Raw genomic sequence first — 57,671 nt, forward strand, 5'->3', positions numbered from 1 at the left:
CAGGGAGAAGGGGATAGGGGATGAGGGCGCGAGGTATTTGTACAACGCCCGCCCTATATAGCTTTTAGCTTAAGTTGACACCAATGGCATCTTGTCCGCCCCGAAGCTAACATCGCCATGATTATCTGGTTCAATTGCCGCATTCTCGTAACGTTTATCTGCGGTAGCAAGCATTGTAGTAGTGATAAAATGTCGGGCATGGGTTGATTGTGGCTTTTGAGTTCTCGTTTGGGAAGACAATAACTCTACTACATCAGCTCTCTCTCTTCACCCTGTTATTTTGGCCAAGGTATTGATGAAAATGGGATAATTTATTTTCTGACAGTCCCTTACGCCAAAAAGAATATTCCTTTAGTTAGAATCATAAAATCTAGGGATATCATAATATAATTTTCTGTCTGCTACGGACTCAAGATAACTGCTAATTTTAACAACTAAAAGGTCAAATATTTCAAAGTAAAAGTTTGTAACCATCCAGACTTATTAGTTTGCTCTGGTCAAATAAAAGTATAGCAATTCCCACAGTGGTGAGGTGCAGCCAAAAAGAATTAACCGCTCATAGAAGAGGATGGACGTAGATCAATATGTACTGCAGCAGACCAGGAAACTCTATATATAAATAGAAACAATAATTGATAATAGTAAATTAATATGATGATATTAAATTCTTTAATCAATACTAATATAATACTAGAGCCAAGTAATGCTTTCGATAACATTAATTGGGCAGTCCGATTAAGCGGTAACCTCAAAATAGAAATTCTGCAACAGGCTTTAAATGCGATCGCATCCCATCATCAAAAAGTGCGATCGCATTTTAGTTCTGGGGATGCACAGTTAGTAGAACTGATAGTGTTAACAACTGAATCTGAGCTAGAAGTACAACGGCTGCTACAACAAGAAAGCCAACGTTCCTTCAATTTAGCATCAGGCTTGATTTTGCGAGCTTGTTTATTGCAGCTAGCGCCACAAGAGCAAATCTTATTGTTAGTTACCCATTCCCAGCACTCTTGGCTAATGGATATTCTTGGGCAAGAGTTAGTACGGATGTATCAAGCTTTGCTAGAAGGCAAACCTCACCCATTTTCTATTCAAGATGATGATCGTACTATTGGGCAAGAGCAACTCAACTATTGGCAACAGCAGCTTGCTCTTGCGCCGCCAGTGCTGGAATTACCGACAGACCGTCCTCGTCCACCAGTTCAAACATACAGAGGTGCAGAGCAAGCTTTTACCCTCTCTGGGGATTTAAGCCAAGCATTGCAAACACTGTCACAGCAAGAAGGTGTGACATTATTCATCACCTTGTTAGCTGCATTCCAGACTCTTTTGTATCGCTACAGCCGACAAGAAGATATTTTAGTTGGTTCTGCGATCGCAGAACGCAACCATCAAGAAATTGAGGGATTAATTGGCTTTTTTGCCAATATCCTAGTCATGCGTACCAATATGTCTGGTAATCCTAGTTTTCGGGAATTGCTCCAGAGAGTGCGGCAGGTAGTATCTAGTGCTGATGCACACAAAGATTTACCCTTTGAGAAACTGGTTGAACAACTGCAAATAGAGCGTTCGTTAAGCTATCACCCCTTATTCCAGGTGATGTTTATCCTGCAAAATACTCCTGACCAAGATTTGCAGTTACCAGGATTAAGTGTGGTACACCAAGAAATTCACACTGGTAAGACAGCATTTGATCTCACCTTGGAGATGTTAGATACACCCACAGGTATCAAGGGGAAGGTACAGTACAATACTGACTTGTTTGACGGTGCCACCATCGCGCGGATGATTGAGCATTTACAAACCTTGCTGGCGGGGATTGTGACTCACCCAGAGCAAAATATCGCTACATTACCACTACTGACACCTAGGGAACAGCATCAACTTTTGCAGCAATGGAACGATACTCAAGTTGACTATCCCCAACAATGTATTCATCTACTCTTTGAGCAACAGGTAGAACGCACGCCCGATGCAGTAGCAATAGTATTCCATCATCAACAATTGACCTATCGGGAATTGAATCAACGGGCAAATCAACTTGCACAGCATTTACAAAGCTTGGGTGTAGCCCCCGAAGTCCTTGTAGGGATCTGTATTGAGCGTTCTATAGAAATGATTGTGGGAATGTTGGCTGTTCTTAAGGCTGGTGGTGCTTATGTGCCATTAGATCCTGCTTACCCTCAAGAACGGTTGGCATTCATGATGTCTGATGCTCAATTGCAGATTGTGCTGACTCAAAAACAGCTATTGACTCGTTTGCCTGAGCATCAAGCAACTGTATGTTTAGATACAGACTGGGGAGAAATATCTCAATATCCACAATCTGAGCCTGTCAGTAACGTGCAGGTAAGTAACTTAGCTTATATTATTTATACCTCTGGTTCCACAGGTAAACCCAAAGGTGTACTAGTGACCCATAAGGGACTATGTAACTTAGCTTTGGCACAAATTAAAAAATTTGATGTTCAGCCAACCAGCAGAATTCTGCAATTTGCTTCCTTTAGCTTTGATGCTTCGATTGCAGATGTTTTGATGGCATTGTGTTCTGGTGCAAGGCTATGTCTGACCAAAAAAGAGGCATTACTCCCAGGTAGTGATTTGATGCAAACCATCAATGAGTATCAAATTACTCACGTAGCTCTACCTCCTTCGGCATTAGCTGCCATGCCAAATCAGTCGCCTAAGAGCTTGCAAGTCATAATTGTAGCCGGAGAAGCCTGTGCAACAGAATTAGCAGCCCAATGGTCTAGGAAAGTACGCTTTTTCAATGCTTACGGCCCAACAGAATCCACTGTCTGCGCCACAATGGCCGAATATACTGATGCTAGCCAAAAGCTGACTCTTGGCCGCCCCATTGCCAATAGCTTTGTTTATATTCTCGATGCTTATTTGCAACCTGTACCGATTGGGATAGCAGGGGAAGTACATATTGGTGGTATTGGTTTAGCGCGAGGTTATCTCAACCGTCCAGAACTAACTCTAGAGAAATTTATACCTAATCCATTTAGTACGGAAACGGTCAGTCGTCTGTATAAAACTGGAGATTTAGCACGATACTTACCAGATGGAAACATAGAATTTTTAGGAAGAATTGACGACCAAGTAAAAATTCGTGGTTTCCGCATTGAATTGGGAGAAATAGAAGCTGCGATCGCTCAACATTCCCTTGTTCAACAAGCAGTAGTCACTGTGCGCGAAGATATTCCTGGTGACAAGCGCCTTGTCGCATATATCGTTACTCAGTCCCAGCCTGCACCAACCACAAGCGAATGGCGGAGTTTTCTCAAGCAAAGCTTACCAGACTACATGATACCGAATGCGTTTGTAGTCTTAGAAACGCTGCCGTTAACACCAAATGGCAAAGTAGACCGCCGCGCCTTACCAGCACCAGAGACAGAGAGCATTAATCTAGCCACAAACTATGTAGCACCAAGCACCCCTACACAAAAAGCCATAGCCGCAATCTGGGCGCAAGTTTTGGGTGTAGAAAAAATCGGCATCAATGACAACTTCTTTGAGTTGGGAGGACACTCTTTACTAGCAACGCAAGTTATTTCCCGCATCCGCCAAGCTTTCAAAGTAGATATCGCCCTACAATTACTTTTCGCCCAACCAACCATCGCTCAGTTAACACAGCTCATTCAACAGCAAGCACAAAACACACAGCAGTTACAGCCAATACCTCAAGCTAGCCGCGAGTCAATCTCCTTATCTTTTGCCCAACAGCGAGTCTGGTTTTTAGAGCAACTAGAACCAAATAGTTCGGCGTATATCATTACCGATGCCCAGCGCTTGCAAGGGAAACTGAATATTGATTTTTTGCAACAGTCTTTAGATACAATTGTTGCCCAGCACGAAGCTCTTAGAACTACTTTTATTCCTGGGGATGATGGAAGTCCCATCCAAATAATTAACCCACCAAAGCCAGTTGAACTGAAGATAGTTGATTTGCGATCGCATCTCCAGTCAATAGCACAAATCCTCAATCAAGAGGCACAACGACCCTTCAACTTGGCATCAGACTTAATGGTGCGCGCTACCTTAGTGCAAATTGATACCCAAGAGCAGATATTGATGCTAGCCATGCATCATATCGCCTCTGATGGCTGGTCTACAGGCATTTTCTGGCAGCAGTTAGCAGCAGTATACAAAGCATTATTGGAAGGGTTACCTTCGCCTCTGACACCTTTACCGATCCAATATGCAGATTTTGCAGTTTGGCAACGTCAATATTTATCTGGTAAGCTGCTGCAAACAGAGCTCGACTACTGGAAAAATCAACTAGCAGGTGCGCCAACTGTCTTAGAATTACCTGCAGACCGACCGCGCTCCCCAATGCAAACTTATCGGGGAGCCAGTGAATCGTTGAATTTATCCTCAACATTGAGTGCATCACTCACCATGCTGTCACGTCAACAAGGTGTAACTTTGTTCATGACTCTCTTGGCAGCTTTTGGCACTCTACTGCACCGCTATACTGGGCAAGAAGACATTCTCATCGGTTCGCCAATTGCTGGTCGCAACCGTGCAGAGATTGAGGAACTCATTGGATTTTTTATCAATACAGTTGTCTTACGGACTCAATTTGCTGAAGACCCTAGTTTTGTTAACCTACTAGCGCAAGTCCGGGAAGTAGCATTAGCAGCTTATGCCCATCAAGATCTGCCCTTTGAAAAACTAGTGGAAGAACTTCATGGAGAACGAGATACCAGCCGCCATCCGATATTCCAAGTTTGGTTTAATATGCTCAACTTGGGGGATATGCAAGTGGAAATTCCGGAACTGAATATTGAACCAGTTTCCTTAGTGGAAGCTCCTTCCAAGTTTGACTTAACTCTGTATGTTCGCGAACAACAACAGGGAATTCAATTGCATTTAGTTTACAATGCTGACCTGTTTAACGCCGAACGGATGCAGGAAATGTTACAGCAATTCCAGCATTTACTGAGTCAGATAGTTGCAGTTCCCCAGCAGTCAATCAGTTTTTATTCTTTGATGACACCAGCATCGCAATCTCTGCTGCCAAAACCCAGCGCCATTTTGCCACAGCCAGATTACGAATTAGTTACCAGAGTATTTACTGCTTGGGTAGATAGAAATCCAGACCAGACAGCACTACGTCAAGGCAATCGCAATTGGAGTTATCAAGAATTAGGCGATCGCGCTACTACTTTAGCTAAGACACTAGTATCAAATGGCGTAAAGTCAGGGGATGTTGTTGCTGTCTTCGGCACCAAATCCTTTGGGCTAATTGCCAGTACTATCGGTATCCTCTTAAGTAGCGGCGTGCTTTTAACTATCGATCCACAACTGCCCCGCTATCGCCAAGAACTGATGCTACAAGCGGCGAAGGCAAAATATCTAATCTATATTGATGGTGAGTATTCAGAAGTTAGCGAGCTCTGGCAATCTCTCGTTCTTATTTGCGTAGATTCCCAGAGTGGAGAAGTAATAAATCTTTCTCTAGATGGAAGTCAAGTTGTAGAACTACCACATATCAAAGGAGATGATGCTGCTTATATCTTCTTTACATCCGGGACGACAGGCATACCTAAGGGTGTGTTGGGCTGTCATAAAGGATTAGCACATTTTCTCGCTTGGCAACGGCAGACCTTTAACATCGGGCCGCAAGACCGAGTTGCCCAATTAACTGCACTTTCCTTTGATGTTGTCCTCAGAGATATCTTCTTGCCTTTAACTAGTGGTGCTACTTTATGTTTGCCAGAACCAGGGGATAACCTAGACCCAACCAGAATTCTGCGTTACTTGGAACAAGAACAAATTTCTGTAATGCACACAGTTCCTTCCTTAGCGCAATCTTGGTTAGTGAATGTCCCAGCAGATATATCCTTGCAAAACTTACGCTGGTTGTTCTTTGCGGGAGAACCCCTGAAGCAAACACTTATACAGCAATGGCGCAAAGCTTTCCCAAATTCCGGTGAAATTGTCAATCTTTATGGGCCGACAGAAACAACTTTGGCTAAGTGTTATTATCCCGTCCCTGAGGAACCAACATCAGGAGTACAACCCATCGGCTTACCACTACCCCAAACCCAAGCACTAGTTTTTACACCCCATAATCAACTTTGCGGTATTGGGGAATTGGGCGAAATTGTCATTAGAACGCCATTCCGCAGTAAAGGCTACATCAACGCCACAGCAGAAAACCAAGCTCGATTTGTTCAGAATCCCTTGAATAATGACGAACAAGACTGGCTTTACTATACAGGCGATCGCGGCCGCTATCGTCCAGATGGCTTACTAGAAATTCTCGGTCGTCAAGATCATCAAATCAAGCTCCGAGGGATACGCATTGAACCTGGGGAAATTGAAAGCGTATTAACTCAATATCCAGATGTGTTCCAAGCTGTAGTCATTGCCCGTGAAGATATTCCCGGTGACAAACGCTTAGTAGCTTATATTACTGCCAGGGATACAGCACCCAGCATTAGCGATGTGCGGCGCTTTATCTCTACCAAGCTGCCACAGTACATGATTCCTTCAGCTTTTGTCTTACTGGATACCTTACCATTGACCCCGAACGGTAAAGTAGATCGCCGTGCCCTCAAAGCACCAGAATTATCTAGACAGGAACCAGAAGCCACCTTTGTTGCGCCTCGCAACCAACTAGAACGTCAGCTTGTGCAGATTTGGCAACAAGTTTTAGGTGTCGAGTCTATTGGAGTTAGAGATAATTTTTTTGAGCTAGGAGGACACTCACTACTAGCAGTCAAACTGTTTTGGTACATTGAGCAGACATTAGGTAAACATTTACCTTTGGCGAGTCTTTTCCAATCAGCAACCATTGAAGGGTTAGCTCAAATAATTAGCCCAGAAGAAAATCAGAAACAGGAAACATCGGATAATTACTCATCCCTCATAGCAATTAAACCCAGTGGTTCTAAACCACCTCTATTCTTAACTCATGCAATTTGGGGTAATGTGCTCTTCTATCGAGATTTAGCCATTTATTTAGATGCAGAACAACCAGTTTATGGTTTACAAGCACAGGGAATTAATCCCCAACAAACCCCGGTAACTTCCCTACAGGAAATGGCTGCTAACTACATTAGAGAAATTCGTCAGATTCAACCACAAGGCCCTTATTATCTCGGTGGCTTTTCTTTAGGTGGAATCATAACTTTTGAAATTGCCCAACAACTGCAAGCACAGGGCGAAAAAATTGCTTTACTGGCTATATTTGATATGTCAGCGCCAGGTTATGCTAGACCAACTGCCAAATCAGGTAACTCTCTATTGCACCATGCACGTAATTTGTTGAGTATGAATATTCAAGAACAAATAAATTATGTGTGGGCAAGGGTAGCTTGGCATTTAGAGCTAGGAAAAGCCAGCGGGTTAAATAGATTTTACCTGCGTTATATTAAACGCTCACTAGCAGAACTGCGACTTTTAGATGTAGCTTTAGCTAACGATCAAGCTCGTAAGAATTATGTACCATCAATCTATCCTGACAAATTGACTCTTTTGCGAACTACTGAGCAAAGTTTAGAGTCAGACAATGACCCCGAATGGGGCTGGGGTAAGCTGGTTGCTGGTGGAGTAGAAATTCATTACGTTCCTGGTGTTCACACTTCTGTAATGCATGAACCTCATGTACAAGTAGTTGCAGAAAAATTGCGGAATTGCTTAGACAAAGTTGCAGTGAGGCGCAGAAATACGGTGTGAATTTGCGGTTTAAACCATTGAATATTCGTTCTAAATTGCAATACAGTTCAGCTAAAAAAATAAATTGACAACAAAACAATAATTTTTGGAGGGGGTTTGGGGGACGCAACCGTCCCCCAATCGGGGGTTTGGGGGAGAATCCCCCAATTGAGTTAGCTGTTTCCACAACTGACAAATCAATCACTAATGATCTTCCTGGGGTAAATGTTGGTAATGGTACTTCCAACAAGTTTCCACAACTGACAAATCAATCACTAATGATCTTATCTGAACTGTATTGTTCTAAATTGGGCGAAATCATCCCATAATTAAGCAACGCCATTTTTTGCAGAAGTATTTACTGTGTCTAGCCATCCTACGGGAAAAGGGAAAGAAACAACCTTTCACCCTTAACCTTTAACCTTTTTCCCAAAAGCTATTTTGAGTTCAAAACCCTTAACCCAGTAGTATTGCATCCTAAGTTGATTGTTGATTATTTCAATAAATGGTCGATATTTTTATCTCTGATGTTGCTATTGTACTTTCATATATTTTTTAGCTGCGATCGCTTTAATGTTTAGCCTCTTTAATAGACTAACTTTAAGCTCACCATCATTAATAAAGAGTAAATAATAAATCGCAATGGTTTTTGCGGCGCAATTTGACAAACTTTAGCCCCAATTAATACTCCTGGTACAGAACCAAACCATATAGGTAATACTAAATTCCAATCAACAGTTCCCAAAGTGAGATGCCCAAGTGCAGTAAATAGCAAGAGAATCGCTGCTTGGGAAATATCTGTACCAACTAACTTCCTAGCATCTAAACGGAAAAATGCAATTAGCACTAGAGCAAACATCGAACCAGAAGCGACACTTGTGAGACTGACAATACAGCCTAAAAATGCTCCTATGCTGACAGTCTGCAAACGTCCTAATTGAGTGTTCAAGTCAAATTTTGGCAGTTCGGGTAATTTTAAGAGTGGAAAGAAAGTCAACAATAGCATTTGCACCAACGCCAAAAATGTGACTAACAAAATAGTGGCACCCAGCAAGTGCAGCATGAATTCATTCAGGTTATTCTCTGCCCGCATTTTAATCAGGTGTAATATCCCCACCCCAAACAAAGAACCAGGAACACTCCCCAAAGCCAGCCATTTTACCACTTCAGCATCTAGGGTTTGTTGCTGCCAGTGTTTGATTCCGCCTACGACTTTCATTAACGTCGCCGCTACAACATCAGAACTGACTGCTACAGCAGGTGGGACTTGAAAAACAAAAATCAACATCGGCGTGATGAGAGAAGCACCGCCAATTCCTGTTAGTCCTACAACAATACCAACTAGAAAGCTGAATAAAGGCAATAAGAAAAAATCCATATTCCTGTCCTTGAGTGGGGTTTCGTCAATCCGGTTTTCTTTAACTGAAACTAAAAGATTGGTTGTAACGCTCTTGTGCAGAGCTTTTCGGGCAAATGTAGATTTTAAGCAACTCCTGGTACATAATCACAAATAGCTAATTGCCGACGTGTTTACCGTATTTTAAAGCCAAAATATAGTAGAAGTCTATATTTTTGTGAAGTAATACCAAAACTTTGTATTATTTCAGATAAGTATTTAAAGCTAGTTTTTCAGACAAGCTAATTTAAATAAATGTTTACAACGCAGTATTCTCAACAATAGCAGTATTTCATAATACTACATTAATCCTAGCAGAATACAGGACTTAGTCAGACAAAGCAAGAATATTTCTTAGCGAGCAGAGGAAGCAGCCCCAATGAACCATTTCACCGTCAAACAGAAAGTCGAGGCGGGGATTTTGACTCAGTCCTCAGCACTTTCAAGCTAGACTCAATAGCTGACAGAAGTTCATAACTCTACCATTCGGCTCTGGACTTTTTGGATTTTTTCTTCTAAAGTACGGTTAGTTGATGGAATTACTGTACAACAATGACTGAAATCCAAAATAGTGAGCAAGAGTTGTCATCACAGAATCTAGAAAATGTACCTAAAACACTCTTGCAAAAGGTTAGAGGTGGATTTTTATTAGTAATTGGATATTTATTATCACCATTATGTTGGTGGAACGATTTGGTATTCAATTTACCAATTGCTTATGTTTTTGGCTATGTTTGTAGCTTTTTATCCCCTAAATTAATGATGCCAGGAGTTATTATTGGTTACTGGCTATCAAATATTATTGGTATTCTGCTAATGCAAGCAGGTGCATTAGATATGTTGCAAAAACAAAACCAAGAACGCAATTTAAAAAAGGAACTCTTGACTGGTTTAGTTTCGTCAACTGCTTATACATTCTTGATAGTGCTACTAATCCAATTTAAAATTCTCGATACTCCTAATTTCTTCTCTGGTAGTTAACAGAAAAACCCAGATTATAATACTGGGTTTTTCATGGTTATAGCTAAACTATCGATTACTTGAATTTGAGAATTTCGCTGGGATTTAAAAAATTGGGTGTATCTTTAGTCATAATTAAAGGTAATTGCCCATCCCATTTTTGGATTGCTTGCCTCTCTAATATTTCATGAGTTAAAGTATCATGTAGCAATTTATTAATTTCTGCTTCTCCTTTTGCCAGATTTACTTTAGCTTCCGCCTCTTTAGCTGCTTTGAGTGCTAAAAATTCCGCTCTTTTAGCATCTTGTTCTGCAATTTGTTTAGCCTCAACCGCTTCACTGAATTTATCAGAAAAATTGACATGAACAAGCGAAATATCATCAACTGCAATATGGTAGCCATGCAATCTTGTAGTTAATGCATCATCCACTCCAGATTTTACGTCTCCCCTTTTAGTAACTATTTCTTCTGCCGTATACTTTGCTACAACTGCCTTCAAAACTTCTTCTACAGATGGATTAATAATTGTTTCAACTACATTTTTTTCATCACCAATCTCTTGAAAAATTATATAGGTTTCTTCTGGGATAATGTGCCAGTTTAAGGCTACATCAGTGAAGATATCTTGTAAATCTTTAGAAGAGGCTTCCGCACATATTTCTTGTTTTTGAATTCTGACGTTAATTTTTTTGACGGTATTAACAATAGGGATAATTAAATGTATACCTTCTTGTAGAACAGTTTCTTCCACTCTCCCAAATTGCATTAATACACCCCGTTCTCCGGGATTTATTATCACAAAAGGTGTTAGTATTATTGTTATTAAACATAAAATTGCAGTTATTTTACCAGCCTTATTAGTTATTTTAATTTGTTTCATCGCGCTAAATATATATCTCTTCTCAATTAATAAATAGTTTTTATCATAAAGATTTTACAACAAAAATGTTAAATAAGATTTTATCAATCTGGAATAAATATTGATTACGCAATAATCTATATAGTTCAAATTAGTCGAAGTTAAATATTTTTAAATGAGAAGATATTTATAATAAATCTTGGTGTCCAAATATTTTTAAACCACAAAGACACTGATATTTTTAAACTAATACCATTTTGAAAAAAGAACGCGACAGATGGGTAGGGGCACGGCACCAGTAAGATATTCGATAGGCCAAAGAATTGTGGATGCCGTGCCCTAATAAAGGATTTATATGCCTTTTGACTTCCGCGTAGCGTTACTAGTCTCAATTTCTTAATTGCGGATGGGTGTAATACTATTTCTCTAAATCTAGGCTACAGATAATTCTCTGCTGCCTATATGTAGCCATATTTTGGAGAATTGATATAACTCTTGCCATGCCCCATGCCCAAAAACTCAACCCACAAGGGGGTAAGGCAATACTAATTGGTTAAGGGGAAAAAGGGAAAAGGAAAAAGGGAAAGAACAAACCTTTAACCCTTAACCTTTAACCTTTCCCCCAAAACCTATTTTGAGTTCAAAACGCTTAACCGAGTATATTGGGTGGAGTTTTCATTGCAGAACGGAATGACTCTATTTTTGAGCGCACAGCAAGCGGCTGCAGGCATTCCTGAGCAATATCTCCTACTCCCTGGTTAAGGGATTGTACCAGCGATCGCTCGGCAAGAGTAGTTTATCTGACTCAGGTGGGCCCCATGTATTTGGCTCATATTCGTAAACGGGTGTGACGCTATCGAGAATTGACTGGACAATCCGCCATTCCTCTTCCACCGTATCTTCGCGAACAAATAAGGTGGGATCGCCCCGCATGGCATCGCCTAATAGACGTTCATAGGGTTCCATCTCGTCCCCGCCTCCGTAAAAGGCCAAAAGTTCAACCGCAGAGCCGATCATGTCTTCGCCTGGGATTTTAGTGCGCGCACCCAGCCCAACGATTACCTCTGGATCTAGTAGAAACCGAACATAATGAGTGTTTTCTTTTCCCCCTTCTTTGAACACATCTAAAGGTGGACACTTGAGCTTGACCATCACTTCAGTTGTCTTCACAGGCAATTTCTTCCCAGCGCGGATGTAGATGGGAACTCCTGACCACCGCCAGGTATTAATAAATAGCCGCACTGCCACAAAAGTTTCTACTTGGGATTGGGGAGAAACACCTTCTTCGTCGCGGTAACCGCGAAATTGACCGCGAATAATGTCATTAGCTTGCAGTGAAGGTATAGCTTTGAGAATACGCTCTTTTTCATCCCGGATGGCATCAGGAGCATTACTAGCGGGTGCATCCATGCAAACTGAAGCTAATACTTGCAGCATATGGTTTTCCACCACATCCCGAATTGCACCAGTCTCCTCATAGAAGTGCCCCCGTCCTTGAATGCCAAAATTTTCTGCCATGACAATCTGGATGCTTTCAACATAGTTACGATTCCAGATTGGTTCGAGAAATGAGTTAGCAAACCGAAAATAGAGTAAATTTAGCAGTGGTTCTTTGCCCAGATAATGGTCGATGCGATAGATAGAAGTTTCGGGAAACACCGATGCCAGAATTTGGTTTAACTCACGTGCTGATTGCAAATCCCGGCCAAAGGGTTTTTCGATCACTACGCGGGCATTTTTAGCACAACCTGATTTACCCAGTCCTTCTACTACTTGGCCAAACAGACTAGGCGGAATTGCCAGATAGTAGAGAGGACGAGTGGCATTACCCAAGGCTTGACTTAATTTTTCGTAAGTTTCTGGTTTGTTGTAGTCACCAGAGACATACTGCAGCAATGAGGAAAGTTGATCAAACGCTGCTTGATTTACACCACCATAATGTTCCAGGCTATCACGCGCCCTTTCCCTAAGTTGATCGGTCGTCCAAGGTCGTCCGGCAACACCAATCACCGGCACATTGAGATTACCCCGCCTCACCATTGCCTGGAGACTGGGAAAGATTTTCTTGTATGCTAGGTCACCTGTTGCCCCGAAAAATACTAGTGCGTCTGAATGAAGAGTTTCCATGACGAATCTCTTGAGGAATTAGCTTTTTCATGATATCCGCCAAACTGAAAGCGCATGGCTGACAGACAACAGTGTATCAGCAAAATCTGCTTTAATACGGGAGATTAAGTAAGTAAACAGTACAAAAATAGTGCTTTATCTGCTGCCAGATTTGAGAGAATTGGTATTATTTGACCAATACCTTTGCCAATTTACGAGGGTAAGTTCATGTATTAACGTCCTTTCCTCTAGGGTTGGGCAAAAACAATAGATCCTAAAAATTCCTTGTTGATTTATCGCAAAGCTTTTTTTGGCGTGCTTTCGTATGATCAAGAGTTTTAGCCTATAATCTAGCTTTTAAGCTCAAGGCTTATGTATCGGTTATTTTGCCATTTTTGCGAAATTTTTTTTACCCTCTTATTTTGGCGAAGGTATTGTTGATTGTATGGCTTTTTAAATAATAAAAGTAAGGATTTTAGCAAAATGACCAGCGAACATACAGAAACAGAACAGGCAACACAGACCAAGGAACAAACACCAGCAGGTATGTTTCAAGCAATTGGCGTAATTACAGGGGATGTGACTTTTATCAAAGATGAGGAGAGAAATAAATATATTGCAAACATCACCATAGGACAGTATCAGTACAACCTATTTCCTCATGGCTCATCATGGAGCAAATTAGCATCTTTTAATGGGCTGCGGAAACAGATAGAATCTACAGGTATTAGCAAACAAAAATTGATTGTTTACCCCAAAATTACACATTACCCAAGCAGAGAGCAGCAACATAAGATAGCATTCCAATTGGTTGCATTCGAGAACGATAATGTAGAAAACTCAATCTCACAAGAATTAAATGACCTGGAATTTAAGCTTTCGGGTTTATGGCAATTCATCCCAGTTTGTAAAACACCATGCATCACGGTGATGAGGAATTTTAGTGATGAACGCTTAGAGTACATTAAACAAGCTCAACTGAGCAGTAAGGTCAACTTTATGAAAGCTGCTCATATTCCCTTGATGTGGAAAGATGCACCTGTAAAACCTTTTAGGTTTAACCCAAAGTTGGAAAAAGAGCAGCAGGGTAAAGCAATGTTTGTCAGCATCAAAGCCAGGTTTATCCCTGGTAAAGATATGTTCGGGTTTGATTCTCTTTTAGGTATGCCACAGGATGAACCACCAAAGTATTTGAAGGCAGGTAAAAAAGATAAGGCTGAAGTCCTGAAGAGTAAGTTAGCTTTTAAGCGCCAAAGAACTTCTAACGAACAGATAAAAGGAACCATTAAGCCGAAAGTTGTTCTCAAAAAACTTGATCCAGTAGAAACAAATCCAGCAGCAGTGATAGAAAAGCCAAAACTAAAACCTAAAAGTTAGGCTCATTTAGCAACGCATTTTCACGAAATTAGCAGGTTTTCAATGTTTGGGTGAGATGCGTTGATGAATTCAATTCATAATGTAATTCATGTTGATTTTAGTCGTCGTTGTCTTGTTGCATCACAGCAGTCTCCAATGCGATGTTTTTATGGTTGCCAAAGATAGAGAAGTGAGAAAAGAAAAACCCAAATTATATCAACAAAGTGCCAAAACAAAGTACTAGCACTCACACCAAAATGACCCTGATCGTAGTTACCTCGAATGAAGGAGCGGACAAGCATAGTAATTTGCAGAATGACACCAGTGAGAACATGTAGACTGTGAAAACCTGTTAATACATAAAATGTCGCACCAACTAAACCTGTACTTAACCTAAAATTAAGGTTGCTCCACTCAATTCCTTGAGCGATTAAGAAATAGGTTCCCATACAAATTGTCATCAACCACAGCCAACGAAACCTCACTAACCTGCCACGTTTGAGAGCATTTTCTGCTGGTTGAATCACAAAGCTGCTGGAAAGTAACACCACCGTGTTAATAATTACAAAAGTAGACAATTCTGGCCCCGAAACACCAGGTGGTAGCCAATTTCCTGAATGTGTTAATCGCAGACCAACGTAGGTAAAAATAAAGCTCAAAAAGACTATACTTTCTGACAACAGGAACACGGTAAACCCAAACATTCCTTTGCCATGATGGTCTTCAGCACGTCCACCCCGAACTGGCAAAAAACGCTTGAGCCAATTTGGTAGGTATCGCCGCCATCGTTCCAAAGGGACAGGACTTTCATCTACATGAATTACGCCACGGTTCATAATTTTTGTGATTTGTCATTGGGTAATTGCTAATTGCTAATTGGTAATGGGTAATGGGGTGTTTGTCATTAATTATTTCTCCCCCTGCTCCCTGCCCCCTGCCCCCTTGCCTCATATCCCTAGTTCTCAAAGTTCTTGGTGATGATAATCGGGGGGTTCGATGACTGAGTATTTGGGATCGCCATAGTCGTAGGGGGGTCTTTTGACTACGGGAATTTCTTCAAAGTTATTTTGCGGTGGTGGTGAAGTGGTTGTCCATTCTAGTCCAGTGGCCAGCCAGGGATTGTTACTTGCTCTTTGTCCGTAGAGACAGGAACCCACCATATTGGCAATAAAAGGTAGTATCGACACTCCTAATAAAAATCCCCCTAGACTAGCAACGACATTCCATCCTTGATAACGCGGGTCGTAGGAGGAAATACGGCGTACCATTCCTTGTAAACCTAGTGGGAGCATCGGGAAAAAGGTAAGGTTAGCACCGATAAAGGTTAACCAAAAATGCACCTTTCCCCAGCCTTCGGCATACATCCGTCCAGTTATCTTGGGAAACCAATAATAAATGGCAGCAAAGATTGCCATTGTAATGGTGTTAAAGACAATGTAGTGGAAATGACCCACTATAAAGTAGGTATTATGCACATGAATATCAAATGGTACTGCTGCCAGCATGACTCCAGTGACACCACCAAGGAGAAACATGGCTGCACCTCCCATCGCGAACAGCATGGGTGTTTCTAGATGCAGTTTACTTTTCCAAATTGTGGCAGTCCAACCAAATGCTTTCACGCCAGTAGGTACAGCAACCAACATCGATGTCACCATAAATAACATCCGCATCCAGCCAGGGGTAGCACTGGTGAACATATGATGCACCCATACAAAGATGCTGACGATCGCAATACCTAAAGAAGCAACAGCTAATGACCTATAGCCAAATAAAGGGTTACGGGAAAAGGCTGGTAAAACTTCCGCAAAAATACCAAAGGCTGGTAGTGCCATGATATACACTGCGGGGTGCGAGTAGAACCAGAAGAGATGCTGGTAAATGATCGGGTCGCCATTTTCTAAGGGTTTGAAAAAATTTGTCCCAAAGCTGAGGTCAAATAACAGTAGTACCAATGCACCGGTTAAAGAAGGCAAATTCACTAGCTGCAACAACTGGGCGCTGAAAACTGACCACACAAACACAGGCATTCGGAAAAATGTCATTCCTGGTGCCCGCATCCAAAAGATGGTAGTCACAAAGTTGACAGCCCCCATAATGGAAGAGATGCCAATCAGGACAATACTTACAATCCAAATAAATTCACCGTTAATCGGCTGACCGGGAGGCACTTGCAGACTAATTGGCGGATAAGACCACCAACCAGACTGGGCTGTACCATTAGGTAAAAAGAAGCTAGATATTAATAAAATCCCACTGGGGGGAATAATCCAGAAAGATATGGCATTGAGTAGCGGAAACGCCATATCCCGCGCGCCAATCATTAGCGGTACTAGGTAGTTAGAGAGACCAGCATTGAATGGGATAATCCATAAAAAAATCATGATTGTCCCATGCAAGGTAAACAAGCCGTTGTACAAGGGACGATCAAGCACATTTGAGGCTGGCGTAATCAGTTCGGCACGGATCAGCATCGCCAACAGTCCGCCAATGAGAAAGAAAATGAACGTCGTCACCATGTACTGAACGCCGATTACCTTATGGTCAGTACTAAAGCTGAAATATCGTCGCCAGTTATGCAGAGACTCATTATCAGCGTTTTCAGAATCTCTATTCAGGATGATATTTTCACCAGAATCATGTGTCATTCATTACTTTCCTTTCATTTGCAATTGCTCTTGGCGCTGGTGCGACAGTGTACCAGTTGCTCTTCAACCAGGTTTTTGGCGGTTGGGTATACTCAGCAACAGCCTGATTTTCGTTGGTTGTTGGTTCTTGTTGGGCGTGACTTAACCACTGGTTATATTGCTCAAGAGATTCAATTTGAACATTGGCATCCATCAAAGCAAAGTAAGTCCCACTGAATAATGCATCTTTGAGCTTGTATTGGCCTATGCGTGTGGGTGTAACTACAATGTCTATGGAACGACCAGGGACAACATACTGCTGTAAGCGAAACTCAGGCACATAAAAACTGTGGAGTACGTCCTGAGCGTGCAGATTTAAGCGAGTCCGAAGATTTACAGGTAGATGCAATTCATTGCTAGTAATATTATTGGGATAGCGAAAAGTCCAATCCCACTGCTTGACAAAAACCTCAATAGTTTCAGATGCTGGTTTAGGTTTGTCTGCGATCGCTGCGGCATAGACTGGTTCTGAATCTAAAGGTGTATGCAAATGTACGACTTGCTGCAAACCGAGAATATCTAATTGCTGATAAATATTGAAACCTTGAAAAGCCAGCCACAGTACTAACAAAGTAGGCGCTGCTGTCCATAAAAATTCTAGTTTGAGGTCACCTCGCGATGGATGTCCTTCACTATAATCATTTTTGGGCGCGCGAAAGAAAATTACTGAGTACAGCATCATGCTTACAAGCCCAAAAATAATGAATGCACCTATTGAGGTTAAGAAGCTAAACAAACTATCAACTTTTTGCGCTTCTGCTGTAGCTTCAGGAGGCATCCAAGAATATGACCACTGCCCAATCCAATGGCTGATTGCGAGCAGCACTGCAATATAAACAGCTATTAGTAAATATTCTAAAAATCTCCCCATAATATTTTATTTAGTTAAGACTTTGTCATATAACTTAATTTGCCATCTGCCTCAAATTCAAATTGATATGACTTACACAAGTGTCATATTTTTTTCGTTTAGGTTTGTCCAGTGTCAAATGTCAAGAGTCCAAAAAAACTAATTTTTGACTCTTGACTCTTATGCCAGAGGATGACTGTGCCAAAAGCGTAAGCCTTGATTGATTCGGAAATTTTCTGGATATTTTTTAATCTAAGAATTGCTCTCACAAAAACCATTCTTAGTAACTATTGCCTGACATATAGTTTAAAAAAACTATCTTCGGGATGATTTATTATCAATACAAATTATTTGTTTCTATTTGTGATGTAAAGTTTTTAAAAAGTTCATATTTGAACATGAAAATTAATAAATTAAATTTTCATAAATTCCATTTTTTCTTGAGCAGGACTTACGCAAAAATAAGGGAACTCCGTCATTACGAGCGATAGCTAATCTCTCCTGAAGCTGGGATTGCTTTCCTACACTACCCTTCTCCTGCGGAGACGCTACGCGAAGGGGAAGCCGCCTTTCAGGAGTCTACGTTGCGATCGCAATGACATTATCGGCGTTGTGTAAGTCCTATTGAGAATATCCGAAAATTAAATTACCCGATTGCTGCACTCATATCACTATTAAATCTGTTCTCTCCTGCTTGACTTTTTCCTGGTTATTAAAAAACAACTTCTGTTAACTTTGTTTTTTAACAATTTCATCAAATAATAAAAATTAAATGAAATTTTTATAGACCTTAGGATAGAAGTGTTAATTCTGCCACTAGTTGGAGGTAATCGCCACAATAAACCTCTAAATTGATGCCAGAATTAACAATAAAAGTCAAAAAATTACTACAAATTTATGTGATTTTTATTACATTACTACCAATCATTTGATGAGGGAATCTACCAGTTAAATTGAATTGTAAACCTAGCTGTTAAATCTTGAATCCTATACATATTTATCAACAAAAAACCAATAATGAGCGCATTTTTCAGCATTAGCAACAAGAAAGTTTTATATTTTCAGGAAACACTATGAGCTATTCTCCTTACCTGCTCAAAGGTCAAAAAGCACTTGTAACAGGTGCTAGTTCTGGCATTGGTGAAGCTATAGCTCGTTATTTAGCTTTATCCGGTGCAGCAGTAGCGATTAACTACCATTCTGAAGGTGAAGAAGCCCAAAAACTTGTTGATGATATTAAAGCTAATAATGGTGAAGCTTTTGCTATTCAAGCTGATGTCAGCAAAGAAGACCAAGTAAAAGCAATGTTTCAGCAGATAATCCAAGAATTTGGAACTATTCATATCTTAGTAAACAATGCAGGTCTGCAAAAAGATTCACCTTTTGTAGATATGACTCTCGACCATTGGAATACAGTTATTGGAGTGAATCTTACAGGGCAATTTTTGTGCGCTAGGGAAGCAGCCAAGGAATTCTTACGTCGAGGAGTGCAACCGCATATTTCATCTGCCGCAGGTAAGATTATCTGCATGAGTTCTGTGCATCAAGTAATTCCTTGGGCGGAACACGTCAATTATGCTGCTAGTAAAGGCGGTATTAATATGATGATGCAAAGTATTGCCCAAGAACTAGCACCTCATAAAATTCGTGTTAATAGCATTGCGCCTGGTGCTATCAAAACCCCTATTAACAAATCAGCTTGGGATACCCCACAAGCCGAAGCAAAGTTATTACAACTGATTCCAGCCAAACGAGTTGGTGATGTAGACGATATAGCCAAAGCCGCAGTTTGGTTAGCTTCCGATGATTCTGATTATGTTAACGGTACAACTCTGTTTGTAGATGGTGGTATGACTTTATATCCAGGTTTTACCGAGAATGGTTAAAAAAGTGACTGGGGACTGGGGGTAGTGATTATGCCAATTACCCATTACCAATTACCAATTACCCATTACCAATTACCCATTACCAATGCCCAATACTTATGCCTACACAAGTTACTATCAACCCTGGTGTAGTTACGATTAATGATGGTTCCTCATTTTTGGTAACTGCTAGTGATGCTTCTATCGACGATAATCAAGCGCAAGGTTTTTTTGTACGTGACACACGCCTAATTTCTTATTACGAAATTTCTCTCAATCGCTACCGACTGGTACTGCTAGCTTCTAGCAATCTCAATCATCACACTGCCCTTTATCAATTTACCAATCCGCAAATTCCTACGATTAAAGGCAACTTACCCCCTGGTAGTTTGCTTTTAACTATTCGACGCGACATTGTAGGAGGAATGCATGAGGATATCGACATCACCAACTATCACTCAGAAGCAGTTGAATTTCAACTAATGTTGGCGATTCGTTCTGATTTTGCAGATATCTTTGAGGTCAAAGCCAAGAACATCATCATGCGGGGTAATACTGAAACAGTATGGCAAGATGGTGTACTCACTACTAAGTACCGTAACGGTTCTTTTATCCGTGGCATCGTGACTGAACCAGTCTGTTCTAGTTCTCAAGCTAATTATGCCAACGGTCGTTTGATGTTTAATGTAGTGATTACTCCTGGTAAAACATGGCACAGTTGTATCAACTTTACAGCCTTAGCTAATGGAGATGTTCTCAAACCCCAACAAACTTGTGCGATGTCTCACACTACAGCAGCAGGAAAAGTCACCGATGAATTTTTGACTAAGGCGACAAAGTTGCGATCTTCTAATGCCGATATTAAGGGATTTTATCAGCAGGCGATCGTTGATATGGGAGCGTTGCGGATTGAGGTAGATGATAATGGACTTCAATTTTGGATGCCTGCGGCTGGGATTCCTTGGTTTATGGCTGTTTTTGGTCGTGACTCTGTAATTACCAGCTTGCAAACAATGGCAGTTTATCACGAATTTGCCCGTGGTACACTTGTTCGGTTAGCGCAGTTACAAGCAACAGAGTTAGATGATTGGCACGATGCTCAACCTGGCAAGATGCTGCATGAGCTGAGGCGTGACGAATTAACCAAACTCAATCAACTTCCGTACAATCCCTATTATGGAACGATAGATACTACGATTCTGTGGATTGTTACCTTAGCTGAGGCTTATAGCTGGAATGCTGACCTCAGTATGCTTGATGAGTGTCGATCGCCATTAGCAAAAGCATTAAAGTGGATTGATACGTACGGCGATTTTGATGATGATGGGTTCGTTGAATATATTACAGGTTCTAGCCACGGATTACGCAATCAAGGTTGGAAAGATTCAGGCGACTCAATAGTTTACCCTAATGGCCAATTAGCTCAACCACCAATTGCTTTGTGTGAGGTGCAAGGTTACGTTTATGATGCTTGGTTAAAAGCCGCTTTAATTTATGAGCTGTGGGGAGAACACGAACAAGCTAAAAAGCTACGTCAAAAAGCACAAGAACTCTACCAACGCTTTAACGATCGCTTTTGGATGGAAGATGAAGGCTTTTACTGTCTTGGTTTAGATGACCACAAGCAACAAATTAAATCTATCGCCTCTAATCCTGGTCACTTGCTCTGGTCTGGTATTGTACCCCAAGAAAGAGCCAAGAAGGTTGCAGAGCGACTTTTTCAAGCAGATATGTGGTGTGGTTGGGGTATCAGGACTCTTTCATCTCAAAATCAAGGGTATAACCCTATTAGTTATCAACGCGGTAGTGTTTGGCCGCATGACAACTCAATTATTGCAGCTGGGTTAAAGCGATACGGCTACCACAAAGAAGTTAACCATATCGCCGAAGGAATTTTTGCGGCTGCTAGTTATTTCCAAGCTGGAAGAATGCCAGAATTATTTGGGGGAATTGAACGCCGAGATGATAACTTTCCAGTTCCTTATCCAGATGCAAATATACCTCAAGCTTGGGCTGCTGGTTCAATTTTCTTACTGATTCGCAGCATCCTAGGACTCGAAGCCGATGCACCACAACGAAAATTAAAGGTACAGCCAAGTTTACCAGAATGCTTGCCAGATTTAGAATTGATCGATTTGAGTGTGGGAGATGCGAAAGTATCATTACGTTTTTGGCGCGAAGGAGAACAAACCAAATGGCAAGTTACTCATCTTGACGGCGACTTACAAGTGCAGAGTACTGAGTAAACATTCTAATCCCCAATCCCATGAGATGAGGAAGCTAGCGATCGCAATTTATCTAAGCTACAAACTGGATAGTAATCACAATTCAAAATCAACTATAGCTGGGTAGGGGCAGGGCACCAGTCATTGGTATCAACTTAAGTTCAAACGCTTATCCCACAAGCCTTTTACCCCTCCCCTAACCCCTCCCCTTGCCAAGGGGAGGGGAAGTTTTGGCTTTAGACAAAACTGGGGTGGGGTAACGCGGATCTTGATGCTAGGCAAAATAATTCAAAATTGAGTTTTGGCAAGGGTTTCACCTTAAGTTTACACCTATGGTCGATGTTCCCTACAAAGAATTTATCTGTCGCAAACATAATTTGAATTGGTATAACCTGCCACTTATTATCCATCGGTGGCTTTACTTGGAAGAATTGGTATAAGCCTTGTCAATCAATAAAGGGACGCACTCACTCACATTCAAAGCTGCTGCTAATTCCACATCTAACTCGTAACCTTTGGCAATTAATTCTTTTCCAGAACTGCTTTTCTTTAAGTATCCTAGTAAATCATGTTGAAACGCCGCAAATGTAGTGACAGCAGTTTCTGCTTCCGGGGATAGGCTACCATGCAAAAAACTCAGAATTGCCCCTGCGCCAATTAAATCTTCAAAAGCTGGGCGCATTGTGCCATCTTGCCATTTTTCGCCTGCGGGAATGACTGAGATTTTTGACCCGTATTGTTGAGCAAATTTTGCTACTGCTGCACAATTTCGCAAGCATCCAGCTATTGTGGGAGTATTACCAGTGAGCAATGTCAATGTTGAACCATTGGGAGAAGGTATCACTAACCTAGTCCCCATAGGTATTTTAGTTAAAGATGCCGGAGAGAGTGAATAACCTGCTTGAGAAAACCGACCTTGTGATAATTCTGCTTTTACAGACTTGGCATAATTAATGGCTGAATCATCTCTCCATTGATATGGATAAATGATTGCACCATTGTTGGTAGCAATTTCGGTTGCAGTCGAGAACGAGAGAACATCGACAATAATAATGACATCACTAATGGGTGCAAGTTGAACAACTCCTTGTACCCCCCATTCACATCTTAAATTAAATTCTGCTTGATCAAAAATCATTTTTTTGCTTAATAAATTTCCTAGCAGCTAAAGAATAAAAAAATCTGGAAATTTTATCATTAGGCAATCGCAGAGATGGTATAGGACAACTTTTTGATGAGATGCGATCGCATTCCTAATTTGTTATCTAGTCATCACACACAAATGCAATTAATACATACAATTTCCTTGTGGATTACCGGGAATTCAAATAATATTGAATAACTCTAGATGGTTTCAGCAATACATCAAAAATAGCAAATAAAATATACCACAATAATTAGCTCTCATATTTTTTATAATCTTCGTTAGCCTTGCAATACATAGCTTTTAGAAGCTAACACTTTACTTGCTGTATTAGTAATAGGTTTAATTCGCTACTTTGATAATCTAGATTATTTATGATAAAACATAATCTTGATAGATATATAGTATTTTGTTAAGGGCGAAATCAAAAATCTATAAGTTACTACACAAGCACAATATATAAAATGTACGTTTTGTTACGACTTTTAAAATCAAAGTGATATATGTGGTGTAGCCTCATAGAATTTTTACAATTAATCAGCTTTTTGAGTCCAAATGAAGCTGAAATAATTAGCCGCACAACCTTTCAGGAATATATGTAAAATCAATTATTTTTATTTATTAAATTAAAAAGAAAAAATGTTTGCTTTTCTCACCCAAGGGAGATAACTTAAAACATAAGTACTGATAGCGATCGCTGGTTAAAAGACACTACAAGTAAAACTTCGGTCAATGGCTGACACTTGATATACCAGGGGTATTTTTGATGTCCAGTGAATTCAAGATCAATGCAAACCAACAACAAGTCTTACAACAAAGTTTTCATGGCTTAAAATCACACTGCCTTTCTTTTGGCGAAGTTTTAGCACAATCTTTTGCGGTCATTGCACCAACAACTATCCCTGCATCCAATGTGGGTTTAATAGTTGCTCTTGCAGGTAATGGTACTTGGCTAAGTATGGTTCTCGGTTTAGTGGGATTGGTATTTGTCAGTATCAATATCAATCAATTTGCTAGCCGTTCTGCTTCGCCTGGTTCCCTTTATTCATATATTGTCAAAGGTCTTGGCCCGACAGCTGGTGTCATCTGCGGTTGGAGTTTGGTTTTGGCTTATTTATTCACTGCAATGTCGGTGTTGTGTGGGTTTGCCAACTTCAGCAGTGTATTGATTAGTCATCTAGGAATTCACCCCTCTAGTATTACCCTACTAGCCTTAGGTGCAGGTATTGCCTGGTATGCAGGTTATAAAGATATTCAACTTTCAGCCGTTGCTATGCTTTGGATGGAGGGTCTATCTATAGCATTGATTGGCATCTTATGTGTGATGATTTGGGCACACCACGGTTTTGCATTAGATATGCCCCAACTAACTTTAAGTGGTGTGCAGCCAGGTAGCCTTGCAACCGGACTGGTACTGGTAATGTTTGCCTTTTCTGGATTTGAAAGTGCAACTACCTTGGGTGATGAAGCAAAAAGCCCTTTAAAAACTATTCCCCGCTCAGTTTTAGGTAGTGTCATCCTCGCCGGTTTATTCTATGTCTGCACCACATATATAGAAGTCTTAGCGTTTCGCCAATCAGGAGTAGATATTACCCACACCGAAGAACCTTTAGGTTATCTTTCCCAACAAATAGGTTTAGGTTGGTTAGGTGAATTAGTGGGTTTAGGTGCCCTAGCTAGCTTCTTTGCTTGCGTTCTGGGAAGTATTAATCCCGCCGCTAGAATCTTCTTCTTAATGGCGCGTCATGGATTGTTCCATGCCAAGCTAGGCAATACACACACATCGAATAAAACGCCTCACATTGCCGTCACGATGTGTTCTTTCTTGACATTCTTAATTCCGGCGGTGATGGCTCTATTTCAAATCAAACTCTTTGAGAGTATGGGATATTTAGGTGCGATCGCAAGCTTTGGATTTGTCACCGTTTACATCTTAATCTCTATTGCTGCACCCATTTACCTCTACAAAATCAACAGTCTGCGCCTTAGAGATATCACATTTTCCCTAATAGCCATAGGGTTTATGTGCATTCCCTTGGTAGGTAGCGTGGGAATTCCCGGAAATCAATTGTTTCCAGTTCCTGAAGCTCCTTATAATCTCTTTCCTTACCTGTTTTTAATCTATATTGCCATTGCTTGCGGATGGTTCATGTGTCAAAGACTACGCTCGCCCAAAATGGTTAACAAAATGGTCAAAGCTATCGATGCAATTCACATCAGATTTGACAGCGATGTCTACGGTAACCCGAAGCGGGGCAAAAAATAGTCAATTATGAATTACCTTTGCTCACTAGTTAAATGACTAATGAGTAGCAATAAATCCAGTATTCAATATCCAAAACTGTGTAATGGAAGAATTAATTACCGCCATCCCTACAGGCATAACAGCTTTTACCGCCACTAATCTTGATGATTTAGTTATTTTGTCGCTCTGGTTTTCACAAATCAATAATAATTTCCGTTCGCGGCATATTGTTATTGGTCAGTTTCTTGGATTTAGTATTTTAGTAATTGCAAGTCTGACGGGTTTTTTGGGCGGTATGATCTTACCAAAACACTGGATTGGTCTACTGGGACTAGCTCCTATTGCAATTGGTATGAGTAGTTGGCTCAATCAAGAAAGTGATGATGACGATGCAGAAGATGAGAAATTAAAACAATCAGAAACTTCTCCGTTTGCCAGCTTTCTTTCTCCACAAACTTATAGTGTGGCGGCAATTACCATTGCCAATGGTAGTGATAATATAAGTATCTATATGCCATTGTTTGCTAACAGTAATCTCATCAGACTGAGCATAATTCTTATCATCTTCTTTTTGCTTGTAGGAGTTTGGTGCTATGGCAGCTACAAACTAATTAACCAAAACAATATTGCAGCTATTCTCAACCGTTACGGTAGTAATCTGGTTCCCTTTGTTTTGGTGGGATTAGGAGTATATATCATCTTAGAAAGTGGCGCATTGAGTCCACTGGCTTTGGTAGCTAGTTGTATCTGTCTCATGGTGATAGTCAAAAAATATAAACCTAGGGCAGAAGTCGAAGAAAACTAAAATAGGCTAAAAATAAGGAAATTGGTGAAAGTTAGACAACTTATCGCAGTCAAAATTTTGTACCTTGGGATTGATTAAGTTAAGAAAATGCAATTTTGATTGCTAGCGATAGATATCAACAACGGGTAAAAATTTAGCCTTTAAGCCTCATCAGGAGAACCCCATGAAGCTCTTTAAAACTCTTTTATTAGTCTTCACACTCTTAGTAAATTTTTTAATTGCCCAACCATCTTGGGCTGATCCGCCACTACTGACGCAAACACCTGAATATGCTGAAGTCACACAAGCCCTCAACGAACTAACACAAGCAAAAACAGCCCCAGCAGAATCAGGATATACAGCAGAGCAAATTGAACAGAAAACAGGCGAATTAAATCTCCAAAAATACATTCTGGAGACATCTTTAGAATGGGGACAATGTCGTAATCAAACCGGACAAAATTTAGCAGTATTTGCCCATAAAGCCAAGAAAAATCAACAACCGAGTATTTACTATTTAGGTAACGGCAAAATTACAGACGATGAATGGAACTGTGATGGTGTTTACCTACCATCTGGAGTGAAAATTGCTGGCTTAATTCCTGGTGATACCCAAGCACAAGAATTAACAGAACCCCTAGCATTAAAATTTGTCCCTGGTACTCAGCTAATTGCTCAAACAAATCCCCAAACAGGCGCGATTGAATTAAATGTTCCGCCTGCAAAAGTCTTCAAAATAAGTGACACTACCTGGACAATTCCCAATTTATCCGCAGCCGATGTGAGCGCCCAAGCACCTAATGCACCAATAGAAGACTAAATAATGCTGAAGACGTAAAATTACCCTAAAATTTTGCGTCTTCATCATCCACCTTTGTTATCATCAGGAGAACCATGAAGTTATTTAAATCTCTGTTACTAGTGTTAATTATTGGGTTAAATTTTATCTTTGCTAGACCTTCCTTAGCAGATCCACCAAAAATTACTAAAAGTCCTGATTACGTAGAAGTTACCAAATCCCTCGATATTCTAGAAGCGCAACTTGCAGCTGCTAAAACGGGAGAAGCAATATCCGAGACATTCACAGTTGAAGATATCCAGAAAAAAATTGATGAATTGTCGTTTCAAAAATATGCTCTAGAAAAAGGGATTAACTGGGGTCAATGTCGCAATGAAACAGACAAAACAATTGCTGTGTATGGCCCCAAACCTAAAAAACCGAAAACACCCTACGATAATACACTTTACTTTTTAGGTGCTGGTCAAGAAACACCAGCAGGATGGGATTGTCAGGGGATTTATTTAGCAAATGATGCGAAAGTGGCTGGTTTAAACATCGACCCAAATCAATCATTAGAAGGTGCAGCTGCTATCAAAATATTTAAAGGTACACAGCTGATAGCTAAAAGCAATCCAGAAACCAGCGCCTTAGAGTTTAATATCACTCCCAATAAACTTTTGAAGGCTGGCGATATCAACTGGTATATTCCTAATGTTGGAGAAAAAAATATTGCTTCTAGGCTTCCGGATGTACCTCTAGGCGGCGAGGAAGAAGCTGATTAAAATTAAGCAATAAAAATGTAGAGACGCTAAACACGTCTCTACAGAGAACAACGTTACTTAGATAACAAAAGGCTAGCAGATGTGAATATTCTGGAATTTTCTTTATTAGTTTGGGTAGGTTCATTTACTGCTGGGTTGATAGGTGCATTAACCGGTTTAGGAGGCGGAGTAGTTATTGTACCCTTATTAACTTCAGTATTTGGTGTTGATATTCGCTATGCTGTTGGCGCTTCTTTAGTATCTGTAATTGCTACTTCTTTAGGTGCAGCATCTACATACATTAAGCAAGGTTACACTAATTTAAGATTAGGAATGTTTTTGGAAGTAGCAACAACCTTTGGAGCTATTATAGGCGCTATAATTGCTACTAAAGTTTCTGTGAAAGCTTTAACAATTTTCCTAGCAATTATCTTACTTTATTCAGCATATCTCTCACAACAACCCAAACGCCAAGAACCAGAAAATGAAACAGAAGATGGCTTTGCAAATTATTTAGAATTGAATGGTGCTTACCCAACACCCGATGGCTTTATTCCTTATCAAGTTCATGCGGTTCCAGGTGGGTTTGCTGTGATGTTTGTATCTGGAATCATTTCTGGATTACTTGGTATTGGTTCAGGTGCATTTAAGGTTTTGGCAATGGATAACGTGATGCGTATTCCATTTAAAGTATCTACAACCACCAGTAATTTTATGATTGGTGTGACAGCCGCAGCTTCAGCAGGAGTTTATCTAGCCCGTGGTTATATTGACCCTGGATTATCAATGCCTGTGATGTTGGGTGTGTTACCTGGTGCTTTTTTGGGTGCCAGAATTCTCATAGGTGCTAAAACCCAAGTTTTAAGAATTATCTTCAGTTTTGTATTAATAGCAATGGCGCTGAAGATGGTCTACAACAGTCTGATTGGAGTATAATCAATGGTCTATTTTGATTTATTTCGGCGTTCGTTTGCTTTCATACCTAAAAGCGAAGTTGTTGTAGAACCTTTAGAGCCAGAAGAAATAGATAGCGATATTGCAGCTTTAAAACAGCTAACTAAAAATACTGATATCACGCTGAATTCTGCCAAAAATATTATTAAAAGTGAAGACGAACAGAAATTTGAGAAGTTACTGAGTAGCTTACTCAAATTTGGCGTTTTAATTGCTAGTGCTGTAGTGTTATTTGGGGGAATAATTTACTTAGTTCATTACGGATATGAACCTGCAAGATATCAAGTATTTAAAGGCGAACCTTCTGAGTTTTGCTCTCCATTAGGTGTGATCAAAGCGCTGTTGGCTGGCAGTGATAGAGCCATTATTCAGCTAGGAATATTACTGATGATTGCTACCCCCATTATCCGCGTGATAATTTCTCTTTTTGCTTTCCTCTCACGGCGGATATGGAGCTTTGTGATTATTACATTGTTAGTTCTTACTAGTTTGATTTATAGCTTGGTAGGTGGTTATATTTTTAACTGATGCGTTACGCTATCGCTAACGCATCCTACGTGAACCTCTGCAACTCAATCCTTCAGAATCAAGTACAGATAATTGTAAGGGCAATACAAAAAAATTAAGGCTGGGTATTAGTTTGTGGTGGTAGTGGTTGAGGTACAAAGTTATTAATGTTCATATTTGCAATCTAAAATTGGAATTTTATTGTTCATTGAATTGAGAATCTATCTTGCCATTACCATCATGGGAGGAACGTTTTTGTGCCAGTAACCTCAGAGAATCGCTGATGCGGCGAGGCTTTGGTACTTCCCGATTACCAGCAGGCCAACCTTCACGCTGACTTTGGCGATCGCCATCTGTTTCTTCGGTTTGGTCGTGAAATAAAATTTGTTGGGTGGGGAAAGGTAGATCTATACCATTGGCGGTGAGGGTTTTCTTGATTGCAGTGAGGACGCGATCGCGTGAAGCGAGATCGTCGGCTCTTCTGGGTGGTTTAATCCACCAACGGGCGCGGATATTCACGGTACTTTCAGCTAATTCCATGAGTAATACATCAGGCGCAGGATCTGACACCACTTCATCTACGCTATGCATTGCTTCGAGAATTAATTGCTTGGCTCGGTCGATATCATCACCATAACCAATGCCGACATCATACTGTAAGCGGCGACTTTCAAAGGCAGTATTTACAGTCACAGAATTGGTGAACAATTCAGAGTTAGGAATCACAATCCGCCGACCATCATAGGTTCTAATTGTGGTGGCGCGTGTTTCAATATTTTCTACAGTTCCTTCAAAATTTTTAAAGACTATTTGGTCATTAATTTGAAAAGGTTCAGTGAGTAAAATTAAAATTCCTGCTAAAAAGTTCTGCAAAATATCGCGGAAAGCAAAACCAATTGCTACCCCACTGATTCCTAAAAGTTGTACTAAATCGCCTGCTCTAAATGTGGGGATGACAATTGATAGAGCGATGAATAGTCCTACTAAAATTGTTGTTCCTTGTGCTAAACGCCCAAGTACTAATCCTAAATTACGAGCTTGACGACGGTTTCGTGTTACTCGTTTGACCATTCTTTTAATTGCTCTAGCAATTAGAAAGAAAATGACAAAGACAATTAATGCCAAAACTAGGTTAGGAAGCAGCACAATAAATCCATCGATCATGCCTTGAATTTGCTGCCAAACTGCGGATATCTCTGCATTCATGTTACTTGCGATGAATTATGGATTAAAGGGTGCAATTCCTACGCTTGAGTAAGTAGTGTGACGCGGAAACCAAATTTTCCTCCTCAGACTATGACAAATGTATTTACATTTGTTTAATTACTGTTACAGTCTCTCTGATGAGATAGAAAATTTCATCAGTCAAGAGGTTTAGTTGTTATCTATCGCAAGTAAGTATTGCAGAGGCGAAAAGGCAGAAAATTAAAGTAATAGAAAGATGCTAAGATGTAACGTTTTGTTGTTACAGTACTAAAAGCAAAAGTTGAAAGTGAAGTTGATGTTTTGAGTTTACAAGTAAGCTGGCAATTTTAAGTAATTTCTAATTATCACAGCTTATACCAATTCAAAATTCAGCAACGCGTTACCCAGTTATGGTTTTCGAGTACCCAATTATCATTTCCGGGTACTCAGTTACCGTTTTCGAGTACTCAGTTACCGTTTCCGGGTACTCAGTTACCGTTTCCGGGTACTCAGTTATCATTTCCGGGTACTCAGTTATCATTTCCGGGTACCCAGTTACCGTTTCCGGGTACCCAGTTACCGTTTTCGGGTACTCAGTTATCCTTTCCGGGTACTCAGTTACCGTTTCTGGGTACTCAGTTATTGTGAATGGGTAGAACAATTGATTAACGCGATTCTAGCTTGGAGACACGTGTTTCTAATTTGTTGACTTGTTGCTTAAGTTCTACAACCAAAGTTGCCAGTCTATCAAACATTTTATCTCGTTCTGCTGTTGATAAATTTCGTCCAGAACTGCTTGGTTGACGAGGGGTAAGCGTTGTTCTTGGGGATGGAGACAAGCGACTTTGACCGAGTTGAGATTGTATTTGGCTTAACTGGGATTCAACGCGATTTAAGTCTGCTTCTAAGTTATTAATTCGTGATTCTATCTGCTGAGATAAAGCTGGTTTTGATAATATCCCCACTAACAGCGTAATTATCAACAACCCGGCGAATAATAGCTTGTTAAACATTTTATTTATTGTTGTGCTTGGGGAAAAGGGTAAAAGGTTAAAGGGTAAGGGTTAAAGGTTATTTCTTTCTCTTTTCCCATTCCCCTTTTTTCCCTTACCTGACAAGTATTATGCTACCTTTTCCCTTTCTTCCCTATTCTCGCCTTTCTAAGATTTATTTATCAGGCTGTAAGTTAGAAAATAAACTCTGCCAATTGATAGAATTATTGCTGTTTTCTCCTGCTTTGACTTCAAAGGTGCGGTTACAAGCTTTTGGTTGTTGCAGCGCTTGTATGCAAAGTTCGGCAACATCCTCACGGCTGATTTTTCCGCGAATATTATCACCTTGCTCTAAGATTAATTCCTTACCTCCTGCTTCTTGTGTTAAAGCACATGGTCTAATAATTGTGTAAGGAATACCGCTTGTTCTTAAACTATCTTCTCCTTTTAATTTCCAAGTTAAAATTCCCCCCAATTGGTCATTTAATCTCACGGCTGGGGGTTCTTCTTCTAAATTAATTCCTGGTCTTCCAGGACGGGTGACACCTGCGGAACTTACCAACACAAACTGCGGTAAATTGGTTCCACCATAAGCTTTGATTGATTCCACTTGCAAACTAAAGCCACCAGGGGTAAATTTGGGATTTAATGCGCCATCATATTCAAATTTACTTAACATTAATTGCAATGAGCTAATTGTACTCGCGTCAATTGGTGGTGCATCTTTAACAGTTTTGGCACGAAATACAGGTGTTAAATCCGCAAAAGGAATGCGAATATCTATCCAAGTATTAGCTACAGTATCAAAGGAATAACTGTATCCTAATCCATCCCATTTTGCGTCTGGACGGAGAAAGAATTTATAGCGTTGACCATCGCCTCTGACGCGTAATTCTACACCTTCATAGCCAGATAAATTAAATGGTGGCTCAAAATTTTTGGTTCTCACAGAAGCAAAGCCTCCGGAGTTGGCGGTGGAGACATAGCCAGCAAATAATGCTGTATCATCGACAAATTGCATATTACTGGCGCTTACACCACCCATTACTACATCATCTAAAGCACCCCAGATATTTTTTAATTCTGCTGATGGGTTAGTGAAATCGAAGATCAGCTTGGTGTTAGGTGTGAGCAAATATTTTTTTGCTGCGTCTACTAAGTTTTTCACACCTTGATATTCGACATTTTCGGGTGTATCGCCAACGATTTCTGGTTGGTAAAATTTAATGCCTTGATAATATTTGGCTCTATCTGCTGTATCTCCCTCTACTGGTTGAACGCGCACGGCGGTACAACATACTACGGCTTGCAGATTCGCCATGACTATAGGAGTTAAGGTTTCTGGTTTGGTGATATCCGCAACTACTAAATCAACATCGTTACCAAGAATTGTCCTGGCTTTTTCAAGATCACGGACAAGGCAGCGCACATGATAACCACGTTCTAATAATCGCTTCACCACAAGTTTACCAACACCGCCTGTTGCGCCTGCTACTAGTATTACACCCAAATTTCTTCCTCCATTAGGTCTATCTTCATTCTCTTGAGAATTACCGGGAATCAATTTTTGTACCCAGTTAAGCAAAGGAATAACCTCAAAGTAGGTTAAGGTTTTGATAAACCTGCATAAATCCCATTGAGAACGATTTTTGTCGGTCATATTTGCGTCCTCATAACTTTCTTTAGTTTAGCTTCTTATATATTTGTTACAAATAAATACAATAGATAGTGGTGTCTGAACAATACCTTAGCCAAATTACGAGGGTTTAATGCCTATGGAAACGGGATGAATATGTCCCAGAGAAGTAAGCTTGGCAACAATTTCGTTTATTCGAGCCAGGATTTTCATCTAACACCCCCAGGAGACTCCCGCCACAGCGTCAGCTTCTCTACGAGACGCTCCGCGAAGGCGGTGAGGATGCCAGTCGCCTGCGGAGGGAAACCCTCCCGCAGCGCTGGCGCAGGAATGGGGAGTCCGCTTGAGATTCACAATGAAGTCGAGTTGTTGCGGAGCAGCAACAGACGACGGGGTGAGCGACGAGTGAGTAAATAAACTTTGGTACATAGGGGGTTTTATGTATTTCACAGATTTAATGGTAAAATGTGAAGCATGGAAAAAGCCTACCGCTACCGTTTTTACCCAACCACCGAGCAAGAACAGATATTGCGCCGGACAATTGGGTGTGTGCGGTTGGTATTCAACAAAGCTTTGGCGGCAAGAACCGAAGCTTGGTATGAGAGTCAACAGAAGGTTGATTACGTTCAGTCTTCTGCTATGTTGACGCAGTGGAAAAAGCTTGATGACCTCAAGTTTTTGAATGAGGTTAGCTGTGTGCCACTGCAACAAGGCTTGAGACATCTGCAAACTGCTTTCACTAATTTCTTTGCAGGTAGGGCTAAATATCCCAACTTTAAAAAGAAACGTAGCGGTGGTAGTGCAGAGTTTACCAAGTCTGCTTTCCGGTGGAAGGATGGACAAGTCTATTTGGCTAAGTGTTCTGAACCATTGCCTATTAAATGGTCTAGACAACTGCCAAAGGGGTGTGAACCTAGTACTATCACAGTTAGGCTTGAACCTTCTGGGCGCTGGTTTGTCAGTTTGCGGATTAATGATCCGACTGACGAAACTTTGCAACCAGTTGATAGTGCTGTAGGGTTGGATGTTGGGGTGAGCAGTCTTGTTACTTTGAGTACGGGTGAGAAGATTGCTAACCCCAAGGCGTTTGACAAGCACTATCAAAAGCTCCAGGTAGCCCAAAAGTCTTTGAGTCGCAAACAGAAAGCTTCTCGTAATCGAGACAAAGCAAGACTCAAAGTTGCCCGCCTTCAAGCCAAAATCTCTGACTCCAGAAAAGACCATCTGCACAAACTGACAACTCGACTGATTCGTGAAAACCAAACGATAGTGGTGGAGGATTTGGCAGTTAAGAATATGGTCAAGAATCACAAACTTGCCCGTGCCATTAGTGATGCTGCATGGGGAGAATTGGTGAGTCAACTGGAATACAAAGCCAAATGGTATGGTCGAACAGTAGTAAAAATTGACCGATGGTTTCCTAGTTCTAAACGCTGTGGCAACTGCGGACATATTGTTGATAAACTGCCGTTGAATGTTAGGGAGTGGGACTGTCCCAATTGTGGAACACACCACGACCGAGACATCAACGCCAGTCGAAATATTTTGGCGGTGGGACACACCGTTAAGGGAGCGCGTTGCGGGGGTTCCCCCCGTTGTAGCGACTCCCGTACAGTCTGTGGAGCGAACATAAGACCTGATGGGCATAAGTCTAAAGGGCAGTTGCAAAAAACCTGTAAGGGAAGGAAACAGAAACCCGAATCGTGAGGTTTGGGAATCCCCCGCTACACCCGTTCGCGGAGCGTTCCGCAGGAAAGGGTGTAGCGGTGGGAGGATGTCAAAAGGGATGTATAATGCTGAATCATGGCGCAACTTGGAAATTATATGCAAGTTAACTTGTCGTGCCATCTGCAAAGCATTGTTGTTACCAAAAAGGTAAACCTGATAAGCGAGGGTAGTTATGTTACTTCAACTGAACCAGCTAGTTGTACCTGTCGGTCATCAGTTGTTGATTAAAAATATATCTTGGTCAGCATACAAAAATATTTTGGCTGAATTGGGTGAAAATCGCAATTCTCGTATATCATACAGTCAAGGAATATTAGAAATCATGGCTCCATTACCAGAGCATGAGGTAGCAAAAGTTATTATTGGGGACTTAGTAAAGGCTCTACTAGAAGAACTCGATATAGAATTTTGGAGTTTGGGTTCTACCACTTTTGACCAAGAAAAAATGGATGCCGGGGTGGAACCAGATGATTGTTTCTACATTCAAAATGAAGCGGCTGTACGTGGTAAAGATAGAATCGATTTAACAATTGATCCACCCCCAGATTTAGCGATTGAAATTGATATTACCTCCCGCACTCGGTTTAATAATTATGAGGTATTGGGTGTACCGGAATTATGGCGATGGCAGGGGAATAGATTAGAAATTAATGTGATGATTAATGGTAAATATGTAGCCTCTACTGCTAGTGCTGTTTTTCCCAATTTACCGATTGCTCAAGTCATTCCTGAGTACTTAATGCGGAGTAAAGTTGAAGGGAGAAACGCTACTATGAAAGCGTTTCGAGCTTGGGTAAGAGAACAAATATGATTTATTGGTGTTGTTAATTATTTGAATAAATGTCTCACCTCTTCGCCAGCTATTAGCTGTTACAGTAAATCATCTCGCCCCATTCTTCGCCATTAACTACCAGTTCCCTAAAAAATCCCAATCCTTAATATTTTCTGGCTGTTCAGTTGCTTGTGGTTGTTGAGAAGGATCGGATTGCAACCATTGACTGTACTCCCCAGTATCTACCCATTTCAACAATTCTGATGCTCGCATGACGTGCCAAGGAATGCGATATTCCATAAAACTAAAGATTTTGGTAACTTGGTCTAATCCCTCAAGTTCTTGGAACTGAAACTCGCGAGCTTGCTGCATAAAATCTTGGATAACCTCTGGAGTTAAATATTCACCTGGTAACCCACCCAATTTCATCAAAGATGCGATCGCTACATCGATATCTTGACAAGCTAACAATCCAGCGCGATCGGCTGTCAATTTTGCCATCATAATCCAGTTGTACAATGCAACTTCCAGTCCATTGGCGGCTAATCCGCCAAATCCTAATGTGGTGCTGCTGATGACATTTTTCAATAATGGCATCACCACAGCCAGTTGTTGATATGTCAAATACTTTCCTTTGATTCTGGCAATTTCATGTCCCAAAACAAACAACAATTCTTCTGCTTCTAACCATTCCAGAGTTTCTAAGTTGACTCCGATTAATGGTTTTTCCACGCCGATCGCATAAGTATTAATGTGTCCTGTACCCCGATAAAGATATAAATCTGGGGGAGATTCATCAAGAATCTGGCAAGTTTCGACTAAAGCATTGTGCAATTTGGGAAAGTTACGCGGGTTGACTCGAAACTCATTACCAAGTGTCTGTAGTCGGAGGAGACGATCAATACCATACTCATTAATTTTTTTGAGCAGCAGTGGTAAACCCGGCATTTTTTGCAGTGCAGCCAAGGCTTTACGATCGAAGGGATGTTGGTAGCTTTCTGGATGCAAACCGTGGAGTATTTTACGCGTCATCAGTTTTCCTCATTACCTGAAGATTTTGAATAATGCGATCGCTATTTCATTTTGCTGCTTGGCGTTTGAAAATTTCTGCGCGCTGACTTTAACTGCATCTCCAGCTGCTTTGGTACCTGTGGTTTCTCTGGTTTCGTCTCCCCAGTTACCGCCTCTAGAAATTCCGCCTCTAGTACCTTCGGGAATCGATATTTGCGGGGTGTCTTCGGTGACAATCCAAATGCTATCTGACGGAGTTTCTGGCATAGCTTTTTCAGTGTTTATCTCAGATTTTATCAAAATACTATACAACGATATCAATGGTGATTTCAGGAATAGGTCACTCGTTTTGTTGCTGGAGTAAATTTTTCTCACGCAGAGGCGCGGAGGCGCAAAGAAAAATTTCTGAGGTTTAGTTTGTTTGATTTAGATTTTAAAATGATCTATTTGCTTCTGCATTTAGAAATATAATTAGCTTTCACCTAAATTTTCATTTATCGACATCTTCAGAGAAAATGGTTAAAGCCAGATTTTCTGAAGTCTTATATTGCTACCTTTAGCTACCCTTTTTGAGTTCAATTACAACCTGTATGCGTTAGTTTCCTCTTGAGGCGAGATGAAATGTAATTTCTCTTCGTTAGCGCAATCTCATACCATGTTTAACATTTAAAGTCAATACTTAACGGGGCAAAATGGTTCAAAAATGGGTGGTGAAAAGTAAGAAAAAAGTAAGAAACGGATTTTTTGGGAAACGCTAGAAAGTATATATAGAGAGGAAAAGAGATGGTGCGACCGCGCAAGGTCTTTGCTCAACATTGGCTTAAAAGTGAGAAGGCTCTGGACGCAATTGTGCAGGCGGCGGAGTGTAAGGAGGGCGATCGCGTTTTGGAGATAGGCCCTGGTACGGGTATCCTGACACGGCGTTTATTACCTTTGGTGCAATCTTTGGTGGCTGTAGAAATTGATAGAGATTTGTGCGATTTATTAGCAAAGCAACTGGGTAAAAGAGAAAATTTTCTACTGTTGCAAGGTGATTTTTTGACTTTGGATGTACAAGGAAATTTAGCAGCATTTCCTAAGTTTCAAAATCAAAATAAAGTAGTTGCGAATATCCCCTATAACATTACAGGGCCGATAATCGAAAAACTGCTAGGAACAATTGCCAATCCTAACCCTAAACCCTTTGATTCAATTGTGTTATTAGTGCAGAAAGAAGTAGCAGAAAGGTTATATGCAAAAGCAGGTTCTAAAAGCTTTGGAGCGTTAAGTGTCAGGGTACAATATTTGGCAGAATGTGAGTTAATTTGTACAGTCCCAGCTAGTGCATTTTATCCCCCACCAAAAGTAGATTCCGCAGTTGTGAGGTTACGTCCAAAACCAATAGAAACCCCAGCCATTGACCCGCGCAAATTCGAGAATTTAATCAAGTTGGGGTTTGGTGCAAAGCGAAAAATGTTACGAAATAATTTACAACCAGTAGTAGAACGCGATCGCTTGACCCACTTACTGGAACAATTAGAGATAAATCCCCAGGTACGCGCTGAAGACCTCAGTGTATCCCAGTGGGTAACTCTAGCTAATCAGTTACTTTTAACCAATGATTGAGAAGGTTTTGGCGAACAATCCAAAATCTCAAATCCCAAATCTAAAATTGTTATGCGTTCCTACACCCTCATTGCCCCTGCTAAAATCAACTTGTATTTGGAAATCATCGGCAATCGCCCGGATGGATTTCATGAGTTAGCGATGATCCTGCAAAGTATTGACTTAGCTGACCAAATTAGCGTGCGTTCTCTCAGCACCGATACGATTCGCGTTCACAGTCACCACCCACAAGTACCCACAGATAAAACTAATCTGGCCTATCGGGCGGCGGAATTAATGGTAAAAGAATTTCCCGATAGCTTTGCGAGATTTGGCGGCGTGGAAATTACTATCGACAAACATATTCCTGTAGCGGCTGGGTTAGCGGGTGGTTCCACAAACGCCGCTGCTGTGTTGGTGGGAATAGATTTACTTTGGAATTTGGGACTAACTCAATCAGAATTAGAAGAACTAGGCGCAGTTCTAGGTTCAGATGTACCCTTTTGTATCGCTGGGGGAACAGTAATTGCAACAGGAAGAGGTGAGCAACTTTCCCCGTTACCAAATTTAGACAATATATATATAGTATTGGCAAAATATCGCAGCCTAGAAGTTTCTACAGCTTGGGCGTACAAAACCTATCGCCAGCAGTTTGGTAGCACCTATATTAAAGATACCGCCAGCTTAATTGCCCGTGCCAGTGCAGTACATTCCGGGCCGATAGTGAGAGCGATCGCTAATAAAGATGCAGCAGACATCGCCAAAAAAATGCATAATGACTTAGAGCGCGTCGTGTTACCTGAGTATCCCCAAGTTTTGCAACTGCGAGAATTGTTTGCATCTCAACCAGGGGTTTTAGGAACAATGATGTCTGGTTCCGGCCCATCAGTTTTTGCTTTGGTCGAATCGCAACAACAAGCCGAAGTCATCAAGCAGCAAATTCGCACCACAATTCCCAATGAAGATTTAGAATTGTTCGTGACGCGGATGACTACACATGGAATCAAAATCGCCTCTTCAGTTTAAGCCAATAAATTTTCCATCAGAGTGCATCACACCATTGGCTTTCTTAATTTTGAATTTTGAATTTTGAATTTTGAATTGTTATGACTGACCCCAACTCCCTTCCTCAACCAGAAACTTCCACCCCAGAAACAATGAATCCGTTACGCTGTGTAACCGGAGCGATAATTTCTGGTGGATTAGGATATGCAATATATTCGCTGATGATTTCAATCGCCACAAATTTTGCCAGTAAACCTATCCATTCCGATAACCAATTAGTCATCAGAATTACTTCCGCAGTTCGGACATTGGTAGTCGGTGTATTTGCCTTGGGTGCGGGAGTATTCGGTATAGTTGCTCTGGGTTTATTAGCTTTAGGTGTGCAAATGGTAGTGCAAAAGTTGACAAAGGCTAAGGAAGGTTAATTCGTAATTCGTAATTACAAAGATGAGAATTAGGGCTTGAAACCCTTAGATGAGTAGGGCACGGCACCAGTAAGATAATTGAATATACCAAAAGATTGTGGATGCCGTGCCCCTACATGGAATTGATTTGTTGCAAATATTATGGGAATTAGTATTAAAACCCTTATGGGATAAGAGGCGTAAATAGTAAAAAAATACCGATGGTAGAAGCTGAAATAAAAAATGGTATTTGGTTAGCTAGTTCCCAGAAGCTCAACTTTGTGACCTTACCAAGCCACCTTATAGATGAGGGGGAATGAAGAACAAAAATTACGTAGCTTGCTAGTTGCACCCTGGGTGAAGATGACGAATTACGTAGGCGTTAGCCTTACCGTAGGGTACTACGAACCACGAATTTTGAATTGTGCTCGGTCTAAACAAACTTGGAATTTTTTCGCAAGTACCTGTACATGAGGTTCCGATATCAGGGAAGCGTGGGAGCCGGGGACATCATAAAGTTCCACACCACCAGCCGCTAACTTACCCCAGCCTAATTCTGGGTCAACATCTAAGCCAACATTTTGTTGACTGGCGCGGAAGAGAGTTACTTGATCCGGGTAGATTGAGGGAATGTAAGTCTTACCAGCTTTATTATTTGCTGATGCTACTTCCAACAACCGCAGGTCTGGGAGCGATCGCTTCAGATAACGCAGGTAAAATTTATAAAACATACTCATCTTCCCAATCTGAAAATGCCAAGCTAATCGTTCCCACACATAAGTTAGCTGGTCTTGAATATTTAAATTCAACAGTTTGCGGAGATGGAAAAAGTTCGCCTCATGGGAATTGGGAATTGGTTTTGCATAACCTGGTGATGAAACATCAAATATGGCAACGAGGGCAATTTCTTCACCCTGCGCTTGCAGTTGTTGGGCCATTTCAAAGCCGATAATCCCACCGAAGGAATAACCGCCAAGGTAATAGGGGCCATGCGGTTGCATCTGGCGTATTTCTTGGATGTAGTTAGCAGCCATTTGCCTCAAGTCAGTGATGGGTGCTTGTTGACCATCAAGTCCCTTGGCTTGCAAAGCATAAACTGGTTGTTCGGGGTGCAAATAACGTGCAAAATCTCGATATAACAGGACATTACCCCAAACAGCATGAACCAAAAATAGCGGTGGTCTCGAACCTTGAGGATGAATCGCTACCAGAGATGAGCTAGATACTGCAGATTTCGCTTGACTAAGAACAGCAGCAAATTGCTCAATAGTGGGTGCTGGAACCAGAGTAGATAAAGGCAGACTGTAGCCTAATTTCTGCTCAATTTTGTTGAACAGGGTAACCGCCAGCAAAGAGTCGCCACCTAAAGCAAAGAAATTATCGTAAATTCCTACCTGTTGCAGATTGAGAACCTCAGCCCAAATTTGAGCTAATGCTGTCTCTAGTTCAGTTCTGGGTGCCACAAAATTAGTCTTCAATTCTTTTTGCAGCTTTTTGGCTAAACCAATTCGCTGCAGTTTACCTGTGGAACCCTTGGGAATATCTTCCACAAATAATATTTGATTGGGCACTTTAAATCCAGCCAACTTGGTAGCGACAAATTCACGCAGTTCTTTGTCGGTAATAGTAACATTTGGATGCAGAACAATAGCGGCTGCTAAATCCTCTCCCAGAGTGGGATGAGGGACAGCAAAAGCTACAGCTTGGGCGACTGCTGGATGCTCTAAGAGAATGTCATCAATTTCTCGAGGTGCGATTTTTTCGCCACCGCGATTAATTTGTTCTTTTAGTCTGCCTGTTAAAAACAGGTAACCTTCATCATCAAGATATCCTTGGTCACCGCTTCTAAACCAGCCATTGAGAAAGGAGTTTTGATTAGCTACAGGATTATTTTCATAACCATGCATCACATGGCCGCCCTGAACTACAATCTCCCCAATTTCATGAGGTGGCAATAAATTACCAGTTGCATCCATGATGCCTAGTTTCATCCCAGTGGCAATACCGACGGAACCAGGTTTACGCTGGCGTGGTGGTAATGGATTGAGGGTAATAATGCAGCCAGTCTCGGTCATACCGTAACCTTCGAGTATGGGAGCTTGGAATAATTCCTCTATCGCTCTCATCACTGGCCGTGGTAAAGCCGCACCACCAGAACGAATAAATCGCAACTTGGGAATGTTCTTGATATTGTTCTGAGTCGCCGCATTTAAAACTGCTTGATGAATAGTAGGAACCGATGAATACCAAGTAACTTGTAAATTTTGCAGCCAGTCAAAAAACTGCAAACTATCAAATCCTGGGGCGCAAGCAACACTACCACCAGCCGCAATGGAAGAGAGAATAGATATAAATAACCCCTGTACGTGGAACAGGGGCATAACATTCAAACAACAATCATTGGGTTCTAACTCCAGCGCCTTTTTAATAATGTCTGCGGCGATATATAAATTAGCCTGGGTGAGAGGCACTATTTTCGGTCTGACTGTGGTTCCTGATGTATGCAATACTAGGGCGGTATCTTCATTTTTACTGTGAGTGGGTTTGATTGGCGGTAAATGAGTTTCACCGCTAAGTTCAAAAATTCCGGCTTCAGCTTCTAGCTTTGGTGTCAGTTCAATAATGGGAAGATTGCGAGCTGCTGCTACTTCTCTGACGATGGAATCTATGCCAGATTGCACAATCAAAGCTTTAGCATTCAAATCATCTAAATAAAATTCAAATTGCTCGGCACTATAAGCAGGATTAAGCGGGGCGCTAGTGGCACAGGCAGCTACAGTTAAGAAAGCAGTCGCCATTTCCGGGCCATTGGGCAGTACAATAGCAACGCGATCGCCTACTCCTAAACCCAAGGTATTTAAGGTTGTACGAATATCTTGGAGGTGTTCATAAAGACGAGCGTATGTCAAAGGCAGACGAGCAGGAGCTGCTATAGCTCTCGCCCCTGGGTTTTGCCTCACACCATCTATAATTAACTGCTCAATTGTCAAATTTGTGGAAGTACCAAAGATTGACGTGGCTCTGTCTTGTAAGTCTTGTATTGCCATTGGTCTTTCATGTACTTAGGTATATATAGCTAGTTGCAATTTTCTTGCAAAAGCTACTATATAGATATACAGCGAGTAAGCGTATAATTTTTTATCTTCATCAACGCTTTAAAACATAAGTATGATTACTACGTAATTTATAAAGTTAGTATAAAGAGAATTCATCTTGATGAAGGTTGTAACAGAGCGATCGCACAATGGATAATTTTAATTTGATTAACTATACGTTCTAGTTCTGCAAAAACCGGAGTTTGTTCGCGGACAGCTTGTAATGTAGATGTAACAGTCTGGGGATCTTGGGGAATTTCTGCAATTCGCGCCTTATATAATTGCTCGGTTTGCTCGTGGATAGTTTCCAGATGATTATTAAGTATTGGTAAGGGTTGGGGCGTTTGTCTGTATTGGAGAGCATCGGCTAAATTCTCCAATATTTGGATCATACTATCAGTAAGTTCTTGGAGTGCAGCAAATCGATACTGACCACTAAATTCTCGTTGATGTTCCGCTAAAGTGGTCACTGAACTATAAAAATTGCGAATATATATCATTAGTGTCATTACAGGTTCGATTTCTCCCTGAACGTGACGGGGTTCGCTAAACAATCTTTGAGCTGCGGCGTTGGCGTTGGCATTTTCTAGTGCAGCTTGATGGCGTAGGCTATTGAGAGCAGCCACAGAAGTATTTTGGGAATTGAGATAGTTCGCAATTACCTGTTGAAAGTATGCAAGATTAGTGCGAATTGTTTTTGCAAGTTGGGTGGGAAGTTGTTGTCTTTCCCAACTAGGGAACAGTAAATAACTACCAATCAACGCTAACCCACCACCAACGCAACTATCAGCAATCCGTAATAATCCTACTTGCCAGCCACCAGCATTAATCATATTCAGTAGTAAGATGATAGCGGGAGTCAGCAGCGTGATAAACAGAGTATAACTGAGCGATCGCACTGACATAGCCGTAAACACTAGCAATAATAGAGAAAATGCGATCGCCCATTGATTGTGAATTAGCAAAATTGCCGTAATGCCAATGATGCTACCAATAATCGTACTAAGCGCACGTTGCACCGTTGTCTGCGTTGTCCCGCCAAAATTGGGTTTGAGTGCCACCAGTGCTGTTAAAGTAATCCAGTAGCCTCTGGGGATGTGCAATAATGCAGCAATTAATTCTGCTAAAGTGACAACCACTGCTAAACGCAACGCATGGCGGAACATCACCGAATCAAAAGTTAAGTTACACCGCAGTGTCTCCATCATCTCAGCAGTTGTCGGCTGTTTGGGTAGCGTAATATCTTGGTTGATGGGGTTACGCCGTTTTCCCTGTTGTAAATCTGTAACTATCTCCGCATCAGTATGAATTTGTTCTGCCAACTGACTGAAACTGGTGGTTAACTTCCTCAAATTAACTAAATCCCAATACTCATCTCTGGGTAAATTGTTGTTTTTACTGACAATTTGATTGCGTAAAATTTGCCACTCATATTCTAGTGCTTCCACAGAACGATCCAAATCTCCCAAATGCACAGAACTTCTGCCTTTAGCGATCGCAGTTGCTAACATCTGCATAGCAATTGCCAACTGCGTCATCACTTGGGATATTTCTCTCTGCAAACGGGAACATAACGGATGATCGGATGCGATCGCCAACAGTTCCACCTGCGCCACCACCGAAGTAATAATTTGATTAGCATCCTCAATTAATACAAGTAACTGATTTCCCCGCAGACTAGCGCCTCTTTGGGTTGTCCAGACACTAGCCCAAGTACTGCGGGCTACTGTTAAGTCCTGTGTGACCGTATCCTGTGCTTGGACAAATTGCTGTTCCCAATCCTCAATATCCTGGGGATGGACAACTCTTTCCCCAGCCACCTCCACAAATTTACTGAGTGAGTTGTAACATTTAGCTACAGCCGCCGTCGCTGGTTTATCGGGGTGGACTACCCATAAACCTAGAGATAGTAACGTCGTCCAAGTTCCCCCAGCGAGACAGAGTAGAGAGTGCAGCAGCAGCGTAGACAAATTCCCTGGTGCAGAGAATCGCGCCAAGGAGACAACAAACATAATTCCAGTGATTAAGCTGACAGAGGCAGCTACACTACCAAACACACCCGCCAACCCGACAATAAAAATCACCAAAAACGTAGTAGGAATTGCTAACCACAAATTAGTGCTAACTAAATTAGCGATCGCAAACACCAAAGTGACGCTGATAGTAGCAGAGATTAGTGCAATTAGCTTTTGACGATACACCCCATCAACATTTACCATCCCCACAAACCAAGCTGCCATAGTCGCGATCGCACTTTCCGCCCCGTGACCTGTAAATATACCAACACCAATCGGCACACCGAGAATCAACAAACTACGCAATCCATTGGTAATCGCAGGTTTACCCGGCTGGAGTTGAAACTGCTGTAACAGCCAACTAACAGGACTTTGGTTGGACATGATGGCAAGTATGAAGTATTCAGTCTGAAGTAGTATGAAGTATAGAGAAAATTCCTGCTTCTACTCTAAGTACAGAATTTCTGCAAAACCCTTTCCCCCTGCGCCCTCCTAACTCACTTTAAATACTTCTGCAACAAACCAATAAACACCTCTGGCATTTCCAAATGGGGTAAAATGCCAGTATTTGCGATCGCCACAAAAGCACGAATGAAATCGGGATTTAAATTTGCCAATCTTCTGCCGAGTTTAATATTGGTAAATTGTGCCTTTTCCCCCCAGAAAAATACCGTGGGAATTTTGAGTTGCTGAATATATAAACTCAAATCAAAATAAAGGTCGCCTCGTAAAAATGCCAAGCCTGCAAATTTAGCATTTGGCTGTTGTGCAGAAGTTAAATAAGCTTGCACCATCTCAGAGGAGACACGTTCGGGTTTGGCAAACAAAAAACTTTGTAGAAAGTTGCGAACTGCAAATTCATTTTCCGCACCCACAGCATAAATTAAATTATCAATTAATGGCGTATTAATTAGTGGTAGCGGTAGTCTACGTGCCACACCTTGACCAAAATCATCAAACCCAGCCGGACAAACTAAATATAAATCTTGGAATAACTCTGGCTGAGTAATTGCCAAACGAATAGCCAAAGCCGCAGTTAAAGACGAAGCCACAACTGTTACAGGCTGACGACAAGTTTGGTTAATAAATTGGGCGATCGCATTTAAATAATCTCGAATTTGATAATCCCATATGGGATGCGCCGATTCTCCCCAACCAATTAAATCTGGGGCTAATATATGGTGACTATCAGCAAAAGCTGGATAAACTTTTGACCACTCGTAAGCAGAAGCACCACCACCAAAATTATGCAAAAACAATAGCGGTGGTAAATCTTCAGCATCAGCAATCGACCAAGGTGCAGTTGTTTGGGTATAGTAAACCATCGCCCCCAATGAGGTATGAATTACTTTGTGCCCAAAGCCAGGAGGTTGGAATTGAAGCATAAAATTAAGTATAAAGAATGAAAATTTAACTATTCAATGTTTATAGAATTGAGGAAAATCAACATTTTCATAGGCAGGTACACCTATGAATTTTTAATTTTTAATTTTCTATCTCACATCCTTGGGAGTCACTTGAATAAGTTGACGCAGATTATCACCATGAATGTTATAAGCTGACCCAAAACCTACTACAAACCGACCTTGACTAGGAGTTAACTGAAAAATCCGAAAGTCAGCCAAACCCCGAAAAACTTCAATAATTTCACCAAACCGATTTTGAAAGCGCTCAACAATTTTCTGCCACTGGTCAGTATCTCTTTCTATTAAATTTGCCGTACAATCAAAACTTAAACGACGACGAGCAAAAATTTGATTCGCCTGATTTTCATCCTCAATAAATAAAACACTCACATGAGGATTAACAAGAATATTTTTAGTATGGGCAACTAACCCACTAACATAAATATAAATATTATAAGAATCATCCATTACAAAAGGAGCATAACTCGCATTGGGCATTCCCTCAGCGTTAACAGTGCTAATAATGAGACTTTGAAATTGCTCAGTGAATTTTTCGTACTCAGCTTGAACTTGTTCTAGTTGGCTCATAATCCAATTACCCATTGATGAATGACAATTTGTTGAGTATTCTAACCTTGTTCGCCCCTCAGATAAATGATGCCAGATGTGGCTTCATTGTACCTAATTTCAACACATCAGGACTCAGGCAAATAACACATATTAATTTTGACAATCTACGTAGGATGCGTTAGCCTTTGGCGTAACGCATCACTTAAGCAAATAACACATATTAATTTTAGAAATACATCTAGGATCAATACCTTAGCCAAAATAAGAGGATGAAGAGAGAGGGCTGATGTAGTAGAGTTATTGTCTTCCCAAACAACAACTCAAAACCCACAATTAACCCATGCCCGATATCTTATCACTCCTGCAATGCCTCCTGCCGCAGATCAACGCGACAACGATGCGGCAATTAAATCAAATAATTCTGGCAATGTTAGCTATGAGTGGTCGAGTCACGATGTTGGGAATTGCCCGTTGGACAGAGGAACGCGGTAGCTATCGGACAATGGGAAGATTTTTCTCGACACTCATACCTTGGGCAACATTGTTTTGGCTGTTTTTTCGTCAACATTTGTGGCGAGAGCAGGATGTGTATTTGCTTGCTGGAGATGAAGTTGACGTATTCATCCCGTTTCCATAGGCATTAAACCCTCGTAATTTGGCTAAGGTATTTTAATTATGTTGGCATTTCTGGCTGTGTAATCGGAATTTCAATCACAAATTCTGCGCCCTTTCCTGGTGCGGAATTACAATATAATTTCCCACCATGTCTATCTACTACAATTTGGTAACTAATCGATAATCCTAATCCAGTTCCCTTACCCACATCTTTAGTAGTAAAGAAAGGATCAAATAATTTAGAAACTATTCCTGAGGGAATTCCCTTACCATTATCTGCAATATGGATAGCTACAAGATTACTATTAACAACTTCTGTCCGAATGCGAATTTGAGGATTTAGTACTTCTCTACCATTACTAGACAGCGCATCTTCTAAAGCGTCAATTGCATTACTGAGAATATTCATAAATACCTGATTTAGTTGTCCAGGATAGCAATCAACTAAGGGTAATTTGCCATATTCTTTCATGACTGCAATTTCAGAATTATCTGCTTTCGCTTTCAAGCGATGGTGTAGAATCATCAGAGTACTATCCAAACCTTCATGGATATCTACTAACTTAAATTCTGCTTCATCTAAACGGGAAAAATTTCGTAAAGATAAGACAATTTCTCGGATACGTTGTGTTCCTACCCGCATCGATTGGAGCAGTTTAATTAAATCTTCCTTGAGAAAATCCAGCTCCATATCATCAATTTTTGCTTGAATTTCTGCGGCAGGCTCTGGGTAATATTGTTCATATAATTCCAGCAAATGTAATAAATCTTCAACATATTCACTAGCAGGAATGAGATTACCATGAATGAAATTTACGGGATTATTAATTTCATGGGCGACACCAGCAACCATATTTCCCACAGATGACATTTTCTCGCTGTGGATGAGTTGCGCTTGGGTACGTTGGAGTTCGCGTAGAGTGTTTTCTAAGTTTTGTGCTTGTGCTTGTAATTGAATTTCGGTTTGTTTGCGTTCGGTAATATCAGTTGACACACCCAAAATTTGCTTGATATGTCCCTGTTCATTACGATGAAATGGTGTTTCTCGACAGTAAAGCCAGCACCATTCACCATTTGCACGTCTAACGCGAAATTCAATCTCAACAATATCACCATCTTTGCTGGTAAGAAATTGCTGATGATGAAGCATGACTCTTTCTCGATCATCTGGATGCATAATCATGGGAAGCAGATTATCTCCCATTTGCTGAAGTCCTGCATTAGAGTAACCAAGAAGCGTCACAAGTTCTTGATTGGCGTAAATATTGCGTTGTTCTTCTAAATCGAAAATATAGAGAATGTTAGGAGAAGAATCTGCTATGCGTTGAATAAAGTGTTGACTAGCTTGCAGTGCTTCTTCGGCTTGTTTACGCTCAGTAATATCCCAAGTTGTACCTACAATTTGATAAATTCTTCCTTCGTTATTTATGAGAGGATTGAGTGTGGTAAACCACCAGGTTTCTTGTTCGTTAAAAGTTAAGCACTCTTCATAAGTAATCTCTTTACCAGCATCTACGCAGCTTTGATAACGCTGACGCACCACTGTACCTTCAACCTTACCCAATAACTCTTCAGGCGTTTTGCCAATGATTTTGGCATGATTCATCCCCATGCTTTTTTCTGCTGATGAGTTGCAACCAGCAAACCGAAATTCACCATTTTCTAAAACATCAACTACAAATATTAATTGAGGAACACCATCATAAATACTGCGTAAAAATTGTTCTTGTTCTTGTAATTTATTTTCTGCCTCTTTGCGTTCGCTAGCATCACGCGTAATGGTAGCAAAACACACAGGTTCGGAATTCTCAGGATTTTTGATCACAAACATATTATAATCAACAGAAATGGCATTTTCTGTTTGAAAATGTCGAAAACGCAATTCTCCTTGCCACATTCCTTGTTTTATAACAATCGGTAAAATCTCCTGGAGTAAGTATTGTCTATCTTCGTGAAAGATATAGTCAATAATGTTAGAATTTTTGACAAATTCCAGACTTTCAATTCCTACAATATTCCGTCCGGCTTCATTCAAAAATAATGCTTTTCCTTCCAAAGATGCAAAACCAATAAAGTCACTACTATTTTCAATTAACGAAACAAAAATTTGCCGTTCTTTTTCAGCTTGTTTGTGTTCTGTGATATCATTTGTAGTGACAACTAATTGAGTAATTTGTGAGTTGCTATCAAAAAGAGGTGTGATATTCAGCAGCAACCAATTTTCTTGATTATTATTCCAGAAAGATTCCTCAAAAAAGATACTCTTACCTAACCTGACGCACTCTTGATAACGCTGGCGATAGTAATATGCCATATCAGCAGGTAATGCAGCTGCCATTGTTCGCCCCACAAAAGATTCTAAAGGCATGGAGCTGAGTTTGAGGATAGCCGGATTAAATTTTACGTAACGAAACTCTGCACCATTGTCTAAAACATCTAAGACAAAGATGCCATAATCTACCCCTTCCCAGATGCTTTGCAAAAATTGTGCCTGTGCTTGCAGTTGTTGCTGGGTTTTTTGGTGTTCGCTAATATCAAATAAGCAACCATACCAAATCATCTCACCATCTCTTTGGCGTTCTGGATGAGAAAAAGCCTTAATCCATTTCTTTTTACCAGTAAGAGTCATCATCCGCCACTCGCTGTCAAAGTCTTGGAGAGTTTGGACAGATTCAGCAATTGCTTGTTGTATTTTTACAACATCATCAGGATGAATTAGGCTAAATGCGAAGGATGCATCCTCTTTAATTTCTTCTGGTTCTAGTTCGAGAATATCTCGACATCGTGAAGATGCATAGGGAAAATACCCTGTACCATCGGGTTTAAGGCAAAATTCATAAAGCATCCCTGGTACATTATCTGCCAACCGTTGCAACCTAGCTTCACTGTGACGCAACTCTGCTGTACGTTCTTCAACTCTAGCTTCTAATTCTTCATTAAGTCGTTTCAGTTCTGCTTCTGTCTGTTTGCGAGTGGTAATCACTTCGGTAAACATAATAATGCCACCCACTACACCAGATTCTTCATACCAAGGATGTATCTCCCACTTAACCCATTCAGTGGTACCATCGGCACGAATGAAAATATCTTCCTCTGATTTCTCGATAGCTCCTGCTAAACAGCATTGATGAATTTCCCGCCAATTTTGGGGAATTTCTGGAAAAACTTCATAATGAGAACGCCCAATAATTTCTTCATCGCCTAAGCTATAATCCTCTCGCCAACGCTGACTAACTAACAAGTAGCGCATCTCAAGGTCAAAAACTGCGATCGCAGCTGGAGTGTATTCTATAAATAACTGCATTTGCTGCTGGCGAGATTTGAGCGAATTAAAGCAGTGATTAGACCCCACTATCTGACGCAGTTCTGTCAGTTCCTGTTGTAGAGATTCATAAGTATTTTTATCTACAGTAATCAGATTGCAAGTCATAGATTTGTCACTTGCTAGCTAGGAAGATGAAGTTAACATTAGTACTTAGTCTTCCCAATTCCACGCAGTAAACAACATTTTCGGGGATAAATGGGCATAGGGCATAGGGCATAGGGCATAGATAATGGGAGATGAGAGAGAAATAACAAACACCCAATTACCAATTACCCATTACCCATTACCCATTACCTCACCCAACTGATGCTGAATTAGCAATCCTTTAAGCGTCGCATTCTCAGCTTTAATCGCCTGATTTTCTGCTTCCAATTCTGCAATTCTCGCCTTTAAAGCTTCCTTACTTGTACCTTGGCGATGAATGACAACTTCCCGATAAATTTCTAAATTAGCATCTTCATTCATCCATCTTTGATATGTTTTAGTATGCTCTTGTACCGTATGCCCCATGTAATCAGACATCGTTTTAATCGGGACTTGCAAGCGATGTCCACGGATAGCATAAGCGTGACGTAATTCGTATGGTCTAAACCCAATATTAGTAACTCTAAATCTGATGTAAAGCTTTGCTGTTTTATTGCTGAGTTTACCTTCATTGTAAGGAAACTTGACATTTTTTAAATCAAATAATTCTATCCAATGGGGATATAAAGGTGGAATCCCACAACTACGCTCACCAGTTTTTGTCCCCTCTGTTAATCGTGGATTTAATGTTACTAAATGAAAAGTATTGTGAGGATGAATAAACGCTTCTATATCAATGGCATATAATTCATGGGGTCTTAAGCCGTAAGTTGCTAACATTCCGTAAGCCCATTGCCATTGTTCCGGTTTTGTAATATTCTCCTTAGTAGCGAATGCTGATAGTGGCATCCCAATTTTATTAAATCCTTGAATAATTTCTTCATCTGTAGGTACTTTGCGAATACTGGGATAAGGCTTAGGTGTAGCATAAGCATCAATTGTTTTTAAGCCATTAATACCGCAAAATTCGCAAAATTTCTTCAATTGCCATGCTAAGAAAAACCGCCCAGATGTATTAGGTTTGGTTTTTTCCAATGCTTTTTCTAAAGCTGATAAAGACATCGGCTCATCTGGCGGCAGCTTTTTCAGATGTCTAATATAATGAGTTTCCCAAGTGCGGATTCCTTGGCGATTTTTTTCATGGGTTTTCCAAAATTCCCGCTCATACTCTTGAATCCATTCACTGATGAGCTTGGTAGAATCTTCCGGTGCTGGTAAGGCAATTTTTTGTGCTTGCTTCCCTAATAATTCTGGTGTCCACTGGAATTGTTTTGTAATTAGTGATAAATCTAATTCTCGGGCTTTAACTACTGCCGTTTTTACACCAATATCATTAGCAGCAAAACCAAACGAAATGGTATACTGCTTACTTGGACTACCATTTTTTCCCACATCCCCAGGCCTACAGGGAAAAGTCCCTTGTAAACCGATAGTTTTAGCACTAGTAAGCTTAAGTTTAACCTTCACCTTATCCAAACTTAATGCCAAGTTAGCTTGCCCAACCGCGTGTTTTATCCTCAGATATTCACGCTCCATCTTCACGTTTTCGTCAGATGGTGAATGTTTGGCTTTCCATTGCTTCCACTTGGCTGGTTCCCAAGTATCAATTGCAATCCCATCGTAATCAGCATTACGGATATCGTATGTACTGGCTTCATTGTTAGACATAAGCTTTTCTGGCATAGAGGAAAGTACTGACAATTTAAGGCTGAATGGGGTAATAATTTTAAATATCAGCAATTTTACTAGCAAAATTAAGCTTGGATAAACCTAATTCAAATCTCGCTAATTTATACGGAACTGAGAACCATAACACTGAAGTTAATAACAACAACCTAACAACTTCAAAGCAACAACTTCAAAGGGGTGTATAACATGATGAGCCTAACTAAAAGATATTTTTTACCATTAATTGCTGTGGCGATCGCAACCAGCATCAGCAGTTGTAGTTCTAATCCTAGCGCTACTCAGGATACCGCTAGCGAGGCACCAGCGCCTACTGCAACAGCAAACATCGAATCAGCACCATCTCCCAGTCAAACACCCAGCATGGCTCAACTGAGGGCTAAATCTGACAATATTGGCATACCTTCACCTAAAGCAACCACCGAAAGCACACCTGCTGCAACTACGACTGAGACACCTTCCGCAAAAGCTTCTCCTACAGAGCAAGCTGCTACTGGTAAAACTACCAATATCACCCTATACACAAGTGACACGCAATGCCAACAACTAATTCCCCAAAAAGTAGCAGTACCAGCAGATGAGCCTGTAGAAGGTGCGGTGAGTAAGATTTTAGAGCAAAGAGATTCAGGAGACTTTAACTTATCTAGTTATCGCGTTAACCTCAAAAATGGTGTTGCTACCGTTGATTTGCGAGTATCGCCCAACTCCAAACGGCAAATAGCTTCACTTTCTAGTTGTGAACAGTTTGCTATGTTTGGTAGCCTTCGTAAAACCCTCACCAGCAATCCTCAATGGAAGATTAAAGAAGTACGCTTCACCGAACGAGGCGAGGAAATTGTGCTTTAGTTTTGGTGTTTGGTGTTTGTACGAATTACCAATTACCCATTACCAATTACCCATTACCCAATCCCTAATCCCCAGTCCCCAATCCCCCATTCGATAAAAGCCATTGCTCAACCAACTCTGTCATAATGTCGCTCATCTGTCGTTCCTGAAAAGCGGCTGCTGCTTTCAATTTTCGATGCAGCTGCTTAGGCAGATAGATAGTTGTGCGAATATATTCAGGGTCAGTACTTTTGCTTAAAGAAGTCGGCTTATCTTCTATTAGCTGTGGGTTGTCTCGTTGTTGACGGCTACGTGCAGCATCAATTAATTCATCAAAACGGCTATTTTTATTCTTATTCAAAGTCAATATCTCCTAGTTAGTTAATAGTCAAAAAGTCAAAATTTGCAGAGACACGATTAATCACGTCTGTACTCAAAAGTCAAAATTTTTAATCTGATGAATCCAACTTTCTTTAAAGCTATGAAAGAAAATCTTGACAGCAGAGTGAGAATTAGATAATTACGAAAACATACTATAACTACAAATTATTTTGACCTTTGACTCTTGACCTTTGACCCTTGACTGTTATTGAATTTTCCAATATTTCTTTTCCAGCCTCAGCGTAACACTGCCAAGCAATTTGAGCATAGGAATCCTTTACTGCATTCACTGGTACTCCTTCTAAAGCTGCACGTTGGAATACAGCCAGGCGGCGAATACCAGATTTGAACACAGGTAACCCAGCGTTTGACAACGCTGTTCGTGCTTCTTCTCCCGCCTTATTGGGATTTGGGGGAATCAGCGTCAACAAAATGCGATAATTGGTTTTGTATTGCTTAAGAGACTCCACCATTTGCATTGTTGCAGCTAAAGCGATCGCATCAGGAGTTGTAGGAATAACTAGCAAATCGCATCCCTGAGCAATAGTTTTTAGCTCATCTGGGTCTGGCCTGGCTGGAGTATCAATCACAATATGTTCATAGAGTTTAGCTAACTGTATCCCCTGCTGTTCATCAGCAACTTTGAATGGTAAACAACCTCGGTTAGACCAATCCAAAGCACTGCGGTTGAGGTCGCCATCTACAAGCAGTGTATCAGCTAGGTTCTGAAGATATGTAGCTAGGTGTAGTGCTGTAGTTGATTTACCTACACCTCCCTTAAACGCCGCTACCGTAATAATCATTTTGGTTTAATCAGCAAATAGTTCCCAGAATTCTACTGCATATTCAAACATCTGGACATTTATTCAACATCTAAACATCTAGATGCAAAACAAATGTTTAAACATTTAAGTGTTTGTATGTTTCGCACAAATAAAGTCAATATACTGAATATAAGTAGACTTATATTTTAAATACAAAATATCTTAAGTAAGATGTAGAGTAAAATGTATAAATAAAATTAAGTACAAAATATCGCTAGAGAGAAGGATAATGCTTCACGCTTCATGAGCGAGATATTGGGTTAAAGAGCTATAGGACTTTTATTTGATGGTTGAAAAAAGTCCGTAGGCTTGATGTCTTGTTCCCTGTTTTTATCAGACGGCTATATAGGTAAATTAAATAAAAGAATGAATATAAATAGATATTGCAAATAACACATTAGTAATACATTACTAAGTTAGTAAAAAGACCAAACTATGTTAAGAAAAGTTAATTAAGCTAAAACTCTCTTTTTTCCTGCCTCCTGCCTGATCGTGATGATAAATATTTACGAAGACCTACATTAAGATGTGCCCAAATGGTTAAATAGCAAACTTTTATTAACCCCGGTTGATGTACACAGTAATGCTAAGAATGGTATACAGATAGATAGACAGGTGAGCCGAAAGAGTCTACAATCTGACTTGTTGCGGTAGATTTACCTATTAGTTAATCAACCTAAGCATAGTAAAGATTTTCTAGTGTTTCCGCATTGATGCAGAAGCACCCTATTAATATGATGGAAGTCTTTAGTAAAGAGTAGCAAACCAATGGACGTAAAGCTGATTTTGGTGGGATTAACAGTCGTATTTACAGTTTTGTGCTTATTTTTCGGCACAAAAAATGGCTTTTATGATTCCGACAATTATCACGGCAATGGCTCTGCACATTGAAAGAGCTTGAGAGCATCGGAAAGGAACATAGACAAGAGGAAAACTCCCCTAGCCCATAGTTTGAGGGCTTCTCAGTACCCAACTTTTCCGAACCAGCGCGGGTTCGGCGGAGGTGTCCTCCCCCATCAAAAATCCGCAATTTCAGGGTGAAGGGGTGCAAAATGAGACTTACCCCGAAGTCAAAAAACAAACAAACCCCGTAATTTTTGGCTTTTGGGATATGTCCATCACAATGAGGCTTGAGGGGAGGAGAATTATGAGGGATAATCTTTCGTCCTCTCGGATTGATGCTGGGGAGGAAACTACCGAATTAGAATGTTTGCCTTATAGCGTCCAGCATAATGATGAGGGCGTGTGTTTATTGGTACGGATGGGCCCGTACCGCATCTTGCTGGATTGTGGGTTGGGAGATATTTCATCGCTGGTGAAGGGGTTGAAAAACTCAGCCCGCCAACGGCATTTACCCCTACCAGCAGATTTAGTTTTAATTAGTCATGCTCACCCCGATCACGCTAGAGGCTTACTGGAACTGCATCAGGCTTTTCCACATTTACCTATATACGCCAGCGAAGTAACCAGCAAGTTACTGTCATTAAACTGGTTAAACCAAGATTTAAAGTCAATTCCCCAGTTTTGTCAGGCGTTACCATTGCGATCGCCTGTGGAATTTAAAGAGGGCCTCGTAGCCGAGTTATTTCCCGCCGGACATTTACCTGGGGCGGTAGCAATTCTACTTACCTATACCAGCCAACAGCGTAGCTACAGACTGCTTTATACAGGCGACTTTTTCCTGTCTAACTCGCGGTTGGTGGAAGGATTGCGTTTAGAAGAATTACGGGGATTAGACTTAGATGCTCTCATTATTGAAGGTACTTATGGCACCTCCCGCCATCCCCACCGCCGTAACCAAGAAAATCAGCTAGCAGAAAGGATTCATCGCGCGATCGCAGAACGTTGTTCTGTGCTACTTCCCACACCTGCTTTAGGGTTGGGACAAGAACTGTTGATGTTATTACGCAGCCATCACCACTTTACAGGTAGAGATTTAGATATTTGGGTTGATGGTGCTGTCGCCACAGGTTGCGATGCTTATCTCGAACTATTACCCCACCTCCCCGCCTCAGTCCAAAACTTCGCCCGTCATCAACCTTTATTTTGGGATGAAAGAGTACGCCCCCGCGTGCGGCGTTTACAAGCAGAACATCGCCCCAATATTGGCAAATCGCCTTGCATTGTCCTTACCGATTCCACATCTGATTTCAGCCAATATTGTCAAGCTGACACAGGCCCCTGGTTAATTCTGCTGCCAGAAAAAATTGATATAAAAACTAAAAAACAATATCCTGCGCCTACTACTATTGAAAGCTATCTCCTCGCTCAACATAGTGATGGGCCTGGTACTACCCAGCTAATTCATAATTTAAGACCGCAACACGTAATTTTTGTTCACGGTTCCCCCGCCTACTTAGCAGATTTAACAGGCTTAGAAGAGTTACAAAACCGCTACCACCTGCATTCTCCAGCAGCCGGTGTTTTAGTAGAACTGCCCATAGGCGACACCTTTTTACAACCAGCCGCCCCAGAAACCAATTATGAAGGTGAACTGACAGAATTAGGAACTGGCATTACTATCACCTTACCAGAAACGATTACCACAGACCCCCGTTGGCGACAATTTGCCGACACCGGGTTAATTGAAGCCCGTTGGCAAGGGGAAGAAATCGTATTGAGAGGTTTACCCCAAAGAGAACTACTCAATCAAAATAGCGATCGCTTTACCTGGACAGACATAGAATGCTGCGGAACCTGCCGATATCAACGGGGCCAGCGCTGCTGGAATCCCAATTCCCCCTTATATAACTTCAAGGTTACCTTAGAAGGTTACTGTCCCGCCTATGAAGCGTTGAATGAGGATGATTAACAATTCAAAATTCAAAATTCAAAATTCAAAAATAAGGATTGGGGACTGGGGAACTCGGGGCCCCCTCTGGGGATAAGGGGTAATGGGGATTAGGGAGACAAGGGGACAGGAAGATATTCCAATTACCAATTACCAATTACCAATTACCAATTACCCAATGCCCAATGCCCCATGCCCAAATAAGCCAAAAGTCCAGAGCGGAAAGATTGGCTCTGGACTTTTAACTCTCGACTATTTTGATTTATTCAGCATTTGAATCTGGGTAGTGGTTACGAATACGTTCAGCTTCAGGACAGTCTTCGGTTAGCAGAGGTTCTACATTGCCGCGTGGTACTGAGGCTAACTTTTGGGTGACAGCACCAATACTTTCGAGTCGAACCATCTCTTCCCAAGAACAAACTTCATCCTCTTCATCTGTTTCATAGCGTAGGGTCACTAAATCACCCTCTATATCAATGATGCGGGCACGCTCGATCCAGCGTTGCTGATCCCGCAAGAATACACATACCTCCCGCCCATCGCAACACAACTGATAAATCTTGCGGTGTAGCATGTACTGCTTCTG

At 40.9% G+C, this 57,671-nt stretch carries 40 protein-coding genes and 2 pseudogenes; 19 read left to right on the plus strand and 23 right to left on the minus strand.

Translation table 11 applies throughout. From position 1 onward, the window contains the following. Positions 1–69: 69 nt before the first annotated feature. Complete coding sequence (locus tag AACU25_RS17875; protein WP_422641125.1) at positions 70–240, minus strand: hypothetical protein; 171 nt, start codon at positions 238–240, stop codon at positions 70–72. Between the two features lie 411 nt (positions 241–651). On the opposite strand from AACU25_RS17875, the gene AACU25_RS17880 reads away from it, so the two are divergent. Beyond that, on the plus strand, positions 652–7,692 hold the full coding sequence (locus AACU25_RS17880; RefSeq protein WP_096577841.1) for an amino acid adenylation domain-containing protein: 7,041 nt from the start codon (positions 652–654) through the stop codon (positions 7,690–7,692). 565 nt (positions 7,693–8,257) lie between these two features. Here the strand turns inward: AACU25_RS17880 and AACU25_RS17885 are convergent. Next, entirely contained in the window at positions 8,258–9,049 is a 792-nt protein-coding gene (locus AACU25_RS17885) for a sulfite exporter TauE/SafE family protein (protein WP_096577845.1), read from the minus strand. A 570-nt stretch (positions 9,050–9,619) separates the two neighbouring features. Between AACU25_RS17885 and AACU25_RS17890 the strand changes: the two genes are divergently transcribed. Next, positions 9,620–10,048 carry a DUF7980 family protein gene (locus tag AACU25_RS17890; protein WP_096577847.1) on the plus strand — a complete coding sequence of 143 codons (429 nt, stop codon included), beginning with the start codon at positions 9,620–9,622 and terminating at the stop codon, positions 10,046–10,048. 55 nt (positions 10,049–10,103) lie between these two features. Here the strand turns inward: AACU25_RS17890 and AACU25_RS17895 are convergent, their stop codons facing one another. Both AACU25_RS17895 and zwf read right to left on the minus strand, forming a co-directional pair. Next, positions 10,104–10,907, minus strand: a complete 804-nt coding sequence (locus AACU25_RS17895; RefSeq protein WP_096577849.1) for a prohibitin family protein — start codon at positions 10,905–10,907, stop codon at positions 10,104–10,106. Positions 10,908–11,633: 726 nt separating this feature from the next. After that, on the minus strand, positions 11,634–13,013 hold the full coding sequence (gene zwf / locus AACU25_RS17900; protein WP_096577850.1) for a glucose-6-phosphate dehydrogenase: 1,380 nt from the start codon (positions 13,011–13,013) through the stop codon (positions 11,634–11,636). Positions 13,014–13,475: 462 nt separating this feature from the next. Between zwf and AACU25_RS17905 the strand changes: the two genes are divergently transcribed. After that, on the plus strand, positions 13,476–14,369 hold the full coding sequence (locus tag AACU25_RS17905) for a hypothetical protein (RefSeq protein WP_096577852.1): 894 nt from the start codon (positions 13,476–13,478) through the stop codon (positions 14,367–14,369). 146 nt (positions 14,370–14,515) lie between these two features. Here AACU25_RS17905 and AACU25_RS17910 read toward each other — a convergent pair whose 3' ends face one another. The 3 genes from AACU25_RS17910 to AACU25_RS17920 form a co-directional block, all read right to left on the minus strand. Further along, the gene (locus tag AACU25_RS17910; RefSeq protein WP_096577854.1) at positions 14,516–15,184 is read right to left on the minus strand and encodes a cytochrome c oxidase subunit 3; all 669 of its coding nucleotides are present in this window, start codon (positions 15,182–15,184) and stop codon (positions 14,516–14,518) included. Positions 15,185–15,310: 126 nt separating this feature from the next. Then, positions 15,311–16,996 carry a cytochrome c oxidase subunit I gene (ctaD, locus tag AACU25_RS17915; RefSeq protein WP_096577856.1) on the minus strand — a complete coding sequence of 562 codons (1,686 nt, stop codon included), beginning with the start codon at positions 16,994–16,996 and terminating at the stop codon, positions 15,311–15,313. Continuing rightward, positions 16,986–17,906, minus strand: coding sequence for a cytochrome c oxidase subunit II (locus AACU25_RS17920; RefSeq protein WP_096577858.1), 921 nt, complete (start codon positions 17,904–17,906; stop codon positions 16,986–16,988). The genes ctaD and AACU25_RS17920 overlap by 11 nt, the downstream gene beginning before the upstream one ends. Before the next feature lie 1,052 nt (positions 17,907–18,958). Here AACU25_RS17920 and AACU25_RS17925 point away from each other — a divergent pair. Beyond that, complete coding sequence (locus tag AACU25_RS17925) at positions 18,959–19,771, plus strand: SDR family oxidoreductase (RefSeq protein WP_096577860.1); 813 nt, start codon at positions 18,959–18,961, stop codon at positions 19,769–19,771. A gap of 98 nt (positions 19,772–19,869) precedes the next feature. Beyond that, positions 19,870–21,996 (plus strand): amylo-alpha-1,6-glucosidase, encoded by a 2,127-nt coding sequence (locus tag AACU25_RS17930; protein ID WP_096577862.1) that lies wholly within the window; start codon positions 19,870–19,872, stop codon positions 21,994–21,996. Between the two features lie 397 nt (positions 21,997–22,393). Here the strand turns inward: AACU25_RS17930 and AACU25_RS17935 are convergent, their stop codons facing one another. Further along, positions 22,394–23,113 (minus strand): 2-phosphosulfolactate phosphatase, encoded by a 720-nt coding sequence (locus AACU25_RS17935; protein ID WP_096577864.1) that lies wholly within the window; start codon positions 23,111–23,113, stop codon positions 22,394–22,396. Positions 23,114–23,885: 772 nt separating this feature from the next. On the opposite strand from AACU25_RS17935, the gene AACU25_RS17940 reads away from it, so the two are divergent. The 6 genes from AACU25_RS17940 (at position 23,886) to AACU25_RS17965 (ending at position 29,172) form a co-directional block, all read left to right on the plus strand. Next, the gene (locus AACU25_RS17940; RefSeq protein ID WP_096577866.1) at positions 23,886–25,385 is read left to right on the plus strand and encodes an APC family permease; all 1,500 of its coding nucleotides are present in this window, start codon (positions 23,886–23,888) and stop codon (positions 25,383–25,385) included. 82 nt (positions 25,386–25,467) lie between these two features. Continuing rightward, positions 25,468–26,169 carry a cadmium resistance transporter gene (locus tag AACU25_RS17945; RefSeq protein WP_096577868.1) on the plus strand — a complete coding sequence of 234 codons (702 nt, stop codon included), beginning with the start codon at positions 25,468–25,470 and terminating at the stop codon, positions 26,167–26,169. Positions 26,170–26,332: 163 nt separating this feature from the next. Next, entirely contained in the window at positions 26,333–26,968 is a 636-nt protein-coding gene (locus AACU25_RS17950; protein WP_096577870.1) for a hypothetical protein, read from the plus strand. Positions 26,969–27,042: 74 nt separating this feature from the next. Continuing rightward, the gene (locus AACU25_RS17955) at positions 27,043–27,711 is read left to right on the plus strand and encodes a hypothetical protein (protein ID WP_096577872.1); all 669 of its coding nucleotides are present in this window, start codon (positions 27,043–27,045) and stop codon (positions 27,709–27,711) included. Between the two features lie 81 nt (positions 27,712–27,792). Beyond that, the gene (locus AACU25_RS17960; protein ID WP_045873938.1) at positions 27,793–28,626 is read left to right on the plus strand and encodes a sulfite exporter TauE/SafE family protein; all 834 of its coding nucleotides are present in this window, start codon (positions 27,793–27,795) and stop codon (positions 28,624–28,626) included. A 3-nt stretch (positions 28,627–28,629) separates the two neighbouring features. Continuing rightward, positions 28,630–29,172, plus strand: coding sequence for a DUF1634 domain-containing protein (locus tag AACU25_RS17965; protein WP_096577874.1), 543 nt, complete (start codon positions 28,630–28,632; stop codon positions 29,170–29,172). A 177-nt stretch (positions 29,173–29,349) separates the two neighbouring features. Here the strand turns inward: AACU25_RS17965 and AACU25_RS17970 are convergent, their stop codons facing one another. The 3 genes from AACU25_RS17970 to AACU25_RS17980 form a co-directional block, all read right to left on the minus strand. Then, positions 29,350–30,357 carry a mechanosensitive ion channel family protein gene (locus tag AACU25_RS17970; protein WP_096577876.1) on the minus strand — a complete coding sequence of 336 codons (1,008 nt, stop codon included), beginning with the start codon at positions 30,355–30,357 and terminating at the stop codon, positions 29,350–29,352. Between the two features lie 644 nt (positions 30,358–31,001). After that, positions 31,002–31,349, minus strand: coding sequence for a hypothetical protein (locus tag AACU25_RS17975; protein ID WP_096577878.1), 348 nt, complete (start codon positions 31,347–31,349; stop codon positions 31,002–31,004). Between the two features lie 154 nt (positions 31,350–31,503). After that, positions 31,504–32,988 (minus strand): CIA30 family protein, encoded by a 1,485-nt coding sequence (locus AACU25_RS17980; protein WP_096577879.1) that lies wholly within the window; start codon positions 32,986–32,988, stop codon positions 31,504–31,506. Positions 32,989–33,438: 450 nt separating this feature from the next. Between AACU25_RS17980 and AACU25_RS17985 the strand changes: the two genes are divergently transcribed. Then, the gene (locus AACU25_RS17985; RefSeq protein WP_096577881.1) at positions 33,439–34,671 is read left to right on the plus strand and encodes an RNA-guided endonuclease InsQ/TnpB family protein; all 1,233 of its coding nucleotides are present in this window, start codon (positions 33,439–33,441) and stop codon (positions 34,669–34,671) included. A gap of 51 nt (positions 34,672–34,722) precedes the next feature. Here AACU25_RS17985 and AACU25_RS36970 read toward each other — a convergent pair. Continuing rightward, positions 34,723–34,872 (minus strand): annotated as a pseudogene (locus tag AACU25_RS36970) (IS4 family transposase); the annotation flags it as partial. Here AACU25_RS36970 and AACU25_RS17990 point away from each other — a divergent pair. Further along, positions 34,865–35,503 (plus strand): Uma2 family endonuclease, encoded by a 639-nt coding sequence (locus AACU25_RS17990; protein ID WP_096577883.1) that lies wholly within the window; start codon positions 34,865–34,867, stop codon positions 35,501–35,503. The pseudogene AACU25_RS36970 and the gene AACU25_RS17990 sit on opposite strands and share 8 nt — an antisense overlap. A 96-nt stretch (positions 35,504–35,599) precedes the next feature. Here the strand turns inward: AACU25_RS17990 and AACU25_RS17995 are convergent, their stop codons facing one another. Beyond that, on the minus strand, positions 35,600–36,496 hold the full coding sequence (locus tag AACU25_RS17995) for a M48 family metallopeptidase (RefSeq protein WP_096577885.1): 897 nt from the start codon (positions 36,494–36,496) through the stop codon (positions 35,600–35,602). A 12-nt stretch (positions 36,497–36,508) separates the two neighbouring features. Further along, a complete protein-coding gene (locus AACU25_RS18000) occupies positions 36,509–36,742 on the minus strand; it encodes a hypothetical protein (protein ID WP_096577887.1) in 234 nt (77 codons plus the stop codon). 516 nt (positions 36,743–37,258) lie between these two features. Between AACU25_RS18000 and rsmA the strand changes: the two genes are divergently transcribed. The 3 genes from rsmA to AACU25_RS18015 all read left to right on the plus strand — a co-directional run bounded on the left by rsmA (position 37,259) and on the right by AACU25_RS18015 (position 39,489). Beyond that, a complete protein-coding gene (gene rsmA / locus AACU25_RS18005; protein WP_096577889.1) occupies positions 37,259–38,080 on the plus strand; it encodes a 16S rRNA (adenine(1518)-N(6)/adenine(1519)-N(6))-dimethyltransferase RsmA in 822 nt (273 codons plus the stop codon). Between the two features lie 51 nt (positions 38,081–38,131). Further along, complete coding sequence (gene ispE / locus AACU25_RS18010; protein WP_096577891.1) at positions 38,132–39,085, plus strand: 4-(cytidine 5'-diphospho)-2-C-methyl-D-erythritol kinase; 954 nt, start codon at positions 38,132–38,134, stop codon at positions 39,083–39,085. A gap of 80 nt (positions 39,086–39,165) precedes the next feature. Next, complete coding sequence (locus AACU25_RS18015) at positions 39,166–39,489, plus strand: DUF3082 domain-containing protein (RefSeq protein WP_096577893.1); 324 nt, start codon at positions 39,166–39,168, stop codon at positions 39,487–39,489. A gap of 380 nt (positions 39,490–39,869) precedes the next feature. Here AACU25_RS18015 and AACU25_RS18020 read toward each other — a convergent pair whose 3' ends face one another. From AACU25_RS18020 to AACU25_RS18035, 4 genes are all read right to left on the minus strand, one after another. Continuing rightward, complete coding sequence (locus AACU25_RS18020) at positions 39,870–42,515, minus strand: alpha/beta fold hydrolase (protein ID WP_190445917.1); 2,646 nt, start codon at positions 42,513–42,515, stop codon at positions 39,870–39,872. A 161-nt stretch (positions 42,516–42,676) separates the two neighbouring features. Continuing rightward, positions 42,677–44,962 carry an FUSC family protein gene (locus tag AACU25_RS18025; protein WP_096577895.1) on the minus strand — a complete coding sequence of 762 codons (2,286 nt, stop codon included), beginning with the start codon at positions 44,960–44,962 and terminating at the stop codon, positions 42,677–42,679. Positions 44,963–45,075: 113 nt separating this feature from the next. Beyond that, positions 45,076–45,963 (minus strand): alpha/beta fold hydrolase, encoded by an 888-nt coding sequence (locus AACU25_RS18030; RefSeq protein WP_096577897.1) that lies wholly within the window; start codon positions 45,961–45,963, stop codon positions 45,076–45,078. Between the two features lie 108 nt (positions 45,964–46,071). Beyond that, entirely contained in the window at positions 46,072–46,572 is a 501-nt protein-coding gene (locus AACU25_RS18035) for a HugZ family pyridoxamine 5'-phosphate oxidase (protein WP_096583855.1), read from the minus strand. Positions 46,573–46,894: 322 nt separating this feature from the next. On the opposite strand from AACU25_RS18035, the pseudogene AACU25_RS18040 reads away from it, so the two are divergent. Beyond that, positions 46,895–47,167 (plus strand): annotated as a pseudogene (locus AACU25_RS18040) (transposase); the annotation flags it as partial. Between the two features lie 60 nt (positions 47,168–47,227). Here AACU25_RS18040 and AACU25_RS18045 read toward each other — a convergent pair. After that, positions 47,228–50,599, minus strand: a complete 3,372-nt coding sequence (locus tag AACU25_RS18045) for a PAS domain-containing sensor histidine kinase (protein ID WP_096577899.1) — start codon at positions 50,597–50,599, stop codon at positions 47,228–47,230. Between the two features lie 171 nt (positions 50,600–50,770). Beyond that, positions 50,771–52,246 carry an integrase gene (locus tag AACU25_RS18050; protein WP_096577901.1) on the minus strand — a complete coding sequence of 492 codons (1,476 nt, stop codon included), beginning with the start codon at positions 52,244–52,246 and terminating at the stop codon, positions 50,771–50,773. 207 nt (positions 52,247–52,453) lie between these two features. Here AACU25_RS18050 and AACU25_RS18055 point away from each other — a divergent pair, with 207 nt between their 5' ends. Beyond that, positions 52,454–53,110, plus strand: coding sequence for a GerMN domain-containing protein (locus AACU25_RS18055; RefSeq protein WP_190445918.1), 657 nt, complete (start codon positions 52,454–52,456; stop codon positions 53,108–53,110). Between the two features lie 64 nt (positions 53,111–53,174). On the opposite strand, the gene AACU25_RS18060 is transcribed toward AACU25_RS18055, so the two are convergent. Then, positions 53,175–53,450: a CopG family transcriptional regulator gene (locus AACU25_RS18060; RefSeq protein ID WP_096577905.1), complete on the minus strand. Its 276-nt coding sequence runs from the start codon at positions 53,448–53,450 to the stop codon at positions 53,175–53,177. A 178-nt stretch (positions 53,451–53,628) separates the two neighbouring features. Continuing rightward, positions 53,629–54,273: a ParA family protein gene (locus tag AACU25_RS18065; protein ID WP_096577907.1), complete on the minus strand. Its 645-nt coding sequence runs from the start codon at positions 54,271–54,273 to the stop codon at positions 53,629–53,631. Positions 54,274–55,441: 1,168 nt separating this feature from the next. On the opposite strand from AACU25_RS18065, the gene AACU25_RS18070 reads away from it, so the two are divergent. Continuing rightward, entirely contained in the window at positions 55,442–57,106 is a 1,665-nt protein-coding gene (locus AACU25_RS18070; RefSeq protein ID WP_096577911.1) for an MBL fold metallo-hydrolase, read from the plus strand. A gap of 241 nt (positions 57,107–57,347) precedes the next feature. On the opposite strand, the gene AACU25_RS18075 is transcribed toward AACU25_RS18070, so the two are convergent. Further along, complete coding sequence (locus AACU25_RS18075) at positions 57,348–57,659, minus strand: DUF6679 family protein (RefSeq protein ID WP_045873919.1); 312 nt, start codon at positions 57,657–57,659, stop codon at positions 57,348–57,350. Positions 57,660–57,671 lie beyond the last annotated feature (12 nt).

It is taken from the genome of Tolypothrix tenuis PCC 7101 (assembly GCF_963874875.1).
GTDB classification, from domain to species: Bacteria; Cyanobacteriota; Cyanobacteriia; order Cyanobacteriales; family Nostocaceae; genus Aulosira; species Aulosira tenue.

Coding starts and splice junctions, on each gene's coding strand:
- AACU25_RS18075 (WP_045873919.1), bottom strand. CDS start 57,659: ATGCTACACCGCAAGATTTATCAGTTGTGTTGCGATGGGCGGGAGGTA.
- AACU25_RS18055 (WP_190445918.1), top strand. CDS start 52,454: ATGATGAGCCTAACTAAAAGATATTTTTTACCATTAATTGCTGTGGCG.
- AACU25_RS18015 (WP_096577893.1), top strand. CDS start 39,166: ATGACTGACCCCAACTCCCTTCCTCAACCAGAAACTTCCACCCCAGAA.
- AACU25_RS17975 (WP_096577878.1), bottom strand. CDS start 31,349: ATGTTTAACAAGCTATTATTCGCCGGGTTGTTGATAATTACGCTGTTA.
- AACU25_RS17950 (WP_096577870.1), top strand. CDS start 26,333: ATGAAGCTCTTTAAAACTCTTTTATTAGTCTTCACACTCTTAGTAAAT.
- AACU25_RS17895 (WP_096577849.1), bottom strand. CDS start 10,907: ATGAAACAAATTAAAATAACTAATAAGGCTGGTAAAATAACTGCAATT.
- ispE (WP_096577891.1), top strand. CDS start 38,132: ATGCGTTCCTACACCCTCATTGCCCCTGCTAAAATCAACTTGTATTTG.
- rsmA (WP_096577889.1), top strand. CDS start 37,259: ATGGTGCGACCGCGCAAGGTCTTTGCTCAACATTGGCTTAAAAGTGAG.
- AACU25_RS17890 (WP_096577847.1), top strand. CDS start 9,620: ATGACTGAAATCCAAAATAGTGAGCAAGAGTTGTCATCACAGAATCTA.
- AACU25_RS17880 (WP_096577841.1), top strand. CDS start 652: ATGATGATATTAAATTCTTTAATCAATACTAATATAATACTAGAGCCA.
- AACU25_RS18050 (WP_096577901.1), bottom strand. CDS start 52,246: ATGTCTAACAATGAAGCCAGTACATACGATATCCGTAATGCTGATTAC.
- AACU25_RS18000 (WP_096577887.1), bottom strand. CDS start 36,742: ATGCCAGAAACTCCGTCAGATAGCATTTGGATTGTCACCGAAGACACC.
- AACU25_RS17930 (WP_096577862.1), top strand. CDS start 19,870: ATGCCTACACAAGTTACTATCAACCCTGGTGTAGTTACGATTAATGAT.
- AACU25_RS17990 (WP_096577883.1), top strand. CDS start 34,865: ATGTTACTTCAACTGAACCAGCTAGTTGTACCTGTCGGTCATCAGTTG.
- AACU25_RS18030 (WP_096577897.1), bottom strand. CDS start 45,963: ATGCTTCAATTCCAACCTCCTGGCTTTGGGCACAAAGTAATTCATACC.
- AACU25_RS17995 (WP_096577885.1), bottom strand. CDS start 36,496: ATGACGCGTAAAATACTCCACGGTTTGCATCCAGAAAGCTACCAACAT.
- AACU25_RS17925 (WP_096577860.1), top strand. CDS start 18,959: ATGAGCTATTCTCCTTACCTGCTCAAAGGTCAAAAAGCACTTGTAACA.
- AACU25_RS17965 (WP_096577874.1), top strand. CDS start 28,630: ATGGTCTATTTTGATTTATTTCGGCGTTCGTTTGCTTTCATACCTAAA.
- AACU25_RS18025 (WP_096577895.1), bottom strand. CDS start 44,962: ATGTCCAACCAAAGTCCTGTTAGTTGGCTGTTACAGCAGTTTCAACTC.
- AACU25_RS17910 (WP_096577854.1), bottom strand. CDS start 15,184: ATGAACCGTGGCGTAATTCATGTAGATGAAAGTCCTGTCCCTTTGGAA.
- AACU25_RS17920 (WP_096577858.1), bottom strand. CDS start 17,906: ATGGGGAGATTTTTAGAATATTTACTAATAGCTGTTTATATTGCAGTG.
- AACU25_RS17935 (WP_096577864.1), bottom strand. CDS start 23,113: ATGATTTTTGATCAAGCAGAATTTAATTTAAGATGTGAATGGGGGGTA.
- AACU25_RS17980 (WP_096577879.1), bottom strand. CDS start 32,988: ATGACCGACAAAAATCGTTCTCAATGGGATTTATGCAGGTTTATCAAA.
- AACU25_RS18045 (WP_096577899.1), bottom strand. CDS start 50,599: ATGACTTGCAATCTGATTACTGTAGATAAAAATACTTATGAATCTCTA.
- AACU25_RS17885 (WP_096577845.1), bottom strand. CDS start 9,049: ATGGATTTTTTCTTATTGCCTTTATTCAGCTTTCTAGTTGGTATTGTT.
- ctaD (WP_096577856.1), bottom strand. CDS start 16,996: ATGACACATGATTCTGGTGAAAATATCATCCTGAATAGAGATTCTGAA.
- AACU25_RS18020 (WP_190445917.1), bottom strand. CDS start 42,515: ATGGCAATACAAGACTTACAAGACAGAGCCACGTCAATCTTTGGTACT.
- AACU25_RS18035 (WP_096583855.1), bottom strand. CDS start 46,572: ATGAGCCAACTAGAACAAGTTCAAGCTGAGTACGAAAAATTCACTGAG.
- AACU25_RS17985 (WP_096577881.1), top strand. CDS start 33,439: ATGGAAAAAGCCTACCGCTACCGTTTTTACCCAACCACCGAGCAAGAA.
- zwf (WP_096577850.1), bottom strand. CDS start 13,013: ATGGAAACTCTTCATTCAGACGCACTAGTATTTTTCGGGGCAACAGGT.
- AACU25_RS17945 (WP_096577868.1), top strand. CDS start 25,468: ATGGAAGAATTAATTACCGCCATCCCTACAGGCATAACAGCTTTTACC.
- AACU25_RS17955 (WP_096577872.1), top strand. CDS start 27,043: ATGAAGTTATTTAAATCTCTGTTACTAGTGTTAATTATTGGGTTAAAT.
- AACU25_RS17905 (WP_096577852.1), top strand. CDS start 13,476: ATGACCAGCGAACATACAGAAACAGAACAGGCAACACAGACCAAGGAA.
- AACU25_RS18065 (WP_096577907.1), bottom strand. CDS start 54,273: ATGATTATTACGGTAGCGGCGTTTAAGGGAGGTGTAGGTAAATCAACT.
- AACU25_RS18070 (WP_096577911.1), top strand. CDS start 55,442: ATGAGGGATAATCTTTCGTCCTCTCGGATTGATGCTGGGGAGGAAACT.
- AACU25_RS17940 (WP_096577866.1), top strand. CDS start 23,886: ATGTCCAGTGAATTCAAGATCAATGCAAACCAACAACAAGTCTTACAA.
- AACU25_RS17970 (WP_096577876.1), bottom strand. CDS start 30,357: ATGAATGCAGAGATATCCGCAGTTTGGCAGCAAATTCAAGGCATGATC.